The 57671-nt window shown below is 28.4% G+C and carries 57 protein-coding genes, 1 pseudogene and 1 riboswitch (1 of these 59 running past the window's edge); of the genes and pseudogenes, 6 read left to right on the top strand and 52 right to left on the bottom strand.

Features of this window, described 5'->3' with window-relative positions; genetic code table 11:
• From GFJ41_RS12490 to queG, 4 genes are all read right to left on the bottom strand, one after another.
• A protein-coding gene (locus GFJ41_RS12490) for a VanW family protein (RefSeq protein WP_170075479.1) crosses the window boundary here: on the bottom strand, positions 1 to 241 show its 5' portion. It extends 1049 nt beyond the left edge of the window; the window shows 241 of its 1290 coding nt (coding positions 1-241); the start codon lies at positions 239 to 241; its stop codon lies off the left edge, out of view.
• 80 nt (positions 242 to 321) lie between these two features.
• Positions 322 to 975 (bottom strand): endonuclease III, encoded by a 654-nt coding sequence (nth, locus tag GFJ41_RS12485; protein ID WP_035116946.1) that lies wholly within the window; start codon positions 973 to 975, stop codon positions 322 to 324.
• Positions 976 to 1198: 223 nt separating this feature from the next.
• Positions 1199 to 3412 (bottom strand): Lon protease family protein, encoded by a 2214-nt coding sequence (locus GFJ41_RS12480; RefSeq protein ID WP_170075478.1) that lies wholly within the window; start codon positions 3410 to 3412, stop codon positions 1199 to 1201.
• A gap of 90 nt (positions 3413 to 3502) precedes the next feature.
• Positions 3503 to 4405 (bottom strand): tRNA epoxyqueuosine(34) reductase QueG, encoded by a 903-nt coding sequence (gene queG, locus GFJ41_RS12475; protein WP_170075477.1) that lies wholly within the window; start codon positions 4403 to 4405, stop codon positions 3503 to 3505.
• 65 nt (positions 4406 to 4470) lie between these two features.
• Between queG and GFJ41_RS12470 the strand changes: the two genes are divergently transcribed.
• Complete coding sequence (locus GFJ41_RS12470) at positions 4471 to 4875, top strand: RusA family crossover junction endodeoxyribonuclease (protein WP_035116953.1); 405 nt, start codon at positions 4471 to 4473, stop codon at positions 4873 to 4875.
• Between the two features lie 27 nt (positions 4876 to 4902).
• On the opposite strand, the gene GFJ41_RS12465 is transcribed toward GFJ41_RS12470, so the two are convergent.
• From GFJ41_RS12465 to GFJ41_RS12425, 9 genes are all read right to left on the bottom strand, one after another.
• Positions 4903 to 5898, bottom strand: coding sequence for an aldo/keto reductase (locus GFJ41_RS12465; RefSeq protein WP_170075476.1), 996 nt, complete (start codon positions 5896 to 5898; stop codon positions 4903 to 4905).
• Positions 5899 to 6016: 118 nt separating this feature from the next.
• Positions 6017 to 6856, bottom strand: coding sequence for a deoxyribonuclease IV (locus GFJ41_RS12460; protein ID WP_170075475.1), 840 nt, complete (start codon positions 6854 to 6856; stop codon positions 6017 to 6019).
• A 75-nt stretch (positions 6857 to 6931) separates the two neighbouring features.
• Complete coding sequence (locus tag GFJ41_RS12455; RefSeq protein WP_024619966.1) at positions 6932 to 7495, bottom strand: winged helix-turn-helix domain-containing protein; 564 nt, start codon at positions 7493 to 7495, stop codon at positions 6932 to 6934.
• An 80-nt stretch (positions 7496 to 7575) separates the two neighbouring features.
• Complete coding sequence (gene glsA / locus GFJ41_RS12450) at positions 7576 to 8493, bottom strand: glutaminase A (protein ID WP_021431697.1); 918 nt, start codon at positions 8491 to 8493, stop codon at positions 7576 to 7578.
• Between the two features lie 95 nt (positions 8494 to 8588).
• Positions 8589 to 10244: a nucleoside kinase gene (locus tag GFJ41_RS12445; protein WP_170075474.1), complete on the bottom strand. Its 1656-nt coding sequence runs from the start codon at positions 10242 to 10244 to the stop codon at positions 8589 to 8591.
• A gap of 54 nt (positions 10245 to 10298) precedes the next feature.
• Positions 10299 to 11042 carry a TIM barrel protein gene (locus tag GFJ41_RS12440; RefSeq protein ID WP_170075473.1) on the bottom strand — a complete coding sequence of 248 codons (744 nt, stop codon included), beginning with the start codon at positions 11040 to 11042 and terminating at the stop codon, positions 10299 to 10301.
• 9 nt (positions 11043 to 11051) lie between these two features.
• Positions 11052 to 11585: a signal peptidase I gene (gene lepB, locus GFJ41_RS12435; RefSeq protein ID WP_021428444.1), complete on the bottom strand. Its 534-nt coding sequence runs from the start codon at positions 11583 to 11585 to the stop codon at positions 11052 to 11054.
• Entirely contained in the window at positions 11569 to 12399 is an 831-nt protein-coding gene (locus tag GFJ41_RS12430) for a hypothetical protein (RefSeq protein WP_035116964.1), read from the bottom strand. Before GFJ41_RS12430 ends, lepB begins: the two co-directional genes overlap by 17 nt.
• Positions 12400 to 12413: 14 nt before the next feature.
• Positions 12414 to 13139: a PrsW family intramembrane metalloprotease gene (locus GFJ41_RS12425; RefSeq protein ID WP_206001554.1), complete on the bottom strand. Its 726-nt coding sequence runs from the start codon at positions 13137 to 13139 to the stop codon at positions 12414 to 12416.
• Positions 13140 to 13262: 123 nt separating this feature from the next.
• Here GFJ41_RS12425 and sleC point away from each other — a divergent pair, with 123 nt between their 5' ends.
• Entirely contained in the window at positions 13263 to 14534 is a 1272-nt protein-coding gene (gene sleC, locus GFJ41_RS12420; protein ID WP_170075471.1) for a spore cortex-lytic germination protein SleC, read from the top strand.
• A gap of 35 nt (positions 14535 to 14569) precedes the next feature.
• Here sleC and GFJ41_RS12415 read toward each other — a convergent pair whose 3' ends face one another.
• The 3 genes from GFJ41_RS12415 to GFJ41_RS12405 all read right to left on the bottom strand — a co-directional run bounded on the left by GFJ41_RS12415 (position 14570) and on the right by GFJ41_RS12405 (position 18831).
• Positions 14570 to 15925 carry a DUF3298 and DUF4163 domain-containing protein gene (locus GFJ41_RS12415; protein ID WP_170075470.1) on the bottom strand — a complete coding sequence of 452 codons (1356 nt, stop codon included), beginning with the start codon at positions 15923 to 15925 and terminating at the stop codon, positions 14570 to 14572.
• A 161-nt stretch (positions 15926 to 16086) separates the two neighbouring features.
• Positions 16087 to 17745 carry a PTS transporter subunit EIIC gene (locus GFJ41_RS12410; RefSeq protein ID WP_170075469.1) on the bottom strand — a complete coding sequence of 553 codons (1659 nt, stop codon included), beginning with the start codon at positions 17743 to 17745 and terminating at the stop codon, positions 16087 to 16089.
• A gap of 249 nt (positions 17746 to 17994) precedes the next feature.
• A complete protein-coding gene (locus tag GFJ41_RS12405; RefSeq protein ID WP_170075468.1) occupies positions 17995 to 18831 on the bottom strand; it encodes a PRD domain-containing protein in 837 nt (278 codons plus the stop codon).
• Positions 18832 to 19123: 292 nt separating this feature from the next.
• Here GFJ41_RS12405 and fba point away from each other — a divergent pair, with 292 nt between their 5' ends.
• Positions 19124 to 19987, top strand: coding sequence for a class II fructose-1,6-bisphosphate aldolase (gene fba, locus GFJ41_RS12400; RefSeq protein WP_021431687.1), 864 nt, complete (start codon positions 19124 to 19126; stop codon positions 19985 to 19987).
• Between the two features lie 56 nt (positions 19988 to 20043).
• Here fba and rlmD read toward each other — a convergent pair whose 3' ends face one another.
• The 10 genes from rlmD to GFJ41_RS12350 form a co-directional block, all read right to left on the bottom strand.
• On the bottom strand, positions 20044 to 21402 hold the full coding sequence (rlmD, locus tag GFJ41_RS12395; RefSeq protein WP_142730569.1) for a 23S rRNA (uracil(1939)-C(5))-methyltransferase RlmD: 1359 nt from the start codon (positions 21400 to 21402) through the stop codon (positions 20044 to 20046).
• Between the two features lie 23 nt (positions 21403 to 21425).
• Entirely contained in the window at positions 21426 to 22148 is a 723-nt protein-coding gene (locus GFJ41_RS12390; protein WP_170075467.1) for a pseudouridine synthase, read from the bottom strand.
• Positions 22149 to 22164: 16 nt separating this feature from the next.
• Entirely contained in the window at positions 22165 to 22494 is a 330-nt protein-coding gene (locus tag GFJ41_RS12385) for a DUF1904 domain-containing protein (RefSeq protein ID WP_024619959.1), read from the bottom strand.
• A gap of 148 nt (positions 22495 to 22642) precedes the next feature.
• Positions 22643 to 23128, bottom strand: a complete 486-nt coding sequence (locus GFJ41_RS12380; RefSeq protein WP_021428520.1) for a hypothetical protein — start codon at positions 23126 to 23128, stop codon at positions 22643 to 22645.
• Positions 23129 to 23151: 23 nt separating this feature from the next.
• On the bottom strand, positions 23152 to 23712 hold the full coding sequence (locus GFJ41_RS12375) for a 5' nucleotidase, NT5C type (RefSeq protein WP_021428469.1): 561 nt from the start codon (positions 23710 to 23712) through the stop codon (positions 23152 to 23154).
• A gap of 391 nt (positions 23713 to 24103) precedes the next feature.
• Positions 24104 to 24895, bottom strand: coding sequence for a hypothetical protein (locus GFJ41_RS12370; protein WP_170075466.1), 792 nt, complete (start codon positions 24893 to 24895; stop codon positions 24104 to 24106).
• 72 nt (positions 24896 to 24967) lie between these two features.
• Positions 24968 to 25660, bottom strand: coding sequence for a metallophosphoesterase (locus tag GFJ41_RS12365; RefSeq protein WP_035116991.1), 693 nt, complete (start codon positions 25658 to 25660; stop codon positions 24968 to 24970).
• A gap of 105 nt (positions 25661 to 25765) precedes the next feature.
• Positions 25766 to 26560, bottom strand: coding sequence for a GTP pyrophosphokinase (locus GFJ41_RS12360; protein WP_021428441.1), 795 nt, complete (start codon positions 26558 to 26560; stop codon positions 25766 to 25768).
• A 58-nt stretch (positions 26561 to 26618) separates the two neighbouring features.
• A complete protein-coding gene (locus GFJ41_RS12355) occupies positions 26619 to 27524 on the bottom strand; it encodes an MBL fold metallo-hydrolase (RefSeq protein WP_170075465.1) in 906 nt (301 codons plus the stop codon).
• Positions 27525 to 27534: 10 nt separating this feature from the next.
• Entirely contained in the window at positions 27535 to 28263 is a 729-nt protein-coding gene (locus GFJ41_RS12350; RefSeq protein ID WP_170075464.1) for a YkgJ family cysteine cluster protein, read from the bottom strand.
• Between the two features lie 87 nt (positions 28264 to 28350).
• Here GFJ41_RS12350 and GFJ41_RS12345 point away from each other — a divergent pair, with 87 nt between their 5' ends.
• Complete coding sequence (locus GFJ41_RS12345) at positions 28351 to 28599, top strand: hypothetical protein (RefSeq protein WP_021428389.1); 249 nt, start codon at positions 28351 to 28353, stop codon at positions 28597 to 28599.
• Positions 28600 to 28821: 222 nt separating this feature from the next.
• A complete protein-coding gene (locus GFJ41_RS12340; RefSeq protein WP_021428442.1) occupies positions 28822 to 29160 on the top strand; it encodes a hypothetical protein in 339 nt (112 codons plus the stop codon).
• Between the two features lie 109 nt (positions 29161 to 29269).
• Here GFJ41_RS12340 and adhE read toward each other — a convergent pair whose 3' ends face one another.
• Entirely contained in the window at positions 29270 to 31900 is a 2631-nt protein-coding gene (adhE, locus tag GFJ41_RS12335; RefSeq protein ID WP_170075463.1) for a bifunctional acetaldehyde-CoA/alcohol dehydrogenase, read from the bottom strand.
• Between the two features lie 234 nt (positions 31901 to 32134).
• Complete coding sequence (locus tag GFJ41_RS12330; RefSeq protein WP_021428438.1) at positions 32135 to 32737, bottom strand: DUF4230 domain-containing protein; 603 nt, start codon at positions 32735 to 32737, stop codon at positions 32135 to 32137.
• Between the two features lie 108 nt (positions 32738 to 32845).
• On the opposite strand from GFJ41_RS12330, the gene GFJ41_RS12325 reads away from it, so the two are divergent.
• Positions 32846 to 33793, top strand: a complete 948-nt coding sequence (locus GFJ41_RS12325; protein WP_170075462.1) for a manganese-dependent inorganic pyrophosphatase — start codon at positions 32846 to 32848, stop codon at positions 33791 to 33793.
• A 37-nt stretch (positions 33794 to 33830) separates the two neighbouring features.
• Here GFJ41_RS12325 and GFJ41_RS12320 read toward each other — a convergent pair whose 3' ends face one another.
• The 24 genes and pseudogenes from GFJ41_RS12320 to GFJ41_RS19620 all read right to left on the bottom strand — a co-directional run.
• Positions 33831 to 34679, bottom strand: coding sequence for a MurR/RpiR family transcriptional regulator (locus GFJ41_RS12320; protein WP_148551365.1), 849 nt, complete (start codon positions 34677 to 34679; stop codon positions 33831 to 33833).
• Positions 34680 to 34698: 19 nt separating this feature from the next.
• On the bottom strand, positions 34699 to 35586 hold the full coding sequence (locus GFJ41_RS12315; RefSeq protein WP_170075461.1) for an ROK family protein: 888 nt from the start codon (positions 35584 to 35586) through the stop codon (positions 34699 to 34701).
• A gap of 76 nt (positions 35587 to 35662) precedes the next feature.
• A complete protein-coding gene (locus GFJ41_RS12310) occupies positions 35663 to 36115 on the bottom strand; it encodes a NanQ anomerase/TabA/YiaL family protein (protein ID WP_170075460.1) in 453 nt (150 codons plus the stop codon).
• 12 nt (positions 36116 to 36127) lie between these two features.
• A complete protein-coding gene (locus GFJ41_RS12305) occupies positions 36128 to 37633 on the bottom strand; it encodes a sodium:solute symporter family protein (protein WP_170075459.1) in 1506 nt (501 codons plus the stop codon).
• 98 nt (positions 37634 to 37731) lie between these two features.
• The gene (locus GFJ41_RS12300) at positions 37732 to 38601 is read right to left on the bottom strand and encodes an N-acetylneuraminate lyase (protein WP_021431673.1); all 870 of its coding nucleotides are present in this window, start codon (positions 38599 to 38601) and stop codon (positions 37732 to 37734) included.
• Between the two features lie 31 nt (positions 38602 to 38632).
• Positions 38633 to 39301 (bottom strand): N-acetylmannosamine-6-phosphate 2-epimerase, encoded by a 669-nt coding sequence (locus GFJ41_RS12295; protein ID WP_035117005.1) that lies wholly within the window; start codon positions 39299 to 39301, stop codon positions 38633 to 38635.
• 246 nt (positions 39302 to 39547) lie between these two features.
• Complete coding sequence (locus GFJ41_RS12290) at positions 39548 to 40621, bottom strand: uroporphyrinogen decarboxylase family protein (RefSeq protein WP_170075458.1); 1074 nt, start codon at positions 40619 to 40621, stop codon at positions 39548 to 39550.
• A gap of 333 nt (positions 40622 to 40954) precedes the next feature.
• Positions 40955 to 41479 (bottom strand): peptidylprolyl isomerase, encoded by a 525-nt coding sequence (locus GFJ41_RS12285; RefSeq protein ID WP_021428410.1) that lies wholly within the window; start codon positions 41477 to 41479, stop codon positions 40955 to 40957.
• A 99-nt stretch (positions 41480 to 41578) separates the two neighbouring features.
• Positions 41579 to 42175 (bottom strand): ATP/GTP-binding protein, encoded by a 597-nt coding sequence (locus GFJ41_RS12280; RefSeq protein WP_021428476.1) that lies wholly within the window; start codon positions 42173 to 42175, stop codon positions 41579 to 41581.
• 99 nt (positions 42176 to 42274) lie between these two features.
• Positions 42275 to 43024: a patatin-like phospholipase family protein gene (locus tag GFJ41_RS12275; RefSeq protein WP_170075457.1), complete on the bottom strand. Its 750-nt coding sequence runs from the start codon at positions 43022 to 43024 to the stop codon at positions 42275 to 42277.
• A 107-nt stretch (positions 43025 to 43131) separates the two neighbouring features.
• On the bottom strand, positions 43132 to 44430 hold the full coding sequence (locus GFJ41_RS12270; RefSeq protein ID WP_170075456.1) for a M18 family aminopeptidase: 1299 nt from the start codon (positions 44428 to 44430) through the stop codon (positions 43132 to 43134).
• Positions 44431 to 44456: 26 nt separating this feature from the next.
• The gene (locus tag GFJ41_RS12265) at positions 44457 to 46679 is read right to left on the bottom strand and encodes a DUF3553 domain-containing protein (protein WP_021428386.1); all 2223 of its coding nucleotides are present in this window, start codon (positions 46677 to 46679) and stop codon (positions 44457 to 44459) included.
• Between the two features lie 209 nt (positions 46680 to 46888).
• Complete coding sequence (locus GFJ41_RS12260) at positions 46889 to 47710, bottom strand: energy-coupling factor ABC transporter ATP-binding protein (protein WP_170075455.1); 822 nt, start codon at positions 47708 to 47710, stop codon at positions 46889 to 46891.
• Positions 47711 to 47719: 9 nt separating this feature from the next.
• Positions 47720 to 48400: a cobalt ECF transporter T component CbiQ gene (gene cbiQ / locus GFJ41_RS12255; protein WP_170075454.1), complete on the bottom strand. Its 681-nt coding sequence runs from the start codon at positions 48398 to 48400 to the stop codon at positions 47720 to 47722.
• On the bottom strand, positions 48394 to 48693 hold the full coding sequence (locus tag GFJ41_RS12250) for an energy-coupling factor ABC transporter substrate-binding protein (RefSeq protein ID WP_021428421.1): 300 nt from the start codon (positions 48691 to 48693) through the stop codon (positions 48394 to 48396). The genes cbiQ and GFJ41_RS12250 overlap by 7 nt, the downstream gene beginning before the upstream one ends.
• Entirely contained in the window at positions 48665 to 49405 is a 741-nt protein-coding gene (locus tag GFJ41_RS12245; RefSeq protein ID WP_035117024.1) for an energy-coupling factor ABC transporter permease, read from the bottom strand. Before GFJ41_RS12245 ends, GFJ41_RS12250 begins: the two co-directional genes overlap by 29 nt.
• Before the next feature lie 191 nt (positions 49406 to 49596).
• Positions 49597 to 49769: riboswitch (cobalamin riboswitch) on the bottom strand.
• 223 nt (positions 49770 to 49992) lie between these two features.
• Complete coding sequence (locus tag GFJ41_RS12240) at positions 49993 to 50394, bottom strand: DUF1667 domain-containing protein (RefSeq protein WP_206001553.1); 402 nt, start codon at positions 50392 to 50394, stop codon at positions 49993 to 49995.
• A gap of 2 nt (positions 50395 to 50396) precedes the next feature.
• Positions 50397 to 51641 carry an NAD(P)/FAD-dependent oxidoreductase gene (locus tag GFJ41_RS12235; RefSeq protein ID WP_021428484.1) on the bottom strand — a complete coding sequence of 415 codons (1245 nt, stop codon included), beginning with the start codon at positions 51639 to 51641 and terminating at the stop codon, positions 50397 to 50399.
• Positions 51631 to 53091: an NAD(P)/FAD-dependent oxidoreductase gene (locus GFJ41_RS12230; protein WP_021428399.1), complete on the bottom strand. Its 1461-nt coding sequence runs from the start codon at positions 53089 to 53091 to the stop codon at positions 51631 to 51633. The genes GFJ41_RS12235 and GFJ41_RS12230 overlap by 11 nt, the downstream gene beginning before the upstream one ends.
• A 162-nt stretch (positions 53092 to 53253) precedes the next feature.
• Positions 53254 to 54024 carry a glycerophosphodiester phosphodiesterase family protein gene (locus GFJ41_RS12225; RefSeq protein WP_170075453.1) on the bottom strand — a complete coding sequence of 257 codons (771 nt, stop codon included), beginning with the start codon at positions 54022 to 54024 and terminating at the stop codon, positions 53254 to 53256.
• Between the two features lie 93 nt (positions 54025 to 54117).
• Positions 54118 to 55653, bottom strand: coding sequence for a glycerol kinase GlpK (glpK, locus tag GFJ41_RS12220; RefSeq protein WP_035117031.1), 1536 nt, complete (start codon positions 55651 to 55653; stop codon positions 54118 to 54120).
• Between the two features lie 46 nt (positions 55654 to 55699).
• Positions 55700 to 56470 (bottom strand): MIP/aquaporin family protein, encoded by a 771-nt coding sequence (locus GFJ41_RS12215; RefSeq protein ID WP_052169207.1) that lies wholly within the window; start codon positions 56468 to 56470, stop codon positions 55700 to 55702.
• 212 nt (positions 56471 to 56682) lie between these two features.
• Positions 56683 to 57234, bottom strand: coding sequence for a glycerol-3-phosphate responsive antiterminator (locus GFJ41_RS12210; protein WP_035117033.1), 552 nt, complete (start codon positions 57232 to 57234; stop codon positions 56683 to 56685).
• A gap of 353 nt (positions 57235 to 57587) precedes the next feature.
• Positions 57588 to 57671: pseudogene (locus GFJ41_RS19620) on the bottom strand (NADH peroxidase); the annotation flags it as partial.

Raw genomic sequence — 57671 nt, 5'->3', positions numbered from 1 at the left:
TATTAAAAAAGTCACTATCTCTACCTACGTTAATAGCTGTATTTACAGCATCCTCTACTTTAAATTTAAAATTAATTTCTTTTAAAGATAGATTATATTTTTTATCTCCATAAAATAATTCTATAGAATCTTGCTTATATAGCGAATTATTTAGTTTTTTTATCGCATCACTTTCTGTCAGTCCCGAGACATCAATATTTTCAATATATATATTTTTATAGATTTTGCTTTCTTTGCTCATACAATAAGATTTATACGTCAATCCAAAACAATATAGCATAACTAATGTTACTAAGAAAAATATTTTCCGTCTCTTCAATTTTAGTCATTCCCTTCTTTATAATAGTCACAGTATTCAACTAATGGGCATATATTACATTCTGGTTTTCTTGCCTTACAAATTCTCCTTCCATGAAAAATTATTAAATGATGTGCTTTTGACCATCTTTTTTTCGGTAAAACTTTCATAAGTTCAAATTCTGTTTTTTCAGGAGTATCAGTTTTTACCAACCCAATTCTATTAGATACTCTAAATACATGAGTATCTACAGCAATTGCATCAACTCCAAAAGCATTACTTAATACTACATTTGCAGTTTTCCTTCCCACTCCAGGAAGTTTTGTCAATTCTTCCATATTGTCAGGGACTTTACCTCCATAGTTAGAACAAAGCAATACTGATGTTTCTTTTATTTTTTGAGCTTTGCTTTTATATAGCCCACAACTTTTTATTTCCTCACTAATTTCAAATGTGTTAAGTTTAGCAAATTCTTCAGCTGTATTATACTTTTTAAACAATTCAGCTGTAACTTTATTAACCCTAACATCAGTGCATTGAGCGGATAATATAGTTGCAATTAGAAGTTCAAATGGAGTTGTATAATTTAATTCACACTCTGCATTTGGATATGTTTCTTCTAATATATCTAATATTTTTTTTATATTTTCTCTATTTTTCTTTTTTGCTTTTGCCATTTTTAATTCCCCCTTGTTGTAATTTTACATATATAATATATAACAATTTTAAACACAATTTAAACATATATAAAATTATACTTGTTAAGTTTTCTATCTATTTACTTATATTATTTATCAAAACAAAACAATATATATACTATAATTATATTTATTGTCTTGTAATATTTTGTTATTTATCCAAAATAAAGGAACTGCAGTAAAAATGCAGTTCCTTTGTTTTTTATTTCTCTAATTCACTATATTTTTTTAATTTTTCAATAGATAAGCTTTTAACTTCTTCAAAAGTTTTATCTGTCAATATTTCTATAGCCTCTTCAATTCTATCTACAGGATATATATGGAATCTGCCTTCACTTATAGCATTTCTTACTTCTTCAACAAGAACTAGGTTTCTAAGGTTATTTCTTGGTAATATTACACCTTCGCTTCCTGTTAGACCTTTTTTCTTACATGCATAATAAAATCCTTCTACTTTTTCAGTAACTCCGCCTACAACTTGTATATCTCCTTTTTGATTTATAGAACCAGTTGCTCCAATATTTTGTTTTATAGGAACACCACTTAATGATGATAACATTGCATAAAGCTCCGCTCCAGATGCACTGTCTCCATCTACACCACCATAATTTTGTTCAAAACATATATTTGCATTAAGTGATAAAGGAAATTCTTGTGCTAAATTTTCTAGTAAAAATCCATTTAATATAAGAACACCCTTGCTGTGTATAGGTCCACTCATTTCAACTTCTCTTTCTATATTTACAATTCCAGAGCTTCCAGGTGCAGTAGTAACAGTTATTCTACAAGGTCTTCCAAATGAGTACTCACCCATATTTAAAACAGATAATCCATTTATAACCCCAACTTTAGATCCAGTTGTTGATATCAATGTAAATCCATTTTCTATAGATTCATCCATTTTCTTTTCTATTTTACTAAATCTTTCTCTTCTCTCTTTAATAGCTTTTAATACATCTTCTTTATCTACATATTTAGATCCTCTTATTTTTGAATAAGCATCTCCTTCTACTAAAATCTCTACAATTTTATTAAATTTAGTTGATAGTTTTTCTCTATCACCAGTTATCCTAGTACTATATCTAACAACTTGCTCTACACCTTCATAAGTAAAGTGATTTAGATTATTATTGTTGCAATATGAAGCTATAAAATTAGCCAATCGATTTTCATTATAATCATTTTTTTTCATTTCATTATCAAAGTCTACAAATATTTTAAAATATTTATTAAATTCAGGATCATAGCTATATAGCAAATTATACATATGGTTATTACCTATAAGTACTACTTTTATATTAACAGGGATTTTTTCTGGCTTTATAGCTGTTTGAGTATCCAAGGTTATCTCACCTTGTTGTATTGTTTTTTTAAGTATATCCCAAGATAAATTGTATCTCAGAAGTTGATCTACATATAGTACTAGATACCCTCCATTAGCTTTATGAACCGCTCCTGGTAACAACTTAGTAAAGTCTGTTTTTACAGTACCATTATAGTACTCATATTCTGCCTTTCCAAATAAGTTTGCTGGACTTGGATTTATTTCTACAACCACAGGTGCCCCACATCTATCTAATCCATTATCTACCAATAAATTTACTTTATATCTTGTAAAGTGCTCTTTATCGTACTTTTCTTTCAAATCTTCTTCATCCATATAGAATAAGTACACATATTCTAAAATATCATTTTTAGTATCATCTAAATACTTTCTTACTTTTTCAAAGTCTCCATATCTTTCAATCAAACTATCTATATGAGGATCTACTATATATTTTCCTACTTCATATTCTAAATCTAAAAGAGCTTCTTTTGCATCTTCTTCTATATCTTTAATTTTATATGCAATTTGTATAGCTGCATTTTCTAATTCCTTTTTAACTTTATAAAACTCTTCAGAAGTTGTATCTACATCTTCATCTTGTGGAGTAAAAATCATACCTACCTTACTATTTTTTAATTTAAAGCCTTTTTCTTCTCCATATTTCTTAATTTTTTGTAGTAAGTTTTCTTTTTCAATTTCAAAATCATCTAATAACTCATTTTTACTTATTTCAAATTCTTCACTTTCAAATGCATCCTTCAGTTCATCCAATAAACTTTCTATTAACTTTTCCATATCTTTCTTAAATAATTTACCCATACCTTTATCTAGTGCAATAGCTATAGGCTCTCTGCTATTTTCAAAGTTATATACATAGCACCAGTCTTTATGGTCATTTTTATTTTCTGCATGCATTTTTAAAGCACTAAGTACATAAGTAGTTTTCCCTGTCCCACTATCCCCAGCTACAAAGATGTTATATGCAGGATTATCTATTTTAAGTCCAAGCTCCATAGCTTTTGTTGCATTTTCTTGCCCTATTATCTCATTTAAGCCCTCTAGTTGAGAGGTGTTAGCATATCTAGCCATATCCATCCCCCTTTAAAATTCCTTTTTATATAATATGTTTCTATCTACTAAATGTTAAGTAAAAAAATAAAAAACTTCTAACTGTACAAGTTAAAAGTTTTCTCTTTCTAGTATTTCAATATTTCTTTGTATTATCTTTTTACCTCTCCAACTAAAAGCTTTTTCTTTATATCTTCTTCTAAATTCTTTGTTTGATATATTATTTATTTCTTCTTCTTTTAAATTGTATATCAATTCTTCTTTAAATTCTTTAATATTTGTTTTTAAAATACTTATGTTGTGTGGGCATACATCTTGGCATATATCACATCCAAATATTTTTTTATTATTTTTCAATGCAATTTTTTCATCTTCACTTAAATCTTCTTTTTTCTGAGTTATATATGATAAACATTTTTTAGGATTCATTTCAAAATCACCTAATATAGCTTTTCCAGGACAAGATGTTATACATCTTCCACATTTAGCACACGATTTTTCACTTCTTTTATCTGGTTCAAAATAATAGTTATTTATTATGTATCCTATAAACACAAAAGAACCATACTCATCAGTTATTATATTGTTATTTATTCCATAATACCCTATTCCACTTACACTTGCTAAATATCTATCCACTAATGGTCCATTATCTGCAAATATCATATATTGAAACCCTTCAATTTCACTATCTATATAATCTGCAATTTGTTGTAATTTCTCTTTCACAACTATATGATAATCCATTCCATAACAATACTTTGATAAATTAGAATCTACTACATCTTCAACGAAGTACGGGAAAGCACATACGATTATACTCTCTGCATTTTCCATGCTAACTCTCGGATTAATTCTTTTCTCAATAGATGTTTCTTCCATTCCTGTTATAAAATCTTTTTTTGTTCTATCTTTTATAATATTTTCTAAGTCGTGATAAGGTCCAACTCCTGCTATTCCTACACAATTAATTCCTATACTTTTACAAAATTCTTTTAATTTATTCTTATTCATAAATTTCCCTTTCATTAATTTCTATTTACATTTATAATAACTAAGGTATAAAGGATGTGGTATATATGATAAAGTTGACAATTCCAGGTAGACCAATAAGTAAATCCAATTTTAAACTTCACAATATTCACGGTCAATCTTGGATGCCCTCTAAAGGCAAACACTCTAAGTACTTAGCATATGAAAATATGATTGCTGGATATATAAATACACAATACGATGGCCCTTGTATAGAAGAGGACCTTATAACTGTGTTGAAACTATATTTTCCAAATAAAAAAATGGGCGATTTACATAACTATCCTAAAAGTATATGTGATGGAATAGAAAAAAGCGGTATTATAAAAAATGATAAACAGTTAAAGCCAGTTCTTTTGTTTGATTTTATAGATAAGGAAAACCCAAGAGTAGAAATAGAGTTATATCCTTTGGCTGAGTACAAAGTTGATTATACTATTACTAAGAAATAGCAAATCCCCCTTTATAGGGGGATTTTTTTACCCTAAAACATTTGATACATCTTTTAGCATTTCTCTAATAGGTAATTCATAGGGGCACTTACTTTCGCACTCCCCACATTCTATACAATTGAAAGCATTTACATCTAAACTTTTATATCTATCTTTTGACCACTCTTTTAAGTTGTATCTACTATAATATCCTTCAAGTAAAAAATTCATAGGTATATTTATCCCTACAGGGCAAGGCATACAGTATTCGCAACGTCTACAAAATCTATTCCCTAATTTGTCTATAATATCTTTTATCTCTAAATTTTCTTCATCAGTTATATTAAGATTATTTAAGACTGATGTATTTTCAATAACTTGATTTACACTATCCATACCTGGGATAACTACATCTATATAGTCTTTAGATAATATATATTTTATAGCTAATTTTGCATTGTCAATAGCTCCTCCAGCAAGAGGCTTCATTACTATTATCCCTATCCCATTTTTATTAGCTTCTTTAAATATTTCATCAGCTTGATCTTCTACTATATTATATGGAAATTGAATTGTATCAAACTTACCACTATTTACTGCTTTTTTTATTGTATCTATACTGTGGCTCGTTATTCCTATATGCTTTATTTTTCCTTCTTCTTTACATTTTAAAAGAGCTGCATAAGCCATATCATCATCAAATATTCCATCATATTCAGTTGGCTTTAAATTATGAAGCTGATATAAATCTATATATTCAGTTTTAAAATTATTTAAACTTATATTTACATCTCTTATCATATCATCATAGCTTCTAGACATACTTTTAGTAGCTAATATAAATTTATCCCTTTTACCTTCAATTGCATTCCCTATGTACTCTTCACTTATAGTATATCCTCTTGCTGAATCTATAAAGTTTATTCCTTGATTTATAAGCTCATTTATAACTAAATTTGTATCTTCTTGAGTTATTCTTTGTATTGGAATCCCTCCAAACCCAACTCTATTTAATTCAATATTAGTGCTTCCTAATTTTCTCATAAATCATCCCCCAATTTTATTTCATTTTTTTGATTTGCCTAAACAATTAATTTCCATTTTTATAAATTAAGACGATACTTTCTAAATATCGTCTCTTATTTTTATATTATATATTATTTTATTGTATTTGTTTTATAATATCTTTTATCATTTCAATTTCTCTTTTATGACCCTCATCTTCTAATGGAGTTTCTAAGAAAAACGGTAAATGTTTTAACTTAGGATGAGTAATAAATCTTATTATTGCATCTAATCCTATCTCACCTTCTCCAATACAAGCATGTCTATCTTTTTTCGCTCCAAAAGGCATCATGCTATCATTAAGGTGGACTGCCTTTAATTTATCTAAACCTATAATATTATCAAAATCATCTAAAACCGAATCTAAATCATTAACAATATCATATCCAGCTGAAAATACATGACAAGTATCTAAACATACGCCTAGCCTTTCATTATGATCAACCTTATCGATTATAGCCTTTACCTGGTCAAAATTAAACCCTATTTCAGTTCCCTTTCCAGACATCGTTTCAAGTAGTACCATTATATTTTCATTTCCAGTTATAGCTTCATTAAGCGCATTAGCTATTTTATCTATACCTGTATCTACTCCTGACCCAACATGGCTACCTGGATGAAAACACATATATTCAATCCCTAAAGAATCCATTCTTTGAATGTCTTCTTTTATAACTATTCTTCCAAATTCATAAACTTCTTCCTTTGCACCAGCTAAGTTCATTGTATATGGAGCATGTGCTAATAGTGGGCCAAATTTATTGTCTTTTCTTATTTGTTGAAATTTCATTATATCTTTTTCATCAAAAGATTTAGCATTGCCACCTCTTGGATTTCTACTAAAAAATTGGAATGTATTTGCTCCTATACTTACAGCTGTTTCTGCAGCTTTTGCAAAACCTTTTGCTATCGAAATATGTGGTCCTATTACTATCACTATGTTCCCTCCTAAATTTTATATTCGTTTATAATATACCCAAAAAAATAAGTATCAACAAATTTTGTTGATACTTTATGCTTTACATTTTTCTTCTAATGGTATCGTTATCAATGCTAAGTCGTATTTCATCTCAGCTTCATTATGTTTTCTATTTAATACAATTTCATTAATTTTTTCTTCTATTGTATTGGATAACTCTTTTATTTCACTTTTACTTAAGCAAACTTGATTATAATTAGCTATGTACTCACTATCTATATCATTTTCCTCTATAGCTTTATAAAATAAGTTACTCATATTCTCAAACTTCGATATGCATATATCCCCTATATCTTTATCTTCTGTATTACTGTTAAAATTTAAAGCATTCTTCCCTATAACAATATGCTTAGCTGTAGGATAATAATACTTTTCAACAATTCCAGATTTAACCTTCTCTTCTACTAAATCTAATACGCCAACCTTATACAAAGTCTTTATGTGGTAATTTATTTTTGCATGCGGTTCATCTAGTAATTGAGATAATTGTTTTGCTGACAACGGAATTGATTTAAACGCATTTAAGATATCTATTCTTCTTGGATGTGCAATTGCTTTTATGCACTCTAAATCTCTTAGTACTAAAACTTCTTTCATTCCCCCACCACCCATAAAAATATTTAATTATATAAATAATTATATATTATCAAGTAGTAATTGTCAAAAAATTCTCTATTTTAGAATATATTTATTTTATACTGTTCACTTAAAGATTCTAATATCTTTATACCCGCAATACTATTACCTTTTTTATCAAGGGCAGGTCCATATATTCCAATTCCCATCTTTTTAGGAACTGAAGCTAATATACCACCTCCAACACCTGATTTTGCAGGAATTCCAACTTTTATTGCAAATTCTCCAGATGCGTCATACATTCCACACGTTACCATAAACGTCTTAACTATACGCGATATTCTTTCATCTATAAGTCTTTCTCCCGTTTCAACATCCACTCCATAAGATGCTAGGTTAACTCCTATTCTAGCTAAATCTATACAATCAATTTCTATAGAGCATTGTTTGAAGTATAAGTCTAAAACTTCTTCTACATCGCCATCTATAAACCCATCATTTTTCAAAAGATAAGCCATAGCTCTATTTCTATCTCCTGTTAATTTCTCCGATTCATATATATCATAATTTATTTTCAAATTATCATTTTTAGCTAGTGTTTTAAAAAAGTTTAACATTTTTTCTTCTTTTTCTTTAAGGTCTTTCCCTTTTATCATGGAAGTTGTAACTATAGCTCCTGCATTTATCATAGGGTTACAAGGCTTCTTACATTCTTTCGTTTCTAATTTCATAATAGAGTTAAATGGGTCTCCACTAGGCTCCATACCAACTTTAGAAAATACATGCTCCCAGTCATTTTCACTAAGCACTAAAGCTAATATTATAGGCTTAGATATGCTCTGAATTGTGAACTTTTTGTCAAAATTTCCAGCCGTATGAATTTCATTATTCATATCAATCATGCATATACCTAAATCATCTTGTCTTGCATTTTTTAATTCTGGTATATAAGTTGCTACATGTCCATAATTTGTATATTTTCTGTTGTCTTCAAGTATTTGTTCTAATACATTTTCCATACACATTCCTCCTTATTTTTTAATATCGTCACAAGATTATAAATAATATAATACAAAAAATCCTGGGTTTATGTCAACTTCCCAGGATTCCAAGTCTAATCAACAATTCTACTACCTCCAATAAATTCTCTAATTATAGATGTCGGAGGTATATCTAATTCATCGTCTAACTCTACAAAATATTGTAAAAACTTTAATATTCTATTAGACTCTATAAATGCTTCGTTGTCATCTTCAATTTGTTCTAAAAGTGGCTTTGCATATTTCTTTAAAACCGCTAACTCATATAAACAAGCTGAGTTAAACATTATATCAGCTTCTTCTTGATAAGGGAATATATTTTTATCTTCTCCCCTTCTTACTGACCACCAATTTAAAATAGTTTTTTCAGCACTATATCCTCTAAAATTGTAGTCTCTCACTATTCTTCTTATAAGTCTTAAGTCTGTTGTTGGTATTCTATTATGGTTATCTAAATTTATTTGAGTAAGAACACTTATATATATTTTAAATTTATCCTTATCATCTATACTCTGTGTTAGCATTGGATTTAATGCATGTATACCTTCTAGAATAATAGGTTGGTCTTTTTCAATTTTTAAAGTTTTTCCGCTAAATTCTCTTTTTCCTGTTTTAAAATTAAATTTTGGAAGTTTAATTTCTTCACCTTTTAATAACTTTTCTAAATCACTGTTAAATAATTCTAAGTCTATCGCATATATAGATTCAAAATCAAAATTACCAAACTCATCTAGAGGAGTGTCTTCTCTATCAACAAAATAGTCATCTAAAGAAATAGGCACCGGATGTAAGTTATTAACTTTTAATTGTATAGATAACCTGTGTGCAAAACTTGTTTTTCCAGATGAAGATGGCGCAGCTATTAATATAACTCTTTTATTATTTTCTTTTATTATATCTGCAATTTGTGATATCTTTTTTTCATGCAATGCTTCAACTATACTTATTATTTCTCCGTATTTTTTACTTTCTATAGCTTCATTTAAACTAGCAACCTTGTCTATTCCAATAAGTTCAGACCAAACTTCTGACTCTTTATATATATTAGAAAGCTTTGGCTGAGCTACAAAATTTTGAGGCTCATTTTTATTTTCTTTGCTTGGTCCTAATATAACTACTCCTGATTGCCATTTTTTTATATCGAAAGTTTTAACATGGCTAGTAGACGGCAACATATGACCATAAAAATGATTTATATATCCACCGCATTTATATAATTTCACATCTTCATATTCTTTATACTTTAATAATTCTGCCTTTGCATTTTTGTTATTATTTTTAAGTATTTTTATTGCTTCAGATTTATCTGTAACAATTTTTTCTATTTTTAAATCAGATTTTATTATACTTTTTACTTTTGCCTTTATTTTTTCTATATCTTCTTCTGTAACTTCACTTTTATTATTTTTTATTTCACAGTATAATCCATTTGATAATGAGTGTTCTATTGTAACCTTACACCCATTAAAAATTTCTTCACATGCTTTTATAAAAATCAAAGATAGCGTTCTCATGTAAACTCTCATTCCATCTGGTTGAGTTGTATCAATTAATTCTAAATCACAATCTTTATCTAAATTACTGTTTAAATCTTTTAATTTATTTTTTATTTTTCCTATTGTTACTATACCCTTGTATTCATTACTTAAATCTTTCGCTATTATATCTAAAGTTACATTTTTAGGATATTCATAATTTTTATTATTAATTTTTATATTTATATTTTCCATAAATCTTTCTCCTATCCTTTAATATGTCTATTTATAAATTTAGAACGATTTATTTTACATAAACCGTTCTAATACTTTTATAGATTCATCTATATCTTCATATTTTATTTCCAAAACTACATATTGAATCTTTATAGACATTAAATCTTTTAAATCTTCTAAATCTAAAATTCCTTTTCCAATCCCAACATGCAAATCTTCTTTCCCATCATTATCACTTAAGTGTATCAAATTTATTTTGGAATTTAATGTATCTACAAAACAGTCCTCATTGATTAAGTTATGACCTGTGTCGTAACAAAATTCAATATTGTCTATATTATTTAATATATATTCAAATTCATTTACTGTTGTTCCTATATTGCATATATCTCCACCATTTGTATATGTATTTTCTATAAAAACACGCTTATTTTCTAAGTTTATTAACTCAAGAAATTTTATAGAATTATCTAAATACTTTTGCTTATTTCTCTCAAATCTAGACTTTATTACATATCCTAAGTGCATATTAAAATATTTTATATCAAGTTCTTCTAATTCTGAATTCATTTCATATATAAACTTTACCCATGAATTTCTTATATATTCTACATTTTCGCAAGTGTTTAACTCCATAGGTAAGTGTATTCCTATACTTATGTTATTTTTTTTAAACTCATCTTTATATAATAAAACTTTTTTACATTCAATTAAATTGTCTATACCTATTTCTATATGATTTATATTTTTATTTGTTTTACATATATAAATAGCACGATCTATTTCATGAACTAAAGCAGATATTCCTAATTTCATTTTAAGCTCCTATGAAACTTTACCAATTTTATTAAAAGGTAATAATCTAATTACAACTTTACCCATTATATCACTTTCTTTTACTATCCCTACCTCAGGATCTCTACTATCCATACTGTTACCTCTGTTGTCTCCCATTGCAAATATATATCCTTTTGGAATAGTTGTGTCTATTTCACCTTCAGTTTTTTGACCATGTATATAAGGTTCATTTTGAAGCTTTCCATTTATATACACATCTCCATTTGTAATCTTAAGATGGTCACCAGGAACACCTATAACTCTTTTTACTAAATCTTTTTCTTTTCCATTAGCTTGCACTAAATCAGATTTAAAAACTATAATATCTCCTCTTTGAGGCTCTTTATGGTTATAGGCAACTCTATTTATTATTAAATAGTCTTTTTCCTCAAGTGTTGGGTACATTGATGAGCCTTGTACTAATGTAGGTCTAACAAAGTGAGTTATTACAAGTGCTATGACTAGTGAGGTAACTATTATTTTTATCCATTCTATTATTTCTTTTTTAACATTTGCGCTCAAATTCACCATCTCCTCCATGTTCTACATACTTAGATAAAAGTTCTATAACTATATCATTTATATGTTCATACTTTTTAGTATTTATCCCCAAATCTAAAAGTTCACACGCCTTTATCAAGTCATAAACAACTTCCATAGGACTTCCATAAATTTTTTCAATATCTTCCTTACTTACACCTCTAAATCCATGGCCTACAGGGCTTTCATTTCTAAGTCTTATTAAATTCTCAAGTTTTTCACTATTTAGTATTTCAAGAACTCTGTCCATCCTTTTAGTTTGTTTTAGATATCTTTTTATATACTGAGTTACACCATGTATAAGATTACCATTATATATATTATACTTCTTTTTTAGTGTATATAGTATATTTTTCTTAGACACCATATTGCCGTGCATTGATACAGTATACCTTTTGCCTTCTTTCGTATTAACAAATATATATTTAAATAAAGCTTCTTTTAATCTATACAATCTTCCTAAAAAATCTATATATTCTTCATTAACAATTTGAATTTTTATATTTTCAATCAACTCTGATAGTATATCTTCAGGCTCGCCTTTATTTAAATTTTCTAAATTAGTTATAAGATTTTTAATTTCTTTTCTCTCTAGCATTTGTTCACTTAAATTTTTAGTAAGTTTAAGTGCCGTTTTAAAATCAAAATTAGTAGCATATTTACATGATTTTAATAAATAATATAAATCTCCACTCTCTATTCCGCATTCAATTAATATATCTAAAACACCATCGTAATCATATCTTTGCAAAAACTTAGATATTACTAATTCTTGACTTTTGTTTATATAACTCATAAAATCACTCCTATTTATTTTTTGTGTTTATGTTTCTTTTTCTTTAATCTTAAAAAACGTCTTCTAGCATAATCTGTGTATTCATCTAACTTATCTAAACTTATTTTCCATAAATAAATCAAGTAAATAACAAAACCTATAGAAGCCCATGTCGTTTTTATCATGGCTAAAATATCAAATACACCATGTAAAGCTATAGGTATTAAAATAAGTTTAGCTAACAATACTTTTCTGACTTTAGGCTTATCTAAATTAAACTTATACATAGATAAGTAATATCCCATATTTATTGCAAATAAAACATGTGCAGGAATAGATATTACAGCCCTAGCTAATCCAATTTGTAGTAAGTTTAATTGATTGCCATGAAAAATATAAATAAGATTTTCTATTGTAGCAAATCCAAGAGTCGTAAATATACTGTAAACTATTCCATCTAGTTTTTCTGTGTAATGCCTACTTCTTAAGGTATAAGGAATCAAAATCATAACTTTTAAAATTTCTTCTGTTGCAGCTGCTACTATAAATGCAGTGTAAATTAAATTTAAATGCGAATTATCAATCTTAGCTTTAAGTAATATATCTTCAATCGCTATTGCAGGTATACTTATCAATGTTCCTATAAAAAATAACCTTATAAGTACCTTTATAGGTTCTTTATCATATTTATCTTTTATATATATCCATATTAAAATCGCTATTGTAGGCGCTAGAGATATTATTAATAAGTCTAATTTCATTTTTTGCATTACCTTTCTTTTTTATCGTTCATATTATATTATTTCCAAATATCTTAACAAAATAATACTTTTATTCATACTATGTATAGATAAGTTGATTTTATATAAGAAAGGAGTTTTTTTATGCAAGATGGTTTTTTAACTGTTAGCGTTGTAGACAGCACTACAAACTTTCCAGTTGTAGATGCAAACGTAAACGTATACTCCGTTGGAGATGACAACAAGGCCTCCACAGTAATTTATCAAAATTTAAAAACCGATATTTCCGGTCAGGTTGTAGGTTTAAATCTAGCTGCTCCAGATTTAATATATTCTCAACAACCAAGCGACGTAAGACCTTATAGCCAATATATAGTAGAGGTTACAAAAGATGGATATGAGACAATTATAATTAATGGTACACAAGTTTTAGCAACAGTAATAGCTCAACAAGGTATACAAATGAATCCTCGTCAAAGAAGCAAATGTTTATATAGCAGACAAAATGAAATAGTAATAGATATAGGACCTCATACACTTTGGGGCAACTATCCTCCTAAAATTCCTGAAAGTGACTTAAAGCCTATACCACCTCCAACAGGATTCGTTGTTTTGGATAATCCAGTAGTCCCTGAATTTGTAGTTGTCCACGATGGCTTACCTGAAAATAAAAATGTCCCTGACTATTGGGTATATTTTAAAGATTATATAAAAAATGTTGCTTCTTCAGAAATATATTCTACATGGCCAACAGAAACTATACTGGCTAATGTAATAGCAATTGTCTCATTTACATTAAATAGAGTTTTTACTGAATGGTATAGAAGCAAAGGATATTCATTCACTATTACATCAACTACAACTTATGATCATAAATACATTCATGAAAGAAATGTATTTGATACTATAAGCGTTGCTGTAGATGAAGTTTTCAACACTTTTATAAAAAGACCTCCAACTGCTAGACAGCCTTTATTAGCACAATATTGTGATGGAAATAAAACTCAATGTCCTGGTCAAATGACTCAGTGGGGAAGTAAAAATTTGGGAGATCAAGGCCTTAGTTATGAAGAAATTTTAAGAAAATTTTATGGTGAAAGTATAGTCCTTGAAAAAGCTCCAGTAGTAAGTGGAGTTCCGGTATCTTTTCCTGGCGAATCCCTTCAAGTAGGTTCTACAGGTAAAGATGTTAGAACAATTCAAAGCCAATTAAATGCTATTTCTAAGGGATATCCTGCAATTCCTAAAGTTAGGGAAGATGGTGTGTTTGGTCAAGATACTGCAAACTCAGTTAAAGTGTTTCAAAGCATATTTGGATTGCCTCAAAGCGGAATTGTAGACTTTAAAACATGGTATGAACTTTCTAGAGTTTATGTTGCAGTTACAAAAATAGCTTCTTTAAATCCAACAATTTAATCGAAAAATTTAAATAGTGTAGTAATATTACTACACTATTTAAATATATTTATATATTTTTCATTTAAAATGTGATTTATTTTATCTGCACTTAGTCTAAACTCTGGAATTCCACCTGCAAAAGGAGCTATTTCATATAAATCAAAATATATAACTAACTTATCATCTTGAATGTAAAATTTTTGATTTTCAGAAATTGATTTAAAACTATAATCTAATTTATTTTCTTTTATCTGATCTCTTATTAACTCATTTATAACCTTCTTATAATCTGAGTTTTCTTTAAATAAATCTTTTAAATTTAAGTTTTGTCCGTTTTCTATAAATATATTATAGGACCTATTCTCATAGTATCCATGAGCCCCTCCACTATATTGGTAAATTTTAATTACAATACTTAGCATTGAATCACTATTCTTTTTAACATCAAAATCTACATTATATATATATGGAGTTATATATTCTTTAGGTGTATTTTTTAAAAAGTCTTTAGCTTCTTCTTCTACTTCAAAATATCCATTCATTATGTCATTTTTTATAAGTTCATTTATATTCTTCTCAATATTTTTATTTTCGGTTATTATGATTGGTACATTTATTATACTATTTATATACTCATTGTTTTTAGTTATAGTTTGTGTGTCGATTTGTGCCACTATTGGGTTTGTGTTTATATCTTTTATCTTATTATTAAATGCTGTAACTGGAATTTTAAAATCATAAATATTTTTTCTATTACTAATTTGGTATGGATTAAAATATACACATATACCTTCATTAGTTATATAGTAGTTTGTATATTTATCTATTCTTATTTTATTTTTATCTATTTTAATATTTTTTTTATTAATATCATTAATAATATAATTTTCTATTGTGTCTTTATAATCTTGATTATTTTTTAAAAAATTGTCTATATATATTCTTTGCCCCGTTTTTAAATCAAATACATAACTATCTTTTATTCTTTCATATTTCTTATTTTTTATATATACATCTTTATATATAAGAATATTTAAGACATTTTTATCTTCAAATACCACATGATAATTTATGTCTATTTTCTCGCCTTTATAATTTTTAGAAACATCTTTTTTTTGTTTTTTTAAATTAATAAATTCATTTATATTTTTTCTTATATATGTATTTATATATCTTTCTATATCTTTATCCTCATAGTCTACTACTGGCATACTTACATTAAATTTAAGTCCATCATAATCAATACTACTTTTATCTGCTATTATCTTTACAGTTTTAAAACCTTGTATTATTGATGTTTTTATTTCATTTATACCCATATTTTCATTTAATTTTAAATTTATAAAAATAGCAGAAATTGATACAATTGTAATTATAATTAAGGATATAATCTTTTTTATATTTACCATAGTATATATTCCTCCTGTTGCATAATATATAGTATGTGATTTATAAGTAAAAAATATTATACCCATATTTTGTAATAAAATTTATTTTTCTTAATCTTATAGCAAACATATATTTTTTAAACATAAAAAAAGCCTTAAAGTTAAACTTTAAGGCTTTTTATTTATCTTCCTAATATTTTATTAATTTGTTGTTTGTATGCGTCAGCTTTAGCTCCGTATATAACTTGGATTCCTTTACCAACTTCCATAACACCAACAGCACCAAGTTCTTTAAATCTAGTTTTTTGAACTTTAGAGGTATCTTTTACTTCAACTCTTAGTCTAGTTATACATGCATCTACAGAAACTATATTTTCAGCTCCTCCTAATGCCTCTAAAACATATGGTGCATTTTCTTCTATTTCACTATTAGCTGATTTCCCACCTTTTTCTGCTTGATAATCAGCTTTTGTATATAATTTTGTTTCTTCTTCATTTTCATCTCTACCTGGAGTTTTTAAATTTAATTTAAGTATTAAAGTCTTGAATAAGAAGTAGTAAACTACTGCATATACAGCTCCTACCATTATAACTCTTAACCAGTTAGTTGGAACTCCTGCTCCAGCTGGAAGTATTCCGAATAATGCGAAGTCTATAAATCCTCCAGAGAATGTCATTCCTATAAATACATTTAATACATCCATTAATAAGAATGAAATACCTGCAAGTATACAGTGAACTCCATATAAAACTGGTGCAACAAATAAGAATGTAAATTCTAATGGTTCAGTTATACCTGTTAAGAAAGATGTAACTGCTGCTGATAATAATAAACTTCCAACAACTTTTTTCTTACTTGGAGCAGCTGTATGATACATTGCTAATGCTGCTGCAGGTAATCCAAACATCATGAATGGGAATTTACCAGCCATAAATCTTGTTGTTCCTGCTACTATTCTTGACATAGTTTCTGGTGAAGCTCCTACTAAATCCTGCATACTTCCTAATTGTGCAAAGTATGCATAGTTTGCACCTTGAACTGTTTGCCAAGCTCCATCTATTAAAACATGACCATCAACAAAAGAACCAAACCAGAATGGTGTATAGAATACATGGTGTAATCCAAATGGTATTAATGATCTTTCTATAACTCCGTAGAAGAATGTTCCTACTACACCTGCATTGTTAACTCCTAATGCTATAAATGCTATTCCATCTTGAACAAATGGCCAAACAAATGCAAGTATTCCACCTACAATTGCCATAGCTATTGAAACTACTATTGGAACAAATCTTGATCCTGAGAAGAATCCTATAACTTGCGGTAATTGTATATTGTAATATTTATTGTGTAAAGTAGATGTAACTATACCAGTTATAATACCACCAAATACAGACATATTAAGTGTGTATATACCTAATGTTGTAGTTACATATGTTGCATACTGAGCTGGAGTACTATCTGGAGTTATAACTCCTAATTGTGTAACTCCTAATCCAAGTAATACACCTATAACTTTATTCATTATTAAGAATCCAAATACTGAAGCAAGTGCTGATGTACCTTTATCCTCTTTTGCAAGTCCTACTGCTGTACCAACTGCAAATAATAGAGGTAAGTTTCCAAATACTATATCTCCTACACCTTGCATTATCTGTAAAATTACTGTTACTGCAGGTATAGATACAAATCCTATTAGTGGTTGGTATATAGCTGGCGCATTTTGTAATGCTGCTATATTAAGAAGCGCTCCACCAACTCCTAATAATATCCCTGCAACAGGTAATGCTGCTATTGGAAGCATTATTGCTTTACCTATTCTTTGTAAAAATTGAAGCATATTATAATTCCTCCTTAATTTTTTAGTATGACTAATCAAATTAAATTTAAATTAACATTTTATACATATTACTATGATAAATAAAAAAGAGCTAAAATATTCATATTTTTACGTATTATAAAATAATCGTATAAATACAAATATATTAGCTCTTGCCTGCTTTACCAGTAACACGCTCATTTATTAAGTATATGTTAATTATAGCATCTAATTTAAAGCTTGTAAACAGTTTCCCGACTTTTTTCTACATTATTTTTTTGTTTTTGTTATTAGTCTATCAATGTGTAGTGTAATGAATCCTATTTCATTTTCACTTAGCTTTATATCATAATTTTCATTTAAATAATTGCATAATGTTTCAGATATATTGTATGAGTTCTTTAACTTTTCCTTTATATGATCTAATAACATATTTTCTTCTGAAATTCCTTTTACAGCTCTATTTATAGCTAGCCTTAAATGTATTATCAGCCTATTATAATATATAGAATCTTTGCATATATTTATACCTAATTCTTTTTCTAAAAAATCAATAGCTTCTTTAATTATTATAGCTTGCTTAGCACTATCAACAACTTTTGTTTTATTTAATATTCCATTTATATGCATCGTTACAAACGCAACTTCATCTTCTGTTAAATTTATACCTAGTGCTCTATTTATAAAATCAATTATATCTTTAGCTAAATCCCACTCATATTCATATAGGGTTTTTAATTCTGCCTTAAATTGATTTTCTAAATATATATTGTCAAAGTATCTTTCTATAGCAAATACTAAGTGGTCTAACAATGCCATATGAGATTTATCATTCATATCCACATTTATACTATTATCTAATATAGATAAACTTTCTGTGGCAACACCAATATAAGTTGGATTTATAGAGTTATATAATTCTTCTATATTTTTATATCTATCTTCATTTATAACAAATATTTTTTCAATTTTATTAGTATCTTTAAAAATTGAATTTACAGTTGCCTTAAATCCAATTCCACTTCCTATTAAAATGTACTCTTTATTTTGATTTTCTTCTACGCATAAGATAACATTATTATTGAAGCTCTTTATAATTTTATACATATATGCCCTCCTGACTATAGACTATGTGAGAGTTGAATTAAATATGGTTTTCCCATATATAAATATACAATATTTCATACTTTAAGTATACCTGTTTATTTATAATTAATCGCCAAATTTACATATTATTAAATATTTTTATAAAGCTTTTTTTATCCAAAACAAAAATCTAATTTAATATTTTATTTTCATTTTTGTCCTTTTAGGGTATAATATGCATTAGGTATATACATAACTTTTTAACAATCTTATTATTGTTATTAAAGTTAATTTTCTTATGGAGGTTTTTAATATGTTAGTTTCAGCTAAAGAAATGTTAAACAAAGCTAGAGAAGGTAAATATGCTGTTGGTCAATTCAACATAAATAACTTAGAGTGGACTAAAGCAGTATTACTTACAGCTCAGGAAAACAATTCTCCAGTTATACTAGGGGTATCTGAAGGTGCTGGTAAGTACATGGGTGGATATAAAACTATAGTTGGTATGGTTAATGGAATGTTAGAAGAATTAAATATAACAGTTCCAGTAGCTCTACATTTAGATCATGGTAGTTATGAAGGAGCATTAAAAGTAATAGAAGCAGGATTCTCTTCTGTAATGTTTGATGGTTCTCATTATTCTATTGAAGAAAATATAGAAAAAACAAAAGAAGTAATAAAAATAGCAAATGCTAAAGGGATATCTGTAGAAGCAGAAGTTGGTTCTATAGGTGGAGAAGAAGATGGTGTTGTTGGTGCTGGTGAAATAGCTGACCCTAATGAATGTAAATTAATAGCTGATTTAGGTGTTGATATGTTAGCAGCTGGTATAGGAAACATACATGGTCAATATCCAGAAAATTGGGCTGGATTAAACTTTGATGCTTTAGAAGCTATAAACAATGTTACAGGAGACATGCCATTAGTTTTACATGGTGGAACAGGTATACCTGCTGATATGATAAAAAAAGCTATATCTTTAGGTGTTTCTAAAATAAACGTTAATACAGAGTGTCAATTAGCTTTCGCTGCTGCTACTCGTAAATATATAGAAGAAGGAAAAGACCTACAAGGTAAAGGTTTTGACCCTCGTAAAGTTTTAGCTCCAGGATTTGAAGCTATAAAAGCTACTGTTAAAGAGAAAATGGAATTATTCGGTTCTATAAACAAAGCTTAATATATAAATTGAAAGCTATCTCGTAAATCGAGATAGCTTTTTTAGTTTATATTATTTTAATTTTTCTTATATAATTTTACAATTGTTTCAACATGAGGAGTATTTGGGAACATGTCCATGCATTTAACCTTTTCTACCTCATATCCATATTTTTTAAACTCTACTAAGTCTAATACTAAAGTTTTTGGATTACAAGATATATAAACTATTTCTTTAGAATCAAATTTTGATATATCTCTTATAGCATCTTTATGAACTCCTGGTCTTGGTGGATCTACTATTATTATATCTGGCTTAGCTTTTAATTTATTAACTGTTTTAGCTACATCCCCTGCTATAAATTCACAATTTGTTAAGTTATTTAACTTTGCATTTTTATTTGCAGCTTCAACAGCTTCCTCTATAATCTCTATACCATAAACCTTTTTAGCTTTTTCAGCCATAACTTGTCCTATTGTTCCAGTCCCACTATATAAGTCAAATACTACTTTATCATTATGTTCCCCGACAAACTCTCTAGCTATTTTGTATAATTCTTCAGCACCTTTAGTGTTTGTTTGGAAGAATGAGAATGGAGATATCTTAAATTTAAGGCCTAAAAGTTCTTCTTGTATATAATCTCTTCCATGTAAAACTATTAGTTCATCACAATTAACTGCATCTGCTAACCCGTCATTTATTGTGTGTAATATACTTACTAAATCAGCTTTTAAGTCTAAGTTTAGAAGCATATCTTTATATTCTGTCATGTCGAAATCTTCTTGAGATGATGTAACGATGTTAACCATCATTTCATTTGTATTTATACCTTTTCTTACTACAAGATTTCTTAAATAACCTTTATGACTCATATTTCTGTAATAAGGTGTATTCTTTTCGTTAAAATATTCTACTGTAGATGTTAAAACATTTATAAAGTCATTGTCTACTAAAAAACATCCATCAACAGTTAAAATATCAATATGCTTCCCTTTTTTGTGTAATCCTAAAGTTAATGGTCCATCTTTCATTTCATCTCCGAAAGTATACTCCATTTTGTTTCTATATTCTTTAGTTTGAGGACTTTGCTCGATACCTTGGAAGTTAAATCCAAATATATCTTGCTCTAAAAATAAATCCATTACTTGTCTTTCTTTTATTTCTAATTGTTTTTCATAAGGCACAGATAACATACTACACCCACCACATACGTTAAAATGCTTGCATGGTGTTTCAGTCTCTAGTGGTGAACTTTCTAAAAGTTCCATCATTTTTACTTCAGCTTTTCCACTTTTAGTTTTTTTAACCGAAGCCTTAACTTTTTGTCCAGTTATCCCGCCTTTCATATATATGTCTCTATTTCCTAAACGACTTACTGATGTTCCTCCAAATTCCATTTTATCTATCTCAAATTCTATAATATCTCTTCTTTTCACTCTTTAATCCTCCGTATACAAAATTATCTTTCTTCTATTAATTTAACTTCTTCTTCTGTTAATTCTCTATATTCTCCCAACTCTAAACTTTCATCTAGATTTAGTTTTCCCATAGAAAGTCTCTTTAAGTACGTAACTTTTTTGTCTACACTTTCAAACATCCTTTTTACTTGATGAAACTTACCTTCATGTATAGTAAGTTCTATTTTAGATACGTCTCCACTTTCAAGAATAATAAGTTCTGCTGGCATAGTTTTATAGCCATCATCTAATATTACTCCTTCTTTAAAAGCTTTTATATCATCTTCTGTTACAACTCCATCAATTTCTGCAAAGTAAGTTTTAGGAACATGACTCTTTGGTGATAAAACCCTATGTGATAATTGTCCATCATTAGTTAATACTAATAACCCCTCAGTATCCTTATCTAACCTTCCTACTGGAAACGGTTCAAATGCTAATGATTTCTTATCTATCAAATCTAAAACTATAGGATCATGTTTATCAAAAGTAGCTGATATATACCCCTCTGGTTTGTTTAACATTAAGTATATAAATTCTTTATATTCTATAGTTTCTCCATCAAAATTTATAATATCTTTATCCGTATCAACTTGAAGACCCGGGTTATTTTCTATTTTCCCATTTACTTTAACTAGTCCATTTTTGCAATCTCTCTTTATTTCAGCTCTACTTCCATAGCCTAGGTTAGAAAGTACTTTATCTAATCGTTGTTTTTTAGCCATAATCTGTACCTTCCTTTTAAAAATGTTCTCCATTTTCATAATACTTTTCTTTCTCAAAGACTGTAAAAGCTAAATCCATACTTTCTACATCTAAATTATTTCTTATACTATCAGTTATAATTTTAGCAACTACATCTTGAACTTCCTGTCCTCTATCAAACCATGCAACTTCTACAAAAGGATATACCTCTGCAATCTTCCCATCTCTTATAGCAACTGACTTTATACACTCTATTTCAAAATAATCTCTTGGGCATTTAACTGCTTCAACTAATTTATCTATCATATTCTCGCTTATTTTACATACATCAGTTTCATTTATTCCTCTTATTTTTATTTGTGGCATCCCATTTCCGTCCTTTCTTTTATTTTTATTCATCTTATTTTATAGGTATTATTATACTTTTAATTTTTCATTATTACAATTTATATTCTTTTACATTAAAATGGGGGTGTCTTAAATGTTTTTATTTAAGGCATCCCCAAAACTATTTTTAACTATAAAATTTAGAATCTCCATTTAATTGTTTTTTTCCTATTAACTCAGTCAAGCTAGTAAGTGATGCAATGCTTATATCTTTAAAGCTTATTACAAATACCAACTTAAAATCTGTAAATGTTTCATCTATACTATACACATTAAAAAAGCATCTTATATCATCATTTAAATACTGTTCTCTTAAATCCGACTCAATTTCATCTGTAATATCTTTTACAAAAGCTCTTACATCTTCAAATAATATTTGAAATTCTTCTACAGTAGCTTCTTCACCTAGTTCTTCGAGTAGTTCATTAATCTCTTCTACTGAAAACATACTATCATCTAACTGACAATCAAATGCCATTATGCTGTCTTCTTTTATATCTTTAGATATATCTTGAACACTAATAAAGTCTTCACGTTCACTTAACATGTGTTTTATATCTTTACTTTTTATACTTATTGTTTGTTTTTTATTATTTATTTTAACTTCTAACAACTATCTAGCCCCCCACTTTAAGTTTATTGGAGACTTAATATAAATGCCTTTATATCATCCCAATTTTTTACTCTTATTATATTTTCATTTTCAATATTCTTGTTATAATTATTGTCTAATAATAATACAGTTAATCCTTCAGATGCCAATTGTTCAGCATTACTTGGATTATCTTCTATAAATATATTACATTCTAATTCTTTTGCTTTACTAACTTTGTAATCACTTCCTAATAAGTGTACATCTATATATCCTAAATCATTATCAGATAGCCATCCTGTAGTTATATCCTTCAATATCTCACTTCTAGCTGTAACAAAGTACAAGTTATGATTTTCATTTAATTCCTTTATAACTTCTTTAGCTCCATCTACAACATTAGCTTCTTTGTAAGCATGAATGAAATCAGTGTGGAATGATTGTAATAAATCATCTAGTTCTACTTGATATAATTCTTCTAACTTATGTGTTACACAATCTTCTTCTGTTATTTTTTTATTGTACATATCATTTAAGTACGGAATAAAATGATATGGATTAGTTATCGTTCCATCTATATCTATGCATATATTTAACTTTCCCATTTTTACCTCCAAATAAAACTTTATATTATTGTAGTTAACACATTATAACATACTAGATATTATAAATCAAAATAACACTATTTAGTATATGTTTGTGTTTTAAAAAAATTCACTTTGGTTACTTATTATGTCTAAATAATCTATAATTCTAAGCGTAAGAAATTCACTTCGTTCATGTCGTCAACGTCCACTCGGTAAACTCGTGTCCCGTTACTCAAACGACTTCGTCCGTTGCTCAAAAAGCTTTTTTACGCTCAAAGTATATAATCTTGTTATAAATAAATTTTATAGGTTATCTACAATTTTTAGTAAGTATCCTCTTCTTTAAGCGTAAAAAAAGCTTGTACAATACAAGCTTTTTATGTTCTACGTTAAACATTATATCAAATTTCTATAAACTTTTTATTGTATCTACAAAATTTTTAATTTCCTTATCAGATAAGCTAAGATATTCTTTTATCTGACTTATATACTTTAAGTTTTTAGTTTTTAACATGGTTTGTGCACATTCCATAGCTTTGCCCCTTAAAATATAAGCCTTTTGTACACATATTTTAGAATATTCTAATTGGTTAGTCGCATCTTCATTAGAAAGTTTAGGCACTTCCATGTCTTCATAAGTTTGCACTACTTCATCACACATTTCTTTAGCATATGCAACATCTTTTTTAGCTTTGTTTATAGTATTAACATTTATATCTAAATTTTTAGTATTTGGAAGGCATTCCCTCATAGGTACTAATGCTTTTCTTTCTATTTTATATATTTCACTTTTAAAGTTTTGTACGGTCTCTTTATCACTTTTTTGCATAGATACACTATCTACTTCATTTGTATTAGATTCTTCTTTCTTAAAATCATTCTCTGTATTTGAAGATTGCTTTTCACTATTTTCAACTTTCTTAGTTTCTTTTAACTCCGATTGTTTATCTTCCATTTTTTCATTTTTATATTTGCTTTCTTGGTTATCTTCATACTGTTCATTAAAAGCATAACTTCTATATTCTAAAATTTCTTCTATTTTATTTATCGTACTTATATATATATTACAGATTACTATAACAGTGGCAACTACTACATACATACCTCCATACATACTCGCCCTTTTGAAATCTTCTTTGTTTTTAAACAAGACCCACAAAGGCAATATATATAAAAGTAAAATTACTAATGCCCATCTCACATTAACAACTCCTTTACCTAAAGTTTATATTTCAGGTTTGATATATTAATAGTATTTACCATATTTTATTAATTAATCCATAATTTTTATCAAATTAAAATCTACATAATCACAAGATACCAAATTATATTCAACTTCATTTCTAATTCCCTTTAATCCCATTTTAAATGATTCTTTTCCATGTAAATGCCCATATACCACTTTTTCAACTCCGTAAGACTCATATATTTCTGTAAATAAAGATGGATCTAATTTATCATTAGTCGGTGGGTAATGTGTTATAACTATTATCTTTTTAAATCCAGCCTTCTTAGCTGCATCTAAAGAAAGTTTTAGTCTATGAGCTTCTCTTTTATAAATTTTCTCATCATCTTCTGTAAATTTAACATCATTAGGGCATATCCATCCTCTAGTTCCACAAATTGCATATTCTTCATATTGATAAAAGTTGTTTTGTAAGAAACTCATATCATCATATAATTTATTTAATTTTGCTACTGTCGTCCACCAGTAATCATGGTTTCCTTTTACATATATCTTTTTTCCAGGAAGATTATGTATTATATTTAAATCTTCTTCTGCCTCGTTCATATTTATAGCCCAAGATGTATCTCCAACAATTAATACTGTATCTTCTTCATTAACTTTACTTTTCCAACTATTAATTATCTTCTCTTCGTGATTATCCCAGTTATCTCCAAATATGTTCATAGGCTTATTAACAGCAGTTGAAAAATGTAAATCTCCTATTGCATATAAACTCATGTTAATGTCCTTTCTAAATTATATTTGATTTTCTTAAGCGTAAAATTCGCTTAGCCCATGTAGCTAACGACTTAGTCCGTTGCGTAAAAAAAAGAAGCGAGATTACTACCCTCTTCTTTTTTTATTATACCCTTCTAAAAGGGTATCTATCTCATTTTTTAAAGCTAGTATTTCAGTTATATCTCTTTCCGTATCAATCCTATCTAATCTTCTTTGATATACTATAGCTTTATGAGTTTCACCTAAATCGTAAAGCTCTTGTATTTTTCCTAAAACATCTCTAACCGTTATAGATTTAACTTGATACATAACTTGAGCTTTCATTATATGCTCTCTAATTTCGCTCATCTCTTGATCTAATAAAAATGCTGCATCAGCCGCTCTTCTCAATCTCATAGCTAAATCCTCTGGTATATAGTGTTCATATTTATATTTTAAAGAATGCTCTATCGTAGCCCAAAAGTTCATAGCTAGAGTTCTTATTTGAATTTCACATAGAATTTCTTTATATCCTAACGCAGTGTTTATAGGATATCTTATTATTACGTGGTAACTTCTATATCCACTATCTTTAAAGTTTTCAATATAATCCTTTTCGTAGACTATCTCCATATCGTTTCTTGATTTTATAAGATCTACTATAGTATATATATCTTCAACGAATTGACACATTATCCTTATTCCAGCTATATCTTCCATATCTTCCAAATTAGCAATATCTAGCCTCTTTGCCTTTGATATTATGGATGAAATTTTTTTAGTTCTTCCCGTTACAAACTCTATAGGAGAATACTCTCCTCTTTTTAAAAACTCTTTTCTTGTATTCTTAAATTTAACTTTCAGTTCTTCCACAGCGTGTTCATAAGGAACAAGTATCTTATCCCACTTTTCGTATTCCATTATTTCTCACCCTTTATTTTCAGATTTGTCAACTTCTATATTTTAACATAAATTATATTCATTTTGTATAATAAAGAACATCTCCATCTTCTATAAAATATTTAATTTCACCTAATTTATTTAGGTAACTTATCATTCCAACCAACGTTGACTTAAAGAAGTAATATTCCTTATAATTATAACTTAAATTGTTTTCATTCAATATAATTTTCAAAATAGACTCTAAGCTTGTAGGCTCTTTCATTATATTTCTTATTTGATTTAAATATTTATTTACTGACTCTCTATGTTTCTTTAATAAGTCTAATGTTTCAAATTTATCTAACTCTTTTTTGCAATGACCTAACACAGCATATTCAAAATCTATTGTCTGTAATAAATCCAATGAATTTAAATATGCTTCTACATCAAATATAAATAATAAATCAAACTTATATAAAAGTTCCTCGCCTACTAGCATGTCTCCTAAAAAAAGCACCTTATCTTTAGTTAGTACTCCTATTGAACCAGCTGTATGGCCTTTTAAATCAATTATTTCTATATATTCGCCATTTATATGTAATTTTCCTGGTTTTATGGTCCTATCTATACTTACATTTTTCATATTTTTACTCATTAATATATTATCAAAAAATTCATTAGTATTTCCACCCATTATATATGTAGAAAATAAGATAGGATTATCTATATACAACTTTGAATAGAAACTAGACATATTTACTAAATTAGGGTATTTTTCTTTAAATTGATATCCCGCTCCATAGTGGTCATTGTGTTCATGCGTGTTTATCATCCATTTTATGGTTATTCCTTCTTTTTCTAAGTCTCTAATTATATTTCTAGGTCTAACACCTGGAAGCCCTGGATCTATAATCAAAGCACTTTTATCATTAAACACATAAACCCCAGTGTTTGTTCCTCCTCTTATGTAAAAAGAGTTTCCTTTTATATTTTTAAATCTCATTAGAATCACCTTACAATACTATTGTTTTTAATCTATCTAAAGCACACTTTCTTACGCTCTCATCTTTTGATACTCTTATTTTTATATTATAAGCTGTATCTTCGTATAATAATGATTCTATAAAATACTCTACGATACCTCTATCCTTGAATTCTATATTCATTATTCCTTTTGAATAAATTTTCGAATCTAATACCATCATAGAATCTGCAAAGTTAAGTCTTTCATCTTTTCTCAAATATCTATCATTTGGTTTAAATGATTCACAGTAATTTATTTTAAAATTCACAACATCATTGTTAATTTCAAATTTATATTTATCTTTTATTAAAGATGCATACTCTTTATTTCTATTACTTATATTTTCTAAGTTTGAGTTATAGTCCTCTTTTGTCCAGTGTCCATATATTCTGCAATTTAAAGGTCTAACTTCATAAATTAAGCATCTATTATTTTCATCTTTAAATGGACAAGGACTCTTTTTTACATATTCTAAGAAATAATAATCTATAACCTTACTCAAACATTTTTTTCTTAAATCTTCATCAAGGCTTAAATAATGGTATATATTTATAAATTCAATTAAATTTATACCTACTGATTCCATACAACAATTACCACACCCTGTACAATTTCCATTAGGTACAGATTCATATACTTTATTTAACTCATCTATTAAATTATTTTCTTTTGCAAAATCTATGCTTTTCTCTATATCAATCTTTTTTAGGCTAGCCATTATTAATACTCCTTGTTATAATTATTAGGTTAATACAAACACTTATTATAACATATTTTTTCGAAACTTATTAGGAGGTACTTTTATATGAATAGATATACAAAAGTTATAAATATGATGGAAAGTTACTATACAAAAGATTATGAAAAGAAGAAAAAAAACGTAACTAAAGTTAGGGAAGTAAGAGAAGATACTGTTAGAAAATTCTTCTTACAAGGTGATTGCGAAGTTTTAGTAATATTAGAAGATAGCGGCAGAGAAATACTATTAGATGATTTTTCTTCAGAAGAAGATATAAAAAAATACTTAGGCCCTAAATTTATAAATAAAAAATAATTCTTTCTCCCTAAAATTTTAGGGAGTTTTTTTGATTTTTGTGTTATAAAACTTAAAATTGAGGTAATAATATAATATATAAATATTTAAACAATATTTAACTCAATCTCCCCAATTGTGAGCTTTCGTTCCCCCGATGAAAGCTCTTTTTTATTATAATATTGATATTTAAAATTTTTGGAGTATAATAGTTTATTAATAACTATTAAGGAGTTGTTGTTTATGATTAAAATAGGAAATTTAAATTTAGATACAGAATTTGACTATAGAATTATAAGAGAGGAAGATAACGATATAGACTTATTCATTGATATTAATTATAGAAGTTTAGATATAGATTGTGGCGATAGTAGCATTTTCTTTGCATCAAGGTTACAATTTCCATTCGTTAGATCAATAATACTTAGATTCAATAAATTAAATAATTTAATGACAGTACATCTTATGAGAGATATTGATTTATTCTCTGCATTCGCAAACTTTGAAATTGATTACTCAAATTCAAGTATATCTATTAAAAACGATAAGGAAAAAGTAATTTTTACTAAACAAGCACTATAATTGTAAATAAATAAGGGGGCCTTAATAGGCCCCTTTATTTATTACTTATAATCAAAGTATAGTATACCATTCTCTGCTAGTCAATTTATTTTCTGAAAATTCTTATTTCTTATTTTTTATCAACTTTTCCAAATGCAGTTAAGTATATATCTTTTAATTCTGATACAAGTGGATATCTTGGATTAGCTGGTGTACATTGATCATCAAATGCGTCTAAAGCTAACTTATCAACTGCAGCTTCAAAATCTTTTCCACTTACTCCACATTCAGCAATTGTTCTTGGTATATTAAGTTCAACTAATAATTTATTTACAGCATCTATTAAACTAGCAACGCCCTCTTCTGTAGTTTTAGCTTTTAACCCTAAGTATCTTGATATTTCAGCATACTTCTTATCAGCTACAAATGATTTATATTTAGGGAATGCTGAGAACTTAGTTGGTTTAGTTGCATTATATCTTATAACATATGGTAATAATATTGCATTAGATCTACCATGTGATATATGGAATTCTGATCCTAATTTATGAGCTAATGAGTGATTTATTCCTAAGAATGCATTTGCAAATGCCATACCTGCCATACATGATGCATTGTGCATTTTTTCTCTTGCCTCTTTGTCACTACCATCTTTATATGCTCTTGGAAGATATTCAAATACCATTTGTATAGCTTTTATAGCTAATGCATCTGTATAATCTGTAGCCATTACTGACACGTACGCTTCTATTGCATGAGTTAATACGTCTACTCCTGTATCTGCTGTAACAGCTTTAGGAACTGTCATAACAAAGTTAGGATCTATTATTGCTATATCTGGAGTTAGCTCATAATCTGCTAAAGGATATTTTACGTTATTAACTTTATCTGTTACTACTGCAAAAGATGTAACTTCTGAGCCTGTTCCTGAAGTTGTAGGTATAGCTACCATTTTTGCCTGTCTTCCTAATTTAGGGAACTTAAATACTCTTTTTCTTATATCCATAAACCTTAGTCTTAAATCATCAAAGTTCACTTCAGGATTTTCATAGAATAACCACATACCTTTAGCTGCATCCATTGATGATCCTCCACCTAAAGCTATTATAGTATCCGGTTTAAATTGTCTCATAACATTTGCCCCATTTAATACTGTATCTACTGATGGATCTGGTTCTACATCTGAAAATACTTCTATCATAACTGGGTTGTTTCTCTTTCTTAAATGATAAGTTAATTTATCTACATATCCTAATTGAACCATCATTCTATCTGTAACTATCATTACTCTATTAGTATCTGCCATTTTCTCTAAGTAGCTAACTGATCCAAATTCATGGTAAACTCTCTCTGGTATTCTAAACCATTGCATATTATTTCTTCTCATAGTAACTTTTTTAATGTTTATTAAGTTTACTGCTGATACATTGTCTGTTGTTGAGTTATTACCCATAGATCCACATCCTAACGTTAATGATGGCATATTTACATTATATATATCACCTATTGCTCCATGAGTTGAAGGTGCATTTACAAGTAATCTACCTGTTCTAACCTTTTTCCCAAACTCTAGTATTATATCGTCGCTATTTGAATGTATAACTGCAGAGTGTCCAAGACCGCCAAATTCTGTCATTTCTACACATTTTTGTATTCCTTCTTTATATCCTTTTACTTTATAACAAGCTAAGACTGGACTTAATTTTTCTTTAGATAATGGATAATCATATCCAACTCCTTCAAGTTCAGCAACTAATATTTTTGCATTTTTAGGTGCATTCTTTATACCTGCCATTTGAGCTATTTTATAAGCACTTTGTCCTACTATGTCAGCATTTATTGTACAACTCTCTTTGTTTATAACTAATCCTTCTAATAATTCTTTTTCTTCTTTATTTACGAAATAGCAATCATAAGATTTCATTAATCCTACCACTTCATCATAAATTTCTTCATCTATTATTACAGCTTGTTCTGATGCACATATCATTCCATTATCAAATGTTTTTGACAATATTAAATCATTTACTGCTTGTTTTGCATCAGCTGTTTTTTCTATATAACAGGGTACGTTCCCTGCTCCTACTCCTAAAGCTGGTTTTCCAGAAGAGTATGCAGCTTTAACCATACCTGGTCCCCCTGTTGCTAATATTAATGACACTCCATCATTTTTCATTAAAGCGTTTGAAGCTTCAATTGATGGCTCTTCTATCCATTGAATACAATCTTTTGGTGCTCCTGCTGCTATAGCTGCATCTCTAACTATTTTAGCAGCTTCAGATGAAGACTTTTGAGCTGATGGATGGAAGCTAAATATAATTGGATTTCTACTTTTCATAGCTATTATAGATTTAAACATAGTTGTTGAAGTTGGGTTTGTTACAGGAGTAACTCCTGCTATAACACCTATAGGTTCTGCTATTAACTTATAATTTTCTTCTTCATTTTCCTCTATAACACCAACTGTTTTTTTGTACTTTATACTATTATAAACGTACTCAGTTGCAAATATGTTTTTAGTTACTTTATCTTCGAAAACTCCCCTTTTAGTTTCGTCTACAGCAAGTTGAGCAAGTTCTATATGTTTATCAAGACCTTTAATTGCCATTTCTTTAACAATCTTATCTACAGCTTCTTGATCTAACTTCAGCATCTCAGCTTTAGCTATATTAGCTTTTTTAACTAAATCGTTAACCTTTTCAGATGCTGTCATTTCTTTTAAACCATTCATATTCACTACCTTTTTAGCTTCTTTAGTCATTTTAAAATCCTCCCAAGATATTAGTTGATTTATATCAATGTTAGTTAATTAACAAACTTTATGTTTATATAATATATCCTGAGAAAACAATTGTCAATGATTTTTCGTTAATTTTTTATCTATTTGTTAAAATATTTTTTAAAATGAATTTTAAAAGCCTATTTTCATGTAATTTTTTGTATAAAAAAAGCTATTGATTATTAGATCAACAGCTTTTTTTATAAATTCCAATTACTATTCTTTAAAATTTATAATAACTTCTTTATATCCTAAATTTTTTAGATTACCTTCTAAATTTTTCTTTATACTAATCTTAACTTCCTCTAAAAACCCTTCATCTATAACTTTCTTTTCATATTCTTTCTTGCTATTGGATAGTTCTTTTAAAACCTCATTTACCTCAACTCTATTGAATAGTGCATTTTTTACATCATATATATATACATTTTCTTCATCTATATAGTGTTCTATTATCCCCCACTTATTAATGTTTATAGTTATTGAATTTCTTGTGTTGTTTGCAATTGTTATGTCTTTTAAGTTTACCCCACCCTTTACTATACCATTGTACTTTATAATAAAAGATTTTTCTGTGAATGGGATTTTAATATTTTTAAAACTTTTATCCTTAGTAATAGTAACTATATTGCTATAATTGTACTTAGAAGTTGAAAGTTCTGCTACTTTTTCTATTGTATTTAATACCTTAGATGTGTCCTGTGGTGGTTTTTCGGAAAAAATTAGTCTTGATGAAATTATCCCCCCTATTAAAATACCTATAAATATAAACAGTATTAAAAGTTTATTCTTATTAATTTTTTTGTGTTTTTGTAGCAAATTTTTCCCTCCTTTTGATATAATATAAGCTACGATTAAAGTTTTTAATTTTGTTAACTTAAGAAAAATTAATCCATAAATTTTTTTAAATATGAAAGGAGATTTAAAATGACTTTATTAGTTTTCGGTCATAAAAACCCAGATACAGATTCTATCTGTTCATCAATATCATTAACATACTTAAAAAATCAATTAGGAAATACAGCTAAAGCTTACGCTTTAGGTGAAGTAAGAAAAGAAGCTCAGTACGTTTTAGACCACTTCAAAGTTGAGGCTCCAACTGTATTATCTTCTATATCAAATATATGCAAGGATGATGCTAACTTAGTACTAGAAGGTAAGCCTCAAGTTGTACTAGTAGACCATAATGAGTACGGACAAAGTATAGATGGTTTAGAAGATGCTGAATTAGTTGAAGTAGTTGATCATCATAAATTAGGAGGAATGCAAACTTCTACTCCTTTATCAATGAGATTAATGCCTGTTGGATGTACTTGTACAATAATAACTCAAATGTTTAAGGAAAATAATATAGAAATACCTTATGAGATAGCTGGATTATTAATGTCTGCTATACTATCAGATACTTTATTATTCAAGTCTCCAACAACTACAGATATGGATAAAAAAGCTGTTGAAGAATTAAATAAAATAGTTAAAGTAGATGTTGAAAAATATGCTATGGATATGTTTAAAGCTGGTTCTTCATTAGATGGATTTACAGTTGAAGAAATAGTAAATATGGATTTCAAACCTTTTGATATGGAAGGTAAAAAAGTTGGAATAGGACAAGTATTTACTTTAGACATAGATGCTGTTCTTAATAAGCAAGCTGAATTCTTAAACTATATAAACAGTACTGATTTCGATATGTTAGTATTGGCTATTACAGATATAATAAAAGAAGGATCTTATCTAATATACAAAGCTGAAGATAAAATAATATCTGATGCATTTAGTGTTAATGCTTCTCAAGGAGTGTTTGTTGAAGGAGCTGTTTCTAGAAAGAAACAATTAGTTCCAAATTTAACAGAAGCTGTTAAGAAAAACATATAATAAAAAAGGAGTATCCTTAGATACTCCTTTTTTATTGTTATTTTTTTAAAGATTTTATTGCATCAGTAGTTTTAATTTTCATGTCTATTGCTTCATTAAACTTTTCCTTAACAACTTGAGTGTAAATTAAATCTATTAAAAATATTTGAGCAAGCTTAGATGATATAGATCCTGTTTCTAATAATGTTTCTTCTGATATATACTCAAGATGAATATCCGAGGTACTCTTCAAACTTGATTCTTTCTTTTTAGTAATAGATATTATATCTACTTCATTTTGTTTTGCCATTTCAACAGTTTTTATAATTTCTTCAGTTTCTCCTGAATGCGATATAGCTATTACCAAATCCCCTTTTTGCATTATAGATGCCATCATTATCATAGTATGGCTACTATCAAAACTTAAACAATTTAATCCTATTCTCATAAATTTATAATTAGAATCTTGAGCTATTATTCCAGAGTACCCTATCCCTATAAAATAAATTCTTTTTGCATTTATTATTAATTGGGCACTTTTATGAATCTCAGAACCATTTATAATATCTACTGTACTTTCTAATGTACTTATGTTTGTAGCTAATAGTTTTTTCGCAGTGTCAATTACAGGTTCATTATTTTCTATATTGCTATTTATTATATTTCTACTTTTACTTAAACTTGATATTTCTTGTGCTAAAGTAACTTTGAAATCTTGTAAACCACTAAATCCCATTTTTTTTGAAAATCTAGTTATTGTAGCTTCCCCTATATTACTTTCTTTTGCAATTTGAGAAATAGGTTTATAAAAAACATCTTCTATATTATTTTTAATATACTCTATAAGTATTTTATCTGATTTTGTAACTTTAAAATTAGGTGCCTCTAAGTTTTCTAAAATTCCCATAAGTAAAACCTCTGTTCATTTATTTTTTATTTAAAAAATTATATAATGCTCCTATCATACCTGCATCATTTTGTCTTTTGGCAAATTCGATTCTAGTATTTTCATATATAGTTTTTATAAGCTCTTTTCTTAACGCCTCTTCTATCTTAGGCTTTAAAAACTGTTCTTGAGCCATTATTCCGCCTCCTAAAATTATTACTTCAGGATTTATTATATATGATAAATTTGCTATTCCAATTGCTAATGATTTTATCATATAATCAATTTCTTTTAAACAATCTTGATCTTTATTTTTCGCCATATCAAATATCATTTTGCCATTTATACTTTCTTCTGCAATATTTTTTAACCTTGCAACTCTTTTAACCAAGCTTGTTGTAGATGCTACATTTTGAAAATCCTCCCCATTTATTTTCATATAGCCTATTTCCCCTGCACTATTGCTAAAACCATGAATTAGTTCGTTATTAATAATTATGCAGCCTCCAATACCTGTTCCTATAGTTAAACAAACCGAAGAAGATGCTCCTTTTCCAGCTCCTAACCACATTTCACCTAAGCCTGCGCAATTAACGTCATTCTCTACTTCACATCTTATATTAAACTCTTTTTCAACTTCTTTTTTAATTTCCATACCTGTATATCCAGGTATTAAGTGCTCTAAAGCAAATAAAATCTTCCCATCTTTTGGATCTACCATGCCTGCTGTAGATATACAAACAGCTTCTACTTCATAACTTTTCAAATATTTACTAATTATGTATTTTATTTTTTCAAATATACCTTGCCCTCCTTCTTTCAATGCATTGGTATCCATGTTTCCTTTTTCTATTATAATTCCAGTCTCTCTTAAAATACCATATTTTATAGATGTTCCACCTATGTCTATACAAATAAATTTTTTCATGCCTATACTCCTATATAAATATAATTTTTAAATAAAGCACATTAGGGAGGGTATTAAGCTACCCTCCCTCTTCAAACTACTTTAAACGAACTTTAAATATAGCTTTTTTTATACTACTTTTTTTATTAACCTTTATAGCTGTCATATGAGCATCTTCTGGATAGCAAACTAAAAAATCTCCTTCTTCTAATTTTATAGATCCTGTTGACTCCCCTTCTAACGGTAAAAAGTCTTCTTTTTCTTGATAATCTTTTTGAACTAAATTTTCAATAAATCCAACATCTATTATTTCGCTTCCTTCAAGCATAAGATGTATATCTATATATTTTTTATGAGCTTCCCAAAATCTTTGCTCTTTTTCACAAGTTTCATATTCTACTATATTTACAAATATATTATCACCATCTAGTTGATAACTCCCTTTATCAAATTCAGATAATGCATTCTTTTTAGCATATTCAAAACAGACTTTTAGATCATCTCCAATGTTTGAATACGTTTTCTCATGTTTTATATTTCCAAATATCATTATAAAGTCCTCCTAATTAGATTCATAATAAACTGTTGACTCAGACTTAACATCATTAGATTTATTAGTTACTTTCAATTGTATCATACTAGCTATTTGACCTACTACAACTGAAGTTGTTATTGTTATAAGCGAATATGCCCAAGAACTAACTTCTGGAACATTATATTTTAAGTAAACAACTATTATAGCTGATACTACAAACCCAGCGTATGCTCCAAACTTTGTAGCATGTTTACAAAATGCGCCTAGTACGAATATACCTGCTAATACGCCTAATACCAATCCCATAAAACTATTAAACCATTCATATGCTGACTTTATTTCTCCATTTGCTAATACTATAGAGACCCCTATTGATAGTATTCCTACTCCAAGAGATATGTATTGTGCAATTTTTGTTTGCTTTTCAAAACTCATATCTTTGCTAATTAGAGTTTGTATATCTAGTGTCCAACTTGTTGCAACTGAGTTAAGACCAGTTGATAAAGTAGATTGACTTGCTGCATAAATTGCCGCTAATAATATTCCAGTTACTCCAACTGGCAATTGATATGCTATATATGAAGCAAAAATTTGATCTTGCTTAACTGTTTGTGCAAGTTCTGGATTTTGATTATAGAATATAAATAAACAAGTTCCAATTAAGAAAAATACTGTTGCTAACCCTATTGATAATACACCATTTCCGTAAGTCATCTTTTTTAATTGCTTCAAGTCTGTTGTAGTTGTAAATCTCTGTACTATATCTTGACTTGATACATAAGATGAGAATGTATTAAGTCCTGCTCCTACAAATATTATAAAAACACTCGTCTTTAATATGTTAGGATCAAATAAAACATCGTTTTGACCTAAGAATTTTTCTCCTGTTGCTAGTGTATCAACAACAGTTCCAAATCCACCTTGTATATTCGATATTAAGAAAAATAGAGTACCTGTTACTCCGACTATAAGTACTACCCCTTGTATAAAATCTGTCCATAAAACTGATTTTAATCCACCTGTGTATGAATAAATAATCGCTATTACACCCATAACTATTATAAGTACATTTACTGATATACCAGTAAGATCTGCTAGTACAATTGATGGTAAGTACATAATTATAGACATTCTTCCTATCTGATATACTATAAACATTAATGCCCCTAAAACTCTAAGCCCTTTACTTTGATATCTGATTTCTAAGTATTGGTATGCTGTATCTAAGTCCAACCTACTATATAACGGTAAGAAAAATTTTATTGTTAGTGGTATTGCAATAAATATACCTAATTGTGCAAACCAAAGTATCCAAGTTCCTCCATAAGAATTACCCGCTAATGATAAGAATGAAATTGGACTTAATAATGTTGCGAAAATCGAAACTGAAGTAACCCACCAAGGAATAGTTCCATCACCTTTGAAGAATTCTTTTCCTTTCATCTCTTTTTTTGAAAAATGAAGTCCAGCTAGTAATACTGCCAATAAGTAAACTACTAGTATTGCAAAATCTATCATTGTAAAACCAACCATAGTATTGTGCCCTCCTTATAATTTCAGTTATATAAATTAAATTTTAAGGGATTGCAAGTTATTAGCTTATAATCCCTTATTTATTTTAAATTTTAATTTTATTTAAAGTATTTATTGTTAATCTCTTTTGCCTTTGCTATCATTTCATTTGTAGCTTCTTTCATAGGTTGTCTGCAATATCCAGCTTCCACACCTTGTTCCTCAAGTATAGCTTTTATTGTCTGATATAATCCATTGTTTAATATATCTGTTATTAAATCATTAGTTATATGTTGTATCTCTAGAGCTTCTGCTACTTTTCCTTCTTTAGCTAACTCAAATATTTGTCTTGCTCTAACTCCATTTACATTAAATGTAGAACCTATAGCTCCATCAACTCCAAGTACAGTAGCTGGTAACATCATTTCATCAAATCCAGCATATATTAATTTGTCTGGGAATCTTTTTCTCATTCTTTCTAATAAGTAAAAGTCTGCTGCTGTAAATTTAACACCTATTATTTTTTCATTTTCAAACAATTCACCAAATTGGTCTAAACTCATATTAACACCAGTTAAAAATGGTATTGAATATATTATTAATTTATTATCTACTGAATTTATTATTGTTTCATAATAATGTTTTATTTCTTGGAAATCAAATTTGTAATAAAATGGTGTAACAGCGCTTATTGCATCATATCCTAAATCAGTAGTAAATTTAGCAAGCTCTACAGCTTCTTTTAAATTAACAGATCCTACTTGAGCTATTAATTTCACATCATTCTTAGCTTCATCTTTAGCTATCTCAAAAATTCTCTTTTTCTCATCCGTAGATAACATAAAGTTCTCTCCTGTAGATCCCCCTACATAAAGTCCATCTATTTTACAATTATCTATATTGTGTCTTACTATTTGTCTTAAACCCTTTTCATTTATATTTCCTTCCTTATCAAATGATACTAATAATGCTGAGTATATTCCTTTCATTATGCTTTCCTCCAGTATTTTAATAATATTTTTATATATTTATTGCATTTGCAAATTTTGCTGTAATAATTTGAGGTCTTGTAATTGCAGATCCTACAACTGCTGAATATACACCTGTTTTATAAGCTTCCTGTAAATCTTGAGGAGTATTTATCCTTCCTTCGGCAATTATAGGTACATGTAAATCCTTAACAAGTGTTCTCATTAATTCAAAATCAGGTCCATCTATACTTTTAGTGTACGAAGTATACCCTGACAATGTAGTGGATATACAATCTACACCTAACTCTTGAGCATTTACTCCCTCCTCGTAATTGGATATATCCGCCATAATTAAAATATTTTTACTTTTTATATAATCGATAAGATCTTTTAAAGTTTCATTATTAGGTCTTTTACGATTAGTTGCATCTATTGCTATCATTTCACATCCAGTTGTTAAAAGTTCATCTATTTCTTTCTTTGTAGGGGTTATATATATTTCTGAATCTTCATAGTTCCTCTTTATAATTCCTACAACAGGAAGCGATGTTGCTTTTTTAATTTCTTTTATATCTTCAACCCCTTGAGCTCTAATTGCTACAGCTCCACCTTCTTTAGCTGCACTAGCCATTTTACCCATTACAAATGGGCTATGTAGTGGTTCATCTTCTAAAGCTTGGCATGATACTATCAGTTTATTTTTAATAATATCTAACATTTCTACATCTCCATTTTGAAATTTATTTTCTTTTTATGTTTTAATAATACCATGCAAACTTTTTCCTTGCAATATTTTTTCATATTTTTCTAATATTTTTTTGTTATTAAGCTCTTTTAAACTAATTTTATTGCATTTTTGAAAATTAATTTCATTTTAAAGAAATTTATTTTCAAAACGTCAATTCAATATAAATAGATAAAATAAAAAAGGTAGAAAATTTTCTACCTTTTTTATTTTATCTATTTAATTTATACTTTCTCCCATTTTTATTCCCCTACTATATTTCTTAGTAGCTTCTGTTACGGCTTTTATATTTTCAATTGGCGCTCCTGCAGGTATATCACATCCAGAAGCTACTATATACCCATTAGGACTATCACTAGCTTTTACTATGCATTCCTTAACACTTGAATATACATCATCTATAGATCCATTTCTTACTATTGATACAGGATCTATATTTCCTATTATACACATTTTATCTCCAATTACATTTTTAAGAAGCTCTATATCTTCACAGTTATCTACACTGAATGCAGATAAATTCATATCTGCAATATCTTCCCATATACCTTTTGTTTTTCCACAAATATGTAATGTTGTCTTCTGTCCAGTAATTTTATAAATCCCATTTATAGTTTTTTCAAGATATGGCTTTGCAAATTCTCTAAACTGTTTCGGACTTATTAAATCAGCTGAAGATATTGGATCTCCAATTCCACAAACTAGTCCATAACGTTCATATACTTCTTTTGCATAAGCTAAATTGCACTCCGTCATTAAATCTAATAATTTATGTAAATTTTCTTTATCCTTAATCATATCTCTAACTAAATCTGTAGTACCTCTAACAGCTGAAGCTGCACTAATCGGACCTGATACCCCACTTCCGATACTTACTTCTTTTCCTAATTCTTTTTTTATTTTTCCTAAAGAATCCAGTATTATTGGTAATCTTCCATCCTTTAATGGATTTACTATATCCATATGCTGTAACATTTTGTAATCCTTTAATGCTGGTTCGATTAAATGCGATGCCCTATCTGAATTATATCCCATTTTACTTCCAAACGCTTCCCCCATACCTCTTAGCGTAACATTTATTCCAGCACTCTCTACTCCAAGTTCCCTTACTATATATTTTTCAGCTTCTAACATTTTGTCAGAATCAAAATAATATTCTTCTACATCTATACCTGCATAAACCGCTGCAGTTTCCTCAAACATTAAACTACACGGTAATCTATCTACCCTTTCTCCTCTAAAGTACGCAGCTTTTCTTTCAATTGCATTCATTTCATCTTTATAATCGCTCATAATCAGTTCCCCTTTATCTGAATTTAATTGAAAACAATGTATTATAAATCATTCTTTTACAATTTATGTCGCTTTAATTCTACTACACTTATTTTTCATTTTCTATAAATATAGAAAATACAAATAATAAGCTATCTAATTATGTTTTTTAACTATAAAATAATCAATAAATTAAAAAAAGAGATTCTTAAAATTTAAGAATCTCTCTTCCTTTATATTCTACACTCTTCTTATACATAAAAGCAAAGTAGGATTGTATGTTGATTGACGAAACACTTACAAACGCAGTTTGTCGTGTGAAGGAAATCAATATACAATCCTACAAGCTATCTACTACATTTTTTCTACGTCTGAATAGTCTTTTCCAAATGTCTCAACAGTAACTTTTTTCATTACTTGTGGAGTTTGAGGCTTGTCCATTCTATCTGTTCTTACAGAAGCTATTTCATCTACAACTTCTATACCTTCAATTATTCTACCAAATGATGCATATTGTCCATCTAAGTGTGGAGAATTAGCATGCATTAAGAAAAATTGTGATCCAGCTGAGTTTGGAGCCATTGTTCTAGCCATTGATATAACTCCTCTATCATGCTTTAAGTTGTTAGTGTGTCCATTTTGAGTGAATTCTCCTCTTATTGAGTATCCTGGTCCACCCATTCCATTTCCATCAGGGCATCCACCTTGTATCATAAATCCAGGTATAACTCTGTGGAATGTAACTCCATCATAGTATCCTGATTCTACTAAAGATACAAAGTTTTTAACAGTATTAGGAGCTATATGTGGATATAACTCAACTTTTATTTGCTTTCCATTTTCCATTTCTATAGTTACTATAGGGTTCTTATTTTCCATTTTATGTACTTCCTTTCTTATGAGTTTTTTTATTCTCATTTTATATTATATACCAATAATAATAAAAAATCACAAAAATAAGCTACTTATTTAAGCAGCCTATTTTTCATCAGTTGAATCTAACAATTCAGTTTCTTCGTATTTAATATCTAATAAATCTAAAATTTGTTTTGCTCTATCTTTAGTAGATCCTGATACTTCTACATAATTTATATTTTCAGACTTTAAGAAACTTAATATAGCTTCATCTATTTGTATAGCAATACTTTCATCTTGCCATCTAACTCCATCTTTAACATATCCAAATTGTCTTGGAACATAAACTATCATATCATAGTTTTGTATATCTTCTATAGCTAGACAATATAAGTCTTTTAAAATTTGAATTTCTTTATTAGTTCTTTTTCTATCACCTAACATAAATCTTCCATATACATATGGTACAAATGTAGCATAATCAGTTAGTGCATATTCAAATCCTGATAAATCATCTTCTATTTTCTTTTGACCTAAGTATATACCATATTGTTCAGATATAGTTTCTATCATACCTTTGTCTCTTAAATATTCTGTTGAGTACTCTAACGCATAACCTACATCTAAGCCTGCTATTTTCATTTCAACGTATAAATGTTGTATTAATGTTGTCTTCCCACATCTAGGTCCACCTAGTACAGCAATTCTTTTAGTTGCCATAGTTTATATCAACTCCATTTTTATATTTCAAATTCAGAACCTTTTTATTATACTAGCATACGCAGATTTATTCAACATTTTGAGCCTAATTCCCATTTATTAGACTAGAATATTTAAAGATTTAGATATTTCATATCCTTCATTAAAAATTTGTTTACAAAACTCTCCTTCAAAATTTAAAGTAGCATTTTTACTAAATTCTATATTAGGTTTTACTACAATTATATTTTCTTCCTTATATTCCTGCTTTACATAATCTGGTACTTCAAAATCTTTCTTCATAGTTATTAATACAATTTTATCAACTTTTTCATCTATCAATGGTTTTAATAACGTATTATTTATCATTCCTCCATCTAATTTATATCCATTATATATTCCATCCATTAAATCTTTTTTAAATTGTTCTGATGGGCTTAAATCTTTTGAAGGTCTAAAAGGAAGCAGTGAACTATACTTTATACTGTCTAGGCCTTGCTCATAACTTTCTTTTGATATATCTACTACAACTTCATTCATTCTTGAATTATCAATTTGCACATAATTTACATAAAAGTTTTTCTTAATTTTAGAGTTATCCTCAAGTTTGCTTAATAAATCAATTGCTAAAGAGTTATCCACAGTATTATCAACTATCTTGACACCGTTTTCACCAATTGTCTGAATATTTATCCACATTTCTTTCAACTTGTTAACATTTTTTGTGTATATGTAATAACCATTTATTGCTCCTATTGAAGTTCCTGATATTACATCAAAGTCTAAACCTCTTTCATATAACCCATATATTACACCTGCTTGAAAGGCTCCTTTAGCTCCCCCACCAGCTAAACATAATCCTATTTTCATACTAATTCACTCCTAACCTAAGTTTTTATTTATATAATAAATTTAGGGGGTGTATAAAGGTAAAAGCCTTTTATACATCCCCCCTTTTTAATTTATCTATTTAAATCTTATAATTCATAAAACTTTTTAAAAGTTTTGTATATATCCATATGATCTTCTACGCATCCTAATTCTCTTATAGAGTGCATCGCTAATATTGGACTTCCAACATCAACAGATGGTATATCTATATGCGTAGATGATATAGGTCCAATTGTACTTCCACCTCTTACATCAGATCTATTAACAAATTCTTGGCAGTTTACTCCTGCTTCTTTACATATAGTTTTATACACAGCTGTAGATTGACTATCACTAGTATAAGCTTGATTTGCATTTATTTTTATAACAGGACCTTTACCCATAACAGGTCTATTTGTTGGGTCATGCTTCTCTCCTACATTAGGATGAACTGCATGTGCAAGGTCTGCAGATATTATAAATGAAGAATATAAACTTCTAAAAAATTCTTCTCTATTTTGACCTAAGCATAAAGATATTCTTTCTAATACATTTAATAACATATTAGAATCAGCACCTTGCTTAGTTGAACTTCCAACTTCTTCATTATCAAACACAGCAACTACATTTACTCCATTTAATGATTTAGCATCTATAAGTGCATGTAAGCTAGCATGCGCCATTGAAAGATTATCTAATCTTCCACAAGATATCATCTCTTCATTAGGACCTATTAACATTCCTTTTTCATATTCGTATAAAAATAAATCAAAATCAATAATTTCTTCTATTTTTCTTCCTAATTCTTTAGCTATAGTTTTTAAAAGGAAGTTATCTTTTTCTAAAGAATCATTTAATAATCCCACTAATGGTAACATGTCTTTTTGCTTATTAAGAGCTACCCCTTCATTAACTTCTCTATTCATGTGTATTGCTAAATTAGGAATTATACATATAGGTTTATTTATATTTACTAAAGTTTCCTCAGGTCTTAATACACTTTTTCCTTTAAGTACAACTCTTCCTGCTATTGCTAACGGTCTATCTAACCATGTATTTAGTATAGGACCTCCATAACATTCTGTATTTAATTTTAAGTAAGTTTTTTCAGCTTCCATTTCTGGATTTGGCTTAACTCTAAAAGATGGAGAATCTGAATGTGATCCTATTATTCTAAATCCATCTTCTTTTAAATTATTAGTGTTTATTGTAAATGCAACTATTGCTGATGAGTTTTTAGTTGTATAGTATTTTCCATCTTGCTCTAGTTTCCATTCTTCTCTTGAGTCAAGTTTTTTAAACCCATTTAATTTTAATAACTCTTCAGATGTCTCTACTGAGTGAAAAGCTGTAGGGCTTTTCTCTATAAACCCTATTAAGTTTCTTGCAAATTCTTTTGAATTCATTACAAATCCCCCTTAAAACTTTTATTTTATAATAAATCAAGTGTCGTATATTCTTTATTTATCTTCTTTATACCTTGATTATTAAAAGCTATTGTTAAGTCAGATCCAACAGCTGCTACTACAGTTCCTACCCCAAATTTAGGATGATAAACCTTTGAACCTAATTTTATATCATCAGATGTAGGTTCTGGTTTATTTTCTTTTATAGTGGCATTTACCTTATTTGCTACACTAGCCTTGTTCATAGATTTCATATATTTTTGCTTATATTTATCTAATATATTGTAATTAGCTTTAGAATAGCTTAATTCATGTTCTTCTTTATTTAATTTTTCTATACACTCCTCTGGAAGTTCTTCCATAAATCTAGATTGTATAGATGGATTAGTTTTTCCATAAAGAGTTCTTTTCTTTGTAAGTGTCATGAAAAGTTCTTTTTTAGCTCTTGTTATCCCAACATAACAAAGTCTTCTTTCTTCCTCTATATCAGATTCACTCATAGATCTTACTGCTCTAGATATAGGGAATAATCCTTCTTCCATACCAACTAAATGGACAACTGGAAACTCAAGTCCCTTAGATGTATGGATTGTCATAAGTGATACTCTGTCATTTTCTTCATCATCACTTTCTGTTGAAGTAAGAGCTACATTAGTTAAAAATGTTTCTAAATCTTTTTCTTCACTACTATTTTCAAATTCAATAGCAATTGATATAAACTCTTTTAAGTTGTCTATTCTGTCTTGAGCGTCTTCATTTTTATCTTTTTCAAGTTCGTCTAAATATCCAGTAACATCTAAAACTTTTTCTATAAGTTTACTTACTGAATAAGCATCCTTTATTACTCTAAGAGTTCCTACTAAATCTACAAATCCATTTATATTTGCTCTAGCTTTTGTAGATATATCAGAGTTAGTATCTACATCTAAAAGAACGGAGAATATACTCTCTTGCTTTAAGCTAGCTCTATCTTCTATTTTTTCTATTGTTCTAAGTCCAATTCCTCTTTTAGGAACATTTATTATTCTCTTTAAAGATATATCATCTTGGACATTTTGAAGAACTCTTAAATATGCAACTAAATCTTTTATTTCTTTTCTTTCATAGAATTTAGTTCCTCCATATATATTATATGGTATTTGACTTCTATTTAAAGCATCCTCTATAGCACGAGCTTGTGCATTCGCTCTGTATAACACAGCAAAATCTTTAAAAGGTTTGTTTTGTTTTCTATGAATTCTCCATATATTATCAGCAACAAAATCCGCTTCTTCTATCTCGTCTGATGTCACTTGTATCTTAATCTTTTCGCCTTCTTTTTGCTCACTCCAAAGTTTTTTTCTCTTTCTTTCTATATTATTAGAGATAACTGTATTGGCTGCATCTAATATAACTTGAGTTGATCTATAATTTTGCTCTAATTTTACTACATGAACATCATCATAGTCTCTTTCAAATTCAAGTATATTTCTTATATCTGCACCTCTCCATCCATATATACTTTGGTCATCATCTCCAACAACACATATGTTTTGATGCTCTTTAGCTAACAACTTTATAAATTCATATTGAGCTTTACTTGTATCTTGATACTCATCTACCATTATATATCTAAATTTATTTATATAGTATGCTAGTACACTTTCTTCCTTTTTTAATAACTCAACAGTTTTTATTATTAAATCATCAAAGTCTAGTGCACTATTTCTTTTTAAACGGTCTTGGTATAAAGTATATACATCTGCAATTTTACTCATTCTCGCATCATTTCTATGCATATCTTTATATTCTTTAGGACTTAATAATTTATCTTTTGCTCCAGAAATGTAACTTATAACTACTTTAGGTTCAAAAGATTTATCACTTAAGTTTAATTCCTTTAAACAATCTTTAACTAAAGTAACTTGGTCTGAGCTATCATATATAACGAAAGATCTATTATATCCGATTCTATTTATATCTTTTCTAAGCATTCTAACACAGCATGAATGGAAAGTTGTTATCCACATATCTTTAACATCCGAATCTATAGTTTCTTCAACTCTTTCCTTCATTTCATTTGCAGCTTTATTTGTAAATGTTATTGCTAATATATTACTAGGATGTACTCCTTTATTTTTCATAAGATGAGCTATTCTTGTTGTTAAAACTCTCGTTTTTCCTGAACCAGCTCCTGCTAATATAAGCACTGGCCCTTCTGTTTTTAATACCGCTTCTTTTTGGGCGGGGTTTAGTGAATCTATATCCATCATTACCTCCTGATTGTATATGTTATATGTATATTTTAATCTATTATCTATATTTATTCAAATTTATTAAAAGCCCATATTAATCATATCCATTTTTTTAATTTTCCTTACAAAGAAAAAATCCTCAGATATATATCCAAGGATTAAATTTAGACTAAAGGTATTTATTTATTATATATATATTAATCTTAACTTAATAAGATTAGGGGCTAATTATTAACAGAATTTATACATATTTTATTAAAATAATCGTATAAATCCTCTTCTTTTCTAAATAAAGGTAAATTCATATTTTTGTGTATTTTTACAAGCCATGGACTATTTAATCCTGCCTCTTTAATTTTTAAGTCATCTTTAAAAACGTCATTAGAATTTCCTTCAATTGTTATCTTACCTTTATTTAAAACATATATATAGTCGCAAAGATCGTATATTAAATCCATATCATGGCTCGATATAACTACCTTTACACCCTTTCCACATAATTCTTTTAATATTTTTATAATAGCTTTTGTACTTATTGGATCTAATCCAGCCGTTGGCTCATCTAATAAAACAACTTTGTTTTCCATGGCTATAACAGATGCTATAGCTACTCTCTTTTTCTGCCCATAGCTTAAAAAATGTACTGGTTTATCTATTAAATCTATAGCATTAACTAATTCTAATGCTCTATAAACTTTTTTATTTATTTCACTTTCTTCTAATCCTATATTTCTTAAAGAAAATGCAACATCATCATATACTCTTGAATAAAATATCTGCTTATCTGGATCTTGAAATACTATACCTACATCTCTTCTTAAATTATATAGGTCTTTCTTTTTATAACTTAACTCTTTACTATTATAAATAATTTTTCCTGCTGAAGGTTTCAATATGCCCATTAAGTTCATAAATAAAGTTGACTTTCCTGAACCATTTGAACCTATTATTCCAATCATATTCCCATTTGAAAAATCTAAACTTATATTGTCTAATGCTTTATTATTTTTTTCATATTTATATGTTAAGTTTTCTACTTTAAACATTTTAGTCTCCTATACGTGAAATTTACCATCATACAACTTTATATCTAAAGATATACTCATATCTTCATATCTTCTCATCATTCTAAAAAACAATGTTTTTATAAGCAATGACATTGAATTATATGATGTCCTTAAATTCGTATACCCAAATTTTAGTTGTTGTGATTTATATATTTCTTCTGCTTCTTCTATAAATATAAATATAAATCTATAAATTAAAATCATCAATTCTATAAGTGTATGTGGAATATGTAGTTTTTTTAATACTATTATTAATTGATTAAATGGAGTCGTAAGTATTAAGAAATAAATTGATATAATACAACTCATAGCTCTAAGTAATATGTTTACTGAGCTTTTTACAGCAAATTCAGTAGTACCTATGTATAATCCTAATATATTTACATTGAATATATAATCTTTATTTTCAAATGATATATTAATCAAATTTAACCCAATACCTATAATAAAAAAAATTATAGGTATTTTTAAACATTTAATGTATAGTTTCATATCTACTCTTGCTATAAATAGTATTAAAGCTGTCATAAATAGCATTATAAGTATATGTATATTTGCATTTTGGGTAAGCATAGAAGCTATAACTCCTATAAATGTAATTCCTAATTTTATCAATGGATTTACATCTTTTATATTATTTAAATATGCACAGTTGTCAATTTCTAACATTTATCTTTTTTTCCTTTTTTATATCCTAAAAAATATCCAATTATTCCTGCCCCTATAGCTGCTTGAGTAGAGAAAAGTAAACTTTCAATCTCACCACTAGGTGGTTCATATAAACTATTAAACCAAGGTTTGTAGTTAGGATTTATTTCACTAATTAAAGATTCTGCTTCTCCATCAGCTCCTCCGTATTCAGCAGTTGAGTTTAATATTAACGGAGTTATTATTAAGATTACTGTTAAAATTAATAATAGTATATTTTTATTTCTAGTTTTGACTTTCGAATTTGTACTCATCTTCTACAACTCCTTCTTCATTTTGTGTTATTAAATTGTATACTAGTGTAGTTAATAATCCTTCTGCAATTGCTATAGGTATTTGAGTTATAAAGAATACACCTAAAAATTTTACTAATGACCCTAATATACCCCCTGCTGGATCAGGGAATGCTAATGCTAATTGAGTTGCAGTTATAGTATATGTAGCTAAATCTCCTAATGCTGCTGAAAAAAACACACTTTTTCCTGTGCTAATATTTCTTTTTTTACAGAATTTAAATATTAAAAATGATACTATAGGACCTACTATAGCCATAGAAAAAGCATTTGCTCCTAAAGTTGTAAGTCCTCCATGTGCAAGAAGTATAGCTTGAAATAGTAAAGCTATAGTTCCAACTACTGCCATTACAGATGGCCCAAACAATATTGCTCCTAGACCTACACCAGTAGGATGTGAACAACTACCTGTTAAAGATGGTATTTTTAAAGCTGATAATACGAATACAAATGCACCTGCTAGAGCTAATAGTACTTTCTTTTTAGGATCAGCTTTTACTATTTTATTTATTGATTTTAACCCGTATATGAAAAATGGTATAAATACGACAGTCCATAATATAGACCATTGCATAGGTAAGAATCCTTCCATGATGTGCATTGCATGTGAAGTCACAGGATTTAAGATTACAAGTAGTAACCCTGCTATAACTGATAATTTTAAATAATTCATTTTAAATCCCTCTCTTTTTTTATTTAGTACATTATTGTTTCATGTGATAAAATGACTAAATCAACTCTAAGTTTTAAAGGGCATACATAAAAAAATCCCAATCTTTGGATTAGGATTTAATAACATGACAAAGCGGACATAGTAGTTTTAAACTATGATACTTTCAATTATTTTCCTTCACCCCGAAGAACTTAATTTTTCAATTATAGGCAGGTCTCCTGGCTTAGCTTCTCTTTACTCCTTTTCCTTCCCGTAAAATTTACAGTGGTTTTAAAAGTTTCATCAGCTTTACAGTAGCGGGGGCTGCAGAGGATTTTAACCTCTTTCCCTATTAATTAAAAAAACCTATAATCTCTAATATTTAATTATAATTTATCACATACTCTATCTATTATATATAATTCTATAAAAATTTCTATATTCCTCTAAAATTTTTATTTTTATTTTTTATACTTAAGTATATTTAACTAACTGTTCAATTATTACTAAAATAAGCTATATACTTTATAATTCTAACAATAAAAGTAACCTCCTTTAAATAAATTCATATATAAAGAAGGTTATTTTTACTGTCTATTAATTTTTAATTATATACAATCTCTTAATTCATGATCACTATTTTTATCACTTGTATTCATGCTTTCCATACTCTTAGAACTTACAATATCAACACCTGTTCCTAATATGTCTTTAACTATAACATCTCCCACATTAACAGGTGCACCTACACATACTTTATCTAAAACTTTCATAATATCAAACATTAACTCTTTAGGCACAGAGTCATTAGTTTTAACTGGAAGTAAATTTAAATAAGAACCGCTAAGTTTAACTGTAGTAGTTATAACTCTTCTCGGGTTTGTAACTTCCTCTACACCATATTTTGCTCCTCTTTTACATGTATTTCCTTCAACTTTATACTCTCCATCAACTTTACTTACAACTAATGAACATCCCATTGGACATACTGTACAAGTAACATTTTTCATAATTATGCCTCCTCTACACTTACAATTATATTTCCTTTAATATCTTTAAATAAATCTTTACTAATTTTTATATTCTCCATCTCTGAAGGTATCATATGAGGTCTCTTTTTCTCTAAAATAATTTCATCGTTACTTCTAACAACTAACTTTTTATTTTTACAAATTTCTCTTACTCTCATAAATAAGTTTACATCTTCATCGCTACTAACATCTATATTTTGAGGAACTATATATATAATTCCGTTGTCTGCAACTGTATTTACTTCTTTATTTTTATTTAACTTGTTTAAGCAATATAAAGCTGCGTTCTTTCCAGCTATCTTACTTTCTTTTGTAACAAAATCAACTAAGTCATGAACATGGACAACATTCCCACATGCAAACACACCATCTACATTTGTAGACATAGAATTATTTACAATAGGTCCACTAGTTTTATTGTCTAATACAACTCCAGCTTCAACACTCAATTCATTCTCAGGTATAAGTCCAACAGATAAAAGAAGAGTATCACAGCTTATATATTCTTCTGTTCCTTTTATAGGTCTTCTGTTTTCATCTAATTTACTAATTGTAACCCCTTTTACTCTTTCTTTTCCATCTATATGTGTTATTCCTGTACTTAACATTAAAGGTATATCGAAGTCATCTAAACATTGAACAATATTTCTAGTTAATCCACTTGAGTGTGGGTTTATTTCAACTACTGCCTTTACTTTAGCTCCTTCTAATGTCATACGTCTTGCCATTATAAGCCCTATATCACCAGACCCATATATAACAATTTCTTTTCCTACCATATATCCTTCCATATTAGAAAGTCTTTGAGCAGCTCCTGCATTATAAACTCCTGCTGGTCTATATCCAGGTATATCTATCGCTCCTCTTGTTCTTTCTCTACATCCCATTGCTAAAACTATAGCATCTGCTTTTATATTTATTATTCCGTCTTCACCTAAAGCTTCTATAGTCTTATCTTCACTTATATTTAAAACCATTGTATCTAGCATGTATTCAATATTTTCTTGTTTAACCATTTCTATGAATTTATGAGCGTACTCTGGTCCTGTTAATTCTTCTTTAAACTCATGTAATCCAAATCCATTGTGTATACATTGATTAAGTATCCCACCTAATTCTCTGTCTCTTTCTATTATAAGTACATCTTTTGCACCATTTCGTTTAGCTTCAACTGCTGCACCTAAACCTGCAGGTCCTCCTCCAACAACTACAACATTATATTTCAACTAACTCACCCCTTAATTCTTTTGATTTTCCTAATACAGTATTAGAGTTTTCGTAGTCTTTTAAAACATCTTCCACATCTATTTTAAGTTCTCTTGCTAATATTTCTATAACTTTAGGTCCGCAAAATCCACCTTGGCATCTTCCCATACCTGGTCTTACTCTTCTTTTGACTCCATCTAATGTTCTAGCTCCACATAGTGAATTTATTGCATCTATAATTTCGCCCTCTGTTATACTTTCGCATCTACAAACTATTTTTTTATATCTTGGATCTTTCTTCATGATTTCTTCTTTTTCTTCTTGAGTCATTTTTATGAAAGGTTTATTCTTATGTCTCTTAGACTCAAACTTTTTATTTTCACTTAACATTAATCCTTCTTCTTTAAGAATTTCTACAACATATTTTGCAACTGCTGGTGCTGATGCAAGACCTGGTGATTCTATTCCTCCAACATTTATAAAGTTTTTACATTTCTTTGATGCAAATATCATAAAGTCTCCTGTATTTGGAGTTGCTCTAAGTCCTGCAAAACTAGTGATTGTTTTTCTGAAATCAATATTTTCTATAGTCTTTTTAGAGCTATTTACGATTTCACTAATTCCTTCTTTTGATGTAGATACATCTTCTTTTTCATCTACAGCAGTAGCATTTGGCCCTACTAATAAATTTCCATGTACAGTTTGTGTAACCAATACACCTTTTCCTTTTTCAGTTGGACATTGGAATAAAACATGATTAGCAATCTTTCCTTCACTCTTATCTAATATTTTATATTCTCCTTTTCTAGGTATTATAAAATATTCATCTCCACCTATCATGTTGTTTATCTTATCAGCAAAAACTCCAGCTGCATTTACAACATATTTAGCTTTTATATCATTTTTATTTTTTATTTTTATATTGAAACAATCTTCTTCTTTAACTATGTCTGAAACTTCAGATTCTAGTTTTAAATCTACCCCATTAAACATAGCATTTTCCATAAGTGCTATATTTAAATTAAATGGACAAACAATTCCTGCACTCTCACAAAGTAATGCTCCAACTACATTGTCATTAACATTTGGTTCTAGTTCTAATACTTCTTCTTTATTTAATACTTTTAATCCAGTCGCTTTATTTTCTAATCCTCTTTCGTATAAACCTCTAACGTGTTTCATTTCTTCTTCATCAAATGCTAAAACTAACGATCCTATTTGTTTAAAGTCTACGTTTAAATCTTTACATAAATCTTTATATAATTTATTACCTTCTATATTTAACTTAGCTTTTAAGCTTCCAACCTTTGCATCATATCCACCATGCACTATAGCACTATTTGACTTAGTAGTTCCTTGGCAAACTTCTATTCCTTTTTCTATAACTACTGTTTTTAAATTATACTTTGATAATTCTCTAGCTATGGCACTTCCACTTATCCCTGCTCCTATTATTGCTATATCATACATAATTTTGCCTCCTTGAAAAAAAAATAGAGAGCCCCCCTATACAATGTATAGAAGGCTCTCTTATCTCTTCGCCATAATATTTCATTTTTTAAAATCGTTTTCCTTTTATAATTCTATATTATCATAGATTATTTTAACTGTCACTACCCTAAATTATTTTGGTTATATATTTGCTTCACAAACTATATCCTCTTTATACTTATATGATTTAGGGAACCTATCCGCTATATCTGTAAATATACCTGTAACTCCCCAATTAAATAGTTGATTAGCTCTTGCTAGGTCATTTACAGTCCAAACATTAATTTTATATCCATAACTTCTAAATTTTTCTACCATTTCTTTAGTTAAGCCTTCATTTTGTGGATGTATATAATCAGCTCTGCACATTTCCATAATAGAAGACCAATCATCTTGTAAAGTGTGTGTTTCAAATAAACATCCTACAGAAGTATTTGGACTTAAATCTTTAAATTTAGATAGCATTAATGGGTTAAAACTCGATACAATAACTCCTATACCATCATCTAATTTATTTAAAGCTTCTACAAATCTCTGTATAAGTTCTTGCGTTAATTCTTTACCTCCGCAACATGATTTTAATTCAAAATTGACGTTTAATTTATATTTATTTATCAATTCAATCAACTCATCTAAAGTAGGTATTTTTTCTCCAATATAATCGTCACCAAACCAACTTCCTGCATCTATATGCTTTAAATCTTCTTTACAAATATCATATAAAGACCCTGTTTTGTTAGTGCATCTGTCTAGTGTATCATCATGGTTTATTACTAGAGTTTTGTCTTTTAAGATATCAATATCACATTCAAACCATTTTATTCCTTTATCCTTGCATAATGAAAATGATGATACAGTGTTTTCTGGTGCTAATGTAGACATTCCTCTATGAGCAAATAGTATTTTTTCCATTTTATCTCCTTTATTGCTTAATGCCAATATCTATAAATCTTTAATTTTTTTACTATTTACTTTAATTATATAACTTTTACTTGTAATTTATAATTAATTTTTTGCACTAGCTAATTCTTTTTCAAATTCTTCGTCTTCTTTTGCCCATAAAAGAGATCTATTTACTGCTCTTTTCCATCCTTTGTATAATAAGTTTCTTTTTTCTTCACTCATGTTTGGCTCAAATTCTTTTTCTAATGACACAGACTTTTTAATATCCTCTTTATTTTCATAGAATCCTACTGCTAACCCAGCAAGATATGCTGCTCCTAACGCCGTAGTTTCAAGTACTTTAGGTCTGTTTATGCTTACATTTAATATATCTGATTGGAACTGCATTAAGAAATTGTTAGCACTAGCTCCACCATCAACTTTAAGGTTTTTAAGCTCTAAGCCTGAGTCCTCTTGCATAGCATTTAATACATCTTTTACTTGATATGCTATTGATTCAAGTGTAGCACGAACTAAGTGAGCTCTGTTAGCTCCACGAGTAAGCCCCATAACAGATCCTCTTGCATACATATCCCAATATGGTGCTCCAAGTCCTGCAAAAGCTGGAACTACATATACCCCATTAGTATCTTTTACACTTTCAGCATAGAACTCACTTTGCTTAGCATCATATAATATTCTTAATTCATCTCTTAACCATTGTATAGATGCTCCACCTATAAATATACTTCCTTCTAGAGCATATTCTACTTTACCATCAACACCCCAAGCTATAGTCGTAAGTAATCCATTTTTTGATTCAACCATCTTCTCTCCAGTGTTCATAAGCATAAAACAACCTGTTCCATAAGTGTTTTTAGCGCATCCTTCTTCAAAACAAGTCTGACCAAATAATGCTGCTTGTTGATCTCCTGCACATCCAGCTATAGGAATTTCCGCTCCACCTAACATATACTCATCAGTGTGTCCATATATATAGCTAGATGGTTTAACATCTGGTAACATACTTTTTGGTATATCTAGTATTTCTAATATTTCATCATCCCATTTTAACTCTTTTATATTATATAACATTGTTCTTGCTGCATTTGAGTAATCTGTAACATGTACCTTACCTCTAGTTAAATTCCATATTAACCATGTATCTACTGTTCCAAATAATAATTCTCCATTTTCAGCTTTCTCTCTAGCACCCTCAACATTATCAAGTATCCATTTTATCTTAGTTGCTGAAAAATATGCATCAAGAATCAATCCTGTTTTATCTTTTATTTTATCTTTATATCCTTTAGCTTCTAATTCATCACATATCTGAGATGTTCTTCTACATTGCCATACAATTGCGTTATATACCGGCTTACCTGTATTCTTATCCCAAACTATAGTAGTTTCTCTTTGATTTGTTATCCCAATACCACAAACTTGTTCTGGTTTAATGCCATTAGTTTCTAACACTTCTCTCATTACACCACTTTGACTTCCCCATATTTCCATAGGATTGTGTTCTACCCATCCTGGCTTTGGATAAAATTGAGTAAATTCTTTTTGTGATGTAGCTACTAAATTTCCTTCTTTATCAAATAATATAGCTCTTGAACTTGTAGTTCCTTGATCTAATGCCATCATATATTTTTTCATATCGCTTTGCCTCCAATGATTATTTATTTTAAATCCTTGATGTATTTTAATTCATGTACTTTTTAACGCCTTTATCGAATACAAATCCTGCAAGGATGGCTCCTATTATAGGTCCCACTATAGGTACCCAAAAATACATGTCTGGTCCTAGTGCTCCGCTTCCCCAACCTGCTAAAACAGCAAACATCTTAGGCCCAAAATCTCTTGCTGGATTCATTGCAAAGCCTGTTAATACTCCAAAACTAGCTCCTATTATAGCTATTGTTATTCCTATAAAAACTGGTGCTAAATTTGACATAGGTTTGTTTGAATTTTTTTCTTCGCCTACTGCTAATATCACTATGACTAACAACATAGTTATGAAAGTTTCTACAAGTAATGCATCAAATGAATTTAATGCAGCATTTGGATAAGTAGAAAATATACCTGCTGTAGTAAGTCCGTTTGACCCCGCCCTTACTATATTATTTGTATTCTCAAATGATAAGAATAGCTTATTAAATAACAAGTAAACTGTTGCTGCTCCTGCAAAACATCCTAGTATTTGAGCTATAATATATGGCAATACTTTTTTCTTTGGGAAATCTCTGTGTACCATTAATGCAATTGTTACAGCTGGATTTATATGAGTACCTGATACTGCTCCAGTTACATATATTGCAATTGTTACAGCTAAGCCCCATATTATTCCTATTTCCCATTGAGAAACATCTGCTCCACTTAATACCATAGATGCTACAGCTCCACATCCTATAAAAATCAATATCCATGATCCAATAAATTCAGATATGCACTCTCCTAATAAAGTCTTTTTCAACTCAATACCTCCCTTGATATTTTATGTAATTAGTCAAATAAGGCAAAAAAACAGAGAGCTCCTATCATTTTTATAGGGGGCTCTCTCATCTCCAGCCAGTTATTAATTTAATTAAATGCTATCACGAAAACATTTTCCAGTCAATAAAATACTTTGTTAGATATTTAATAAACTAAACTGCTATATCAATTGAAAAAGCTACTTTTTCTGAATTACCACATATCAATATCCGTAGTAGATATAGCCATAGCTCCAGCTGATAATCCACCAATTATTTCTTCTTTTCTATCTATTAATCCTCCACATATAATAGGTACGTTGGGATAAGTTTTGTTCATTTTTTTTATTACCTTTTGAATTACACCTGGCATAATTTCTATCGCATCTGGTTTTACTCTCTTTAAACTTTCAATTGCATTCTCCAGAGACATAGAATCTATAAAGAAAAATCTTTGAACAACTTTTAAGTCTAATTCTATAGCTCTTTTAACTATATTAGTTTTAGTTGTTATTATCCCATCCAAATTGAATTCTTTTTTCATATAATCTACAGCTATAGGACTAGATGAAAGCCCTGTTATCATATCAATATGAACAAATACTTTCTTATTGTGTTCATGTAAAAGTTTTATTTTTTCTTTTAAAGTAAGGATATCTTCATTTAGTAAAAAAACAATATCTCCGTCTGAATTTGCAGCATCTTCTAAATGCGCATCACCCTTTATCGCACAAATTATTGGGTTTAATTCTAATAATTCTTTCATATATGCCTCCTCGCTTTTGCTCCAATCTATTATTTATTTAAATTTAAAATAATAAATTATTTCTAGCAAAACCTTTGCCTTTTATAAAATTTATTATATCACTTTTTTTAAAATAAGATATTATTGTTTTTTAATTTTAAATTTTATTATAAAACATTTATTTATAAAATATTTTATAAAGTATGTGTTTTTTGTTAGTATTTTATCATTCAGTGTGAAATTCCCAAAATTTTTTATAAATAGTACATACTATACATTCATTTTTTATATAAATTTTATTTTAAATCACAAAATAAGCCCTCATATTAGTACTTTAATTTACTAATATGAGGGCTTATTTATATATCTAATTATTATTTTCCAAAATGTCTATTTAATAATCCTAAGAATGCTTTTCCATGTCTAGCTTCATCTTTACACATTTCATGTACTGTATC

This window comes from Paraclostridium dentum (assembly GCF_012922555.1).
Taxonomy (GTDB): domain Bacteria; phylum Bacillota; class Clostridia; order Peptostreptococcales; family Peptostreptococcaceae; genus Paraclostridium; species Paraclostridium dentum.
Note: the sequence above shows the minus strand (reverse complement) of the source record. Positions and strands in the feature narration are given on the sequence as shown.

Bases quoted from the DNA above. Each gene is read 5' to 3' on its own strand.
- sleC (WP_170075471.1), top strand. From the start codon at position 13,263: ATGCAAGATGGTTTTTTAACTGTTAGCGTTGTAGACAGCACTACAAAC.
- glsA (WP_021431697.1), bottom strand. From the start codon at position 8,493: ATGGAAAATGTATTAGAACAAATACTTGAAGACAACAGAAAATATACA.
- GFJ41_RS12290 (WP_170075458.1), bottom strand. From the start codon at position 40,621: ATGAGCGATTATAAAGATGAAATGAATGCAATTGAAAGAAAAGCTGCG.
- GFJ41_RS12240 (WP_206001553.1), bottom strand. From the start codon at position 50,394: ATGAAAAATGTTACTTGTACAGTATGTCCAATGGGATGTTCATTAGTT.
- cbiQ (WP_170075454.1), bottom strand. From the start codon at position 48,400: ATGTTAGAAATTGACAACTGTGCATATTTAAATAATATAAAAGATGTA.
- GFJ41_RS12390 (WP_170075467.1), bottom strand. From the start codon at position 22,148: ATGGCTAAAAAACAACGATTAGATAAAGTACTTTCTAACCTAGGCTAT.
- GFJ41_RS12245 (WP_035117024.1), bottom strand. From the start codon at position 49,405: ATGAATTATTTAAAATTATCAGTTATAGCAGGGTTACTACTTGTAATC.
- GFJ41_RS12480 (WP_170075478.1), bottom strand. From the start codon at position 3,412: ATGGCTAGATATGCTAACACCTCTCAACTAGAGGGCTTAAATGAGATA.
- GFJ41_RS12210 (WP_035117033.1), bottom strand. From the start codon at position 57,234: ATGAAAGAATTATTAGAATTAAACCCAATAATTTGTGCGATAAAGGGT.
- GFJ41_RS12285 (WP_021428410.1), bottom strand. From the start codon at position 41,479: ATGGAAAATAAGAACCCTATAGTAACTATAGAAATGGAAAATGGAAAG.
- GFJ41_RS12300 (WP_021431673.1), bottom strand. From the start codon at position 38,601: ATGAAAGGAATATACTCAGCATTATTAGTATCATTTGATAAGGAAGGA.
- GFJ41_RS12415 (WP_170075470.1), bottom strand. From the start codon at position 15,925: ATGGTAAATATAAAAAAGATTATATCCTTAATTATAATTACAATTGTA.
- GFJ41_RS12310 (WP_170075460.1), bottom strand. From the start codon at position 36,115: ATGATATTTGGAAATATAAAACATGAGAAAACGTATTCAAACATTGGA.
- GFJ41_RS12455 (WP_024619966.1), bottom strand. From the start codon at position 7,495: ATGAAAGAAGTTTTAGTACTAAGAGATTTAGAGTGCATAAAAGCAATT.
- nth (WP_035116946.1), bottom strand. From the start codon at position 975: ATGGCAAAAGCAAAAAAGAAAAATAGAGAAAATATAAAAAAAATATTA.
- GFJ41_RS12350 (WP_170075464.1), bottom strand. From the start codon at position 28,263: ATGGCTAGCCTAAAAAAGATTGATATAGAGAAAAGCATAGATTTTGCA.
- GFJ41_RS12270 (WP_170075456.1), bottom strand. From the start codon at position 44,430: ATGAATTCAAAAGAATTTGCAAGAAACTTAATAGGGTTTATAGAGAAA.
- queG (WP_170075477.1), bottom strand. From the start codon at position 4,405: ATGAATAAGAATAAATTAAAAGAATTTTGTAAAAGTATAGGAATTAAT.
- GFJ41_RS12355 (WP_170075465.1), bottom strand. From the start codon at position 27,524: ATGAGATTTAAAAATATAAAAGGAAACTCTTTTTACATAAGAGGAGGA.
- GFJ41_RS12470 (WP_035116953.1), top strand. From the start codon at position 4,471: ATGATAAAGTTGACAATTCCAGGTAGACCAATAAGTAAATCCAATTTT.
- GFJ41_RS12275 (WP_170075457.1), bottom strand. From the start codon at position 43,024: ATGAAAATAGGATTATGTTTAGCTGGTGGGGGAGCTAAAGGAGCCTTT.
- GFJ41_RS12440 (WP_170075473.1), bottom strand. From the start codon at position 11,042: ATGAAATTAGGAATATCTGCTTTAGTTCATGAAATAGATCGTGCTATT.
- GFJ41_RS12315 (WP_170075461.1), bottom strand. From the start codon at position 35,586: ATGAAAAAATTTATTTGTATAGACATAGGTGGAACATCTATAAAATAT.
- GFJ41_RS12430 (WP_035116964.1), bottom strand. From the start codon at position 12,399: ATGAGTTATATAAACAAAAGTCAAGAATTAGTAATATCTAAGTTTTTG.
- glpK (WP_035117031.1), bottom strand. From the start codon at position 55,653: ATGAAAAAATATATGATGGCATTAGATCAAGGAACTACAAGTTCAAGA.
- GFJ41_RS12265 (WP_021428386.1), bottom strand. From the start codon at position 46,679: ATGGATATAGATTCACTAAACCCCGCCCAAAAAGAAGCGGTATTAAAA.
- GFJ41_RS12250 (WP_021428421.1), bottom strand. From the start codon at position 48,693: ATGAGTACAAATTCGAAAGTCAAAACTAGAAATAAAAATATACTATTA.
- GFJ41_RS12410 (WP_170075469.1), bottom strand. From the start codon at position 17,745: ATGCTTCAATTTTTACAAAGAATAGGTAAAGCAATAATGCTTCCAATA.
- GFJ41_RS12345 (WP_021428389.1), top strand. From the start codon at position 28,351: ATGAATAGATATACAAAAGTTATAAATATGATGGAAAGTTACTATACA.
- fba (WP_021431687.1), top strand. From the start codon at position 19,124: ATGTTAGTTTCAGCTAAAGAAATGTTAAACAAAGCTAGAGAAGGTAAA.
- GFJ41_RS12360 (WP_021428441.1), bottom strand. From the start codon at position 26,560: ATGGAATACGAAAAGTGGGATAAGATACTTGTTCCTTATGAACACGCT.
- GFJ41_RS12320 (WP_148551365.1), bottom strand. From the start codon at position 34,679: ATGGGAATTTTAGAAAACTTAGAGGCACCTAATTTTAAAGTTACAAAA.
- GFJ41_RS12260 (WP_170075455.1), bottom strand. From the start codon at position 47,710: ATGTTTAAAGTAGAAAACTTAACATATAAATATGAAAAAAATAATAAA.
- GFJ41_RS12445 (WP_170075474.1), bottom strand. From the start codon at position 10,244: ATGGAAAATATAAATATAAAAATTAATAATAAAAATTATGAATATCCT.
- GFJ41_RS12340 (WP_021428442.1), top strand. From the start codon at position 28,822: ATGATTAAAATAGGAAATTTAAATTTAGATACAGAATTTGACTATAGA.
- GFJ41_RS12305 (WP_170075459.1), bottom strand. From the start codon at position 37,633: ATGGTTGGTTTTACAATGATAGATTTTGCAATACTAGTAGTTTACTTA.
- GFJ41_RS12295 (WP_035117005.1), bottom strand. From the start codon at position 39,301: ATGTTAGATATTATTAAAAATAAACTGATAGTATCATGCCAAGCTTTA.
- GFJ41_RS12465 (WP_170075476.1), bottom strand. From the start codon at position 5,898: ATGAGAAAATTAGGAAGCACTAATATTGAATTAAATAGAGTTGGGTTT.
- adhE (WP_170075463.1), bottom strand. From the start codon at position 31,900: ATGACTAAAGAAGCTAAAAAGGTAGTGAATATGAATGGTTTAAAAGAA.
- GFJ41_RS12325 (WP_170075462.1), top strand. From the start codon at position 32,846: ATGACTTTATTAGTTTTCGGTCATAAAAACCCAGATACAGATTCTATC.
- GFJ41_RS12230 (WP_021428399.1), bottom strand. From the start codon at position 53,091: ATGTATGATATAGCAATAATAGGAGCAGGGATAAGTGGAAGTGCCATA.
- GFJ41_RS12385 (WP_024619959.1), bottom strand. From the start codon at position 22,494: ATGCCACAAATAAAAATAAGAGGAATAAATGAAACTGATGTATGTAAA.
- GFJ41_RS12375 (WP_021428469.1), bottom strand. From the start codon at position 23,712: ATGGGAAAGTTAAATATATGCATAGATATAGATGGAACGATAACTAAT.
- GFJ41_RS12425 (WP_206001554.1), bottom strand. From the start codon at position 13,139: ATGAAATTAGACTTATTAATAATATCTCTAGCGCCTACAATAGCGATT.
- GFJ41_RS12280 (WP_021428476.1), bottom strand. From the start codon at position 42,175: ATGGCAACTAAAAGAATTGCTGTACTAGGTGGACCTAGATGTGGGAAG.
- GFJ41_RS12225 (WP_170075453.1), bottom strand. From the start codon at position 54,024: ATGGAAAAAATACTATTTGCTCATAGAGGAATGTCTACATTAGCACCA.
- GFJ41_RS12365 (WP_035116991.1), bottom strand. From the start codon at position 25,660: ATGAGTTTATATGCAATAGGAGATTTACATTTTTCAACTGCTGTTAAT.
- GFJ41_RS12405 (WP_170075468.1), bottom strand. From the start codon at position 18,831: ATGTATAAAATTATAAAGAGCTTCAATAATAATGTTATCTTATGCGTA.